Genomic DNA, 43617 nt, shown 5'->3' with positions numbered 1-43617 from the left:
GGAAGTGTGTTCACATGGGTCAATTCTCAGTGACAATTTATGGGGCTACCGGGTCAGTTCTCAGTGACAATCAACACGTACCCTGACATTGACGTAGAAGCGGGCATTTCGCCAACTGTTTGCCACCAGATCTGGTAGGTTGACTTTGAGGAGGAAAAGCAGCTCACCGCACGGCACAGAGGAATACCTGCACCATGAAGAACCTTCACCTACAATGTCAGCTCTTTATCCGGCAAAGCTCATGCATTTGATCAAACTACGAAAAGCTCCAATGCAAATCTGATCGCTCTCGTGCCGTCATTGTTTCGGGGAAATCGGCTGCATCCGGCCGCCATTCAGAGCAATACTCATGGAAAGGCGTGTTGTAAAATGCTCGAAGTATAAAATTCAAAAAGCGAAATGGTGTCAGCGCCCCTAAAACGGGAACCCTACAGTTCTTGTACTGCCCAATCGTGAAATGAGATGAGGGGTGAAGGTATTCCACAAATGAACTTGGATCATAATCAAATCGAACTGGCGTTGTGACGATATCCTTCATGACGACCTCGGCATACAGAACATCGGTTTCATAAATCTCCGGTTCATTCTGATACTCCAAGAGGTCTGGCGACGGGTAAAACGCAAGAACATGCTTGACGAGCTCATCTTTTTGAAATCGATAACGAAACTGGACTAATGCTCCATCAATAAGGCGCATATTGAAAGCGCGCTCCTCGCGCAGAACAGTGTAGGTTTCGACGTAAGGCCTGTTGCGCAGGGCCGCGGAAACCTCCTCGAGCCCATTTACAGAAATCTCATCAATCGCCCCATCGTCTGAAGGAGAGCTTAGAATCCGAGGATAGTTTGGTTCTACGCAAAGTCCGACCTCGATCATCTTTGAGGTGAGATCACGAATCTCCGCTGATATAGACTTCAAATCCGACATTATTTATCGCTCAAGATCTTCCGCAGCATTTGAATTTCGCCCTCCGGAAGATCCTCGAGTTGAACATCCCCAGCCGCGAGTTGCTGAACGAGGGAACTCATACTCTTTGATGCCGCCTTCACTTTTCGCTTTTCATCGGAGGACATGTCACGGTTAACTATTCGCAGGCGTTCTCTGAGCTTGGCATTCGGGTAGACAAACTCCAATCTATAGTCATTTTCTTTAATCGCTTTGTATTCTTCCACCAGTGCTTGCATGTTTTCACCATGACCGACGACACGCACCCAAGCCTTACTTCGTGTCATTGCCGTGAAAAGCCTATTCCTAACTTTTCCAACTTCGCCAAAAGAACTGTAGCAATCTTGAGCGTTGATTACGTACACCATCCCCGCCTCGTTGCCTTTGGCTCTAAAAATTCCTGTAAAAGCGACGGACCCTTCGTCGGGCTGAAAGAACACATCACTGGAGGTATCGACTCCTGCCAAATGTGATGGGATGCCTCTATCAAACAGCAGCTTCCGAATGGGACCGACTTGCTTGGGCGTGCTGAACGGGTCGGGATTTATGACAATGATATCTTCGGGACGAAGTTCGTCCTCGGTCAGGTTCTTCTCAATCTCAGCAGCAACCCATTGTGCTTGCTTTTCGACACTGTCGAAATGTCCGAAATGGATTAGGTCCTCAACTTCGCCAGGACTTTCCAAGAACTCAGGACTTGCACTTTTTGAACGTGCAAGCGTGACTTTGTGATCGTCGGCCAACTCGCCGTCCAGCACTTCGTACCCAACGTCGGTCCAGAGCTCAGCACGATCAAACATCTGTGTAAGCCCTGTCCCAAGCTTTGCATCGGGTTCTCGATAAATTCCAAACCCAAGAGCGTGTGCAGATGCCAATACGGGGCGAGAGTTTCGATAGCACTTCTCGAGAATGATATCTTGGCTGGGCACTGATCCGTCGAACGTAACGAGAGGCTTGCCATTTGGGCCGGATCCGAAAATTGCTTCGGGCCCAGGCAAGCTTGCGTCCGTCAGAGATTGAAGCTCATCATAGGCATAGACCAAACGACGTTCGGTAGTTAATGAGTGATAGCACAGCTGGAGGAAAGTCGGGTCAAAATCCTGCGCTTCATCAATCAAAATTGCGTCGTACATGGGTTTGATCGAGCTAACCTCGGACATTGCGGCTGCAGTAACGCCAGAAAAAGCGTTGTTGTAGCCAAATTTACGCTTCGCCTGCTGGAAGTCGAAATAGGTTGCGCCATTTTGCGTGCAAAACTGGTAATATATCCCGGTACGAGCTGCCCCGCCCGGAGCACCCCATGCGTTAATCACAGATATGTTTTCGTTTGGCTGCTCACCTGTTTGCTCAACCACAAAGGTCTCAATCAGCCTCACGAATTGTTCCTTGAGGGATCTCGTGTTGAATGTAACAGCGATTTTCCAGTCAGGGTTTTGGGAATGCAGGTACGCAGCTTTCAGGGCAAGGACGATGGTCTTCCCAGAACCAGCCAACCCTCTTATCCGCTGAACGCCCTCAACAGTTTCAATGACTGCTTTACTTTGCAGTGCGTCCAAATTTGCAATTGAGTCTTCGAGTTTTTGTAGAGCAGCCCCGTGAGAGTTATCCTTTGAATTAGCTCGCCGCTTCCTGTTTCTTCTAATCGTGGAAATGGACTGTATTACTGACAGGACCGCTTCATAGAGATGGGAACTCTCCCATTCCATCTCTTTAATTGCTTCGACGATATCGCTATCATTGACTAACCGGTGTTCATCATCGTCTTGACAAGGTTCAAGAAGAGGCGCGTATGTAAGCGTCGAAGGCTCTGCAAGCAACTTGCGGCCTTTCCGAAGGCTCTTGTGTTGTTTGAACTTTGAATCGAGCAAGCTTGCAACATCATCCTGCACCTCGCCAAATCCATCCGCATCCTTTCCCTCAACGAGGTTAATCGCAACCACTCCATGATCCCTGGAAATCAAGAGGGCATCGATTGACACTGCCTCATCTGGCGTTGATAGCACAGGATAACCAACATATAGAACGCCCTCTGAAGAAGCGAAGTCTCTTTCAAAAACCTCTACAAGCCTCTCGGTTGAAACAGGCTTTCGCGCGGACCCCTTGATAATTTCCATCTATTAGCTTCCCATCATTTATATTAGGGCAGAGGTAGTTTTTATCGGCTGCCGAATTTTGTCGATACGCACACTTCATTCGGCGCTCCGAGGTAGAGACAATACTCCCTAAAGCGCCGTGGTCACGTCTTTTCATGGCCTTCATAAAGGTCGAGGGGAGCGGTGTCGACTGGCGTGTATCGATAACGGTCCGTCGCGTCACTTCACGATGCTACGAAGCGTGGGTTAAGGAAGCTGCGCGGCAGTAGAGCCCATAGAAGAGAAGGTCATCGGCTTTGGGCCGTTTGCGTTCGCGGCTTCAGTCCTTGGCAGTCAGTCGCGCCGGATTCGATGATCTCAACGGGCCGGGGTTTACACCTACCGTTCGATGTCGCGCAGGAACATCTTAATCGTGCAAGCGCTTATTTCTTTAATCAGCGCCAGCTTAAGGCATGATGGTATGGTTCGAGAACTGCCGCAGCAAAGTTTCAGAAAGATCGAAGTTTTTTCTTCGTGCTGCGGATGATTAGCCAATGTTGACTTCGAGAAGCAGAAACGAAGTGGGCACAACGCAAACGCTAACCTTAGGACCGCGCACAGGCTTGAAGCTGCCACGAACGGCAGACGCGCAACAAACAGGAGGACCAACATGCTGCGCACGCTCACCACGAAGACCCTGTCCGCAGAACCGCAAATTGCCATCACCCGCACATTCGTCGCCGAGCACGGAACCGCCCTGTGTAACGCCGCGGGCAGGATCGCCGGCGAGGCCGGAACAGCCCATGTTCTGCGCCTCATGTCGATGCTGCGCGAGGCACCATGCCTTAACCGCACAATGCGCCTCAGGTTGGTCAATCTCCACCGTCTCCTTTCGTTGGACCCTGCCGTTGGGGCGCACTACCCCGATCTTTCCAATTGGGTCTCCCCCGACCCCGCCAGCGAGGAAGTCGAACACCTCTGCCTGCTCACCGACCGACTCTATGATCTCTTGGTCGACATCAGCTATCTGGATGCGAAGTGGGAGAAACAGGCGCTCGACCTTCCGGCGCAGAAGGCCGCCTGACATGCAGAACCGGCCGCGTAATGCGCGCGGCCGGTGACACTCTTTTGGAGCCACAGCGCAGAATGCCCAAGCGGGCAAGAGCATCTTCTGAGCGACGCCCTGAACAATAAAATGGCCCGCGCGGCAGATTTCTTCTTCGTCTCTCAAAAGAACGACCAATGTTCTCTCCACCAGCACCCGCACCAGCACCTGCAACCAACTGAAAGGAACATGCTCCCCGGAGCTCCCGAACGCAGCGCACATGACGCCGAAGAATAGGCACCGACAACACCGTTCACGCATGCAAGGGAGACAAACATGCTCAACACAAACACAGCGGATATCAGCCAGGCCCGCTTTGATGCGGTCGCCGCGACCGAAAGACATTTGCGCCGAAATGGCGCCAGTCTGTGCGATCTGCTCGACGCGCTCGACGATCCCGCGGGCTTCGAAGCGCTGTGCCGTCTGCATAGCGCCTTCGGGCATCCTTTTCCGGACTCGGATGCCGTCGAAGACGCGGTTCACGATATCACGCGCTTTCTTGCGGACCAGTCGCCATCCTCGCTCGACCGTATTGGATTTGAGCGGAGCTTTGCCGCGTCCGATATGGCACGATGGCATGGAGCCCGGATCAGCGAAATCCACGGGAGGTTTCGCCATGCCGGATGATCTGCGTTGTGTGTTGCAGATCATCAAAGAAAAGCGTCTGAGAGATTACCCTGACTCATTCGGGCCAGAGCAAGATATCTGCGATATCACGCTCTGGCTGAACCAAAAGTTCCCAAAATCGAAAGCGCGTCTGCTGGTTGATCGGTTTTACACTCAACGCAGCCGTGAAATCGTAGGCCTTTCGGTCGCCGGAATAGCCTCACGGTCCTTGTCGATGTCTCCAATCGCTTTGGAGGCCTTCTTGGCTTTGGGATATTCGATCCAAAAGGGGAGCGGAGATAGCTTTCGATGCCCCGCTTGTTTTGGGCGTCATTCAAAACATGATGCAATCAAAGCCTTCGCACGCATCGAAGGCGCGCTACGCGCCCAGCGTTCACGATAGTAACACTGAAAACCGATATCAAAGGGCGGCGCGAGCCGTCCTTTTTCTCGTTGCAACACCTGGACTGGGTTCTGATCTTAAACTCAGGGTATGATGATGTGCTGATACGCCTCTGGATACTTAAGTGACCTCTCATCAAAGGCAGCCGAAGGATTGATCGGTCTGGCGTTACGGCTGCACATTCGGATGGCTCTGGTGGACGGAAAAAACAAGAATTTGTTTTTGGTGGCCACAACCCCGTCCCATATCCTCCCTGACAGGCTCGACCCTCCATTTTGCCTATAAGGGGGCCTGAAACGCAAAAATCGGGCGTTTCCGCCCGATTGACTTATTTTGCTTGCGAAATGGACATTTCAGCCCGGCCGATGGCTATTTATTGGTGGTCAGAACATCTGCCTCCTATAAGACGCGTTTGATCACCCACACTTACTATGCCCGCAGCTCCCGCAGGTCATGCAGCCCTCGACCATCCGCATGTCGAACTGACCGCAAGACGGGCAGGATTTGCCGCGCGGAGCGTCGAGGCCGACGACCTTCGCCTGCGGGTCGGTCTTCAGCCCCATGCCCTCGCCCGCGATGAAGCCGGTGGCGATCATGTGGCGCTCGATCACGCCGCCGATGGCCGCGAGGATCGAGGGGATGTATTTGCCCTGCATCCAAGCCCCGCCGCGCGGGTCGAAGACGGCTTTCAGTTCTTCCACCACGAAGGAGACATCTCCGCCACGGCGGAACACGGCCGAGACCATGCGGGTCAGCGCCACGGTCCAAGCGAAATGCTCCATGTTCTTGGAGTTGATGAAGACCTCGAAGGGGCGACGATGACCGTTTAGCACGATGTCGTTGATGGTGATGTAGAGCGCGTGCTCGCTGTCGGGCCATTTGACCTTGTAGGTGTTTCCCTCCAACTCGGCGGGGCGGTCCAGCGGGTCGGACATATATACGATCTCGCCGCCTTCGCTGACCTGATCGGGGCTGTCGGCGGGGGCCTTGTCGCTCTTCTCGGAAGAGACGCTCAGAACCGAACCGGTCACATCGTTGGGGCGATAGGTGGTGCAGCCTTTGCAGCCCGTGTCCCACGCCTGCATGTAGACGTCCTTGAAGGCATCAAAGGAGATGTCCTCGGGGCAGTTGATGGTCTTAGAGATCGAACTGTCGATCCATTTCTGCGCCGCGGCCTGCATCTTGACGTGGTCGGCGGGCGGCAGGGTCTGGGCGTTGACGAAATAGTCGGGCAGCGGCGCGTCACCTTTAAGCTCGCGCCACATCTGCACGGCGTAGTCGACGACCTCTTCCTCGGTCCGGCTGCCGTCTTTTTGCAGCACCTTGCGGGTGTAGGCATAGGCAAAGACCGGCTCGATCCCCGAGGATACGTTGCCCGCGTAGAGGCTGATCGTGCCGGTGGGCGCGATGGAGGTCAAAAGCGCGTTGCGGATGCCGTGTTCGCGGATCGCTTCGCGCACGTCGTCGTCCATCTGCTGCATGGTGCCGGAGGCGAGGAATTTCTCAGCATCGAAGAGCGGGAAGGCCCCCTTCTCTTTCGCCAGGTCCACGCTTGCCAGATAGGAGGCGCGGGCGATGGCTTTGAGCCATGCCTCAGTCTGCGCCGCCGCCTCATCAGAGCCGTAGCGCAGGCCAACCATCAGAAGCGCATCGGCAAGGCCGGTGACGCCCAGACCGATGCGGCGCTTGTTCTGCGCCTCGGCAGCCTGTTCGGGCAGTGGGAAGTTCGACACATCGACCACATTGTCCATCATGCGAACGGCGGTGGCGACCAACTCGCTCATCGCGTCTTGGTCGAGATGGGCGTCGTCATCGAAAGGCTGGGCGACCAGACGGGCAAGGTTGATCGAGCCCAGAAGGCAGGCGCCATAGGGCGGCAGGGGCTGCTCGCCACAGGGGTTGGTGGCGGCGATGGTCTCGCAATAGTTCAGGTTGTTGGCGGCGTTGATGCGGTCGATAAAGATCACGCCCGGCTCGGCGTAATCATAGGTCGCCTGCATGATCTTGTTCCACAGATCGCGCGCCTGCACGGTTTTGTAGACCTTATCGCCAAAGACGAGGTCCCAGGACCCGTCGGCCTTCACGGCCTCCATGAAGGGGTCGGTGACCAGCACGGACATGTTGAACATGCGCAAACGCGCGGGGTCGGACTTGGCGGCGATGAAATCCTCCACATCCGGGTGATCGCAACGCATGGTCGCCATCATCGCACCGCGGCGGCTGCCTGCGGACATGATGGTGCGGCACATGGCGTCCCAGACATCCATGAAGGACAGCGGGCCGGAGGCATCCGCCGAGACGCCCAGCACATCCGCGCCGCGCGGGCGGATGGTGGAGAAGTCATAGCCGATTCCCCCGCCCTGCTGCATGGTCAGCGCGGCCTCTTTCAGCATGTCGAAGATGCCGGACATGCTGTCGGGCACGGTGCCCATGACAAAGCAGTTGAACAGCGTCACGCGGCGCGCGGTGCCGGCGCCTGCGGTGATGCGGCCCGCGGGGAGGTATTTGAAATCCTCCAGCGCGTTGAAAAACTTGTCTTCCCAGACGTCCGCCTTCGATTCGACCTGCGCGAGGTCGCGGGCGATGCGGCGCCATGTGTCTTCGACCGTGACGTCCTTCGGGGTGCCATCGGCCCCTTTAAAACGGTATTTCATATCCCAGATTTGTTCGGCGATCGGGGCGGTAAAGCGGGACATGGGGGTAACTCCTGAAGTCGATTGGCAGGGGGTCTTATTAGCTAGCCTATGGCGGGCTGCAAACAGTAAATTCACCTCCATCATACAAGAATTTGCATGTGATTGAAATCCAACTACCTTATATGGCGTGGACCAAAGGAATCGCTGGGGGGCGATGTGACCGGTAAAATGAACCTGATAAAGCTTTCGGTCGGCACCGAAGGCGTCGAAAGCCTCGCCAAATGGCAGGCGCGCAAGGACGTGCGCACGCATGACGGGCTGCCGCGCCATGTGACCCGCATGTGGCCCAAGCGCGAGGCCGAGATTCTCAACGGCGGCTCGATCTACTGGGTCATCAAAGGCGTGATCCAAGCCCGCCAGCGCATCGTCCGGCTGGAGGAGATCACCCGCGCAGACGGCATCCGGCGCTGCACCATCGTGCTGGACCCCGAGATCATCCGCACCCAGAACAGCCTACGCCGGGCTTTCCAAGGCTGGCGCTACCTCAAGCCCGAGGATGCGCCGCCCGACCTGCCCGAGGGCCGCGAGGCCGAGGCGGAACTGCCCGTGGAATTGAACCGCGCCCTGGCCGAGATCGGCGTGCTCTGAGCCTCAGTCGGCGTAGAGCGCCTCGATCTGATCCCCATAGAGTTCGTAGACCTTGGCTCGGCGCACCTTCATCGTCGCGGTCACCTCGCCGTCGTCGTGATCAAGCTCCTTGCGCATCAGCCAGACCTTCTTGACCTGTTCGACCCGCGCCAGATCGCGGTTCTGCATGGCCACCTCTGCGTCGATCAATTCCTGCACCTTGGGGTGCTCGGCCAGCGAGCGGAAAGTGGTATAGGCGATCCCCTGCCCCTCAGCCCAGAGCCGGACCGTATCCATGTCGATCTGCACCAGTGCTGTCACATAGGGCCGCTTGTCGGCCACGGCGACCACCTCCTTGATGAAGGGGCTGGCCTTGATGACATTCTCGATATGCGCAGGCGCGAGGTTCTTGCCCGCGGCGTTGATCATGATGTCCTTCTTGCGGTCGATCAGCGTGATCGAACCGTCGGCCTCCTCTCGCCCCACATCGCCGGTGTGCAGCCAGCCGTCGCGGAGCGTCTCGGCGGTGGCCTTGGGGTTCTTGTAATAGCCCTTGAAGATGGTCCCGCCCGAGAACAGCACCTCGCCATCCTCGGCGATCCGGGTGCGCACCCCGCTGACCGGAAAGCCGATGCGCCCGTCGCATTGGCCCCATGAGCGCTGGATCGTGCCCACGCCCGAGGTCTCGGACATGCCCCATGCCTCGCGGATATTGACCCCGATGCCGCGCATGAAGCCCAGAAGCTCGGCGCTGATCGGCGCGGCGGCTGAGATCGCAAAGGTCGTCCGCCCAAGGCCGAGATAGCTGCGGATATGACGGTAGATCAGCGCGTCCCAAAAGGCATGGGCTAACCGGTCCCCGGCGCTCCATTTGTCGCGTCGGATCATGCCGCGCCGCTGCGCGCCCTTCAGCGCCATCAGCGTCATCGGCCCCTTGATGCGCCCGGCGGTCTGCGCCTGCACCAGCACGCCCGCCTGCATCTTCTCCCAGATCCGCGGCACGCCGAAGAAGACCTGCGGTGCAACCTCCCGCAGGTCGAGCGTGATGGTCCGAAGGCTCTCGCCGAAGTTCATCACAAACTGCTGCGCCAGCCCGTTGATCACCGTCACCGCCTGTTCCGCGATGTGGCACAGAGGCAGGTAGCTCAGCACATCCGTCCCGGGCGGGTAGTCGCCAAAGACATCCCGCGCCACGCCCACGCCCGCGTGGATATTGCCATAGGAAATCTCCGCCGCCTTGGGCAGGCCGGTAGAGCCCGATGTAAAGACCATCATCGCCGTGTCATCAGGCTCGATCCCCGCCTGCCGCGCCCGCAGATCATCAGCAAGATCGGCCAGCCGCGCCCGGCCCCGGTCGAGCAGTTCGTCGAAGCTGATTAGTCCCAGCAAATCCTCGCCCCGCGTGCCCTTGGGGTTGAAGATCACCAACTGGCGCAGCTGCGGCACCCGGTCGCCCAACTCCTTGATCTTGTCGAGCTGCTCCTGATCCTCAATGAACAGCACCGTGCTGTCCGAGGCGTTGATCAGATGCTCCAGTTCTGCCGCCGGGCTGGTGGGATACATGCCCACCACAACCCCCGCCGCCGCGTTGATGCCAAACTGCGCCTGCACCCACTCGCTGCGGTTCTCGCTTAGGATGCCGACATGGCCGCCGGGACTGAGACCCAGATCGACCAACCCTGCGGCGGTCGCCTGCATGATCTCTTGCAAGCCTGCCCAAGTGATCTCATTCCAAATGCCAAATTCCTTTTGCCGCATCGCCACGCCCATGGGGCGGTTGTCTGCATGGCTGTGCACCATGCGCACCAGCGGCGCGAAATCGCCTTTGAACTCATCAAATGCCATGGTGGCCTCCTTAGCTGAGCCAGCGTTTGCGGCGTTTGTAGTGTTTCACATCGCGGAAAGACTGCCGCGCGCCGCCCTCCTCGCCCATGCCGAGGTAAAAAGACTGGATGTCCTTGTCGCCGCGCAGCTTCTCGACATCGCCTTCCATGACGATCTGGCCGCTTTCCATGATGTAGCCGTAGTCGGCGACGGAAAAGGCCACGCCCGCGTTCTGCTCGACCAACAGGATCGCCGTGCCGTCCTCTTGGTTCAGACGCTTGATCGTGTCGAAAATCTCCGCCACCACCTTGGGCGCCAGTCCCAAGGATGGCTCATCCATCAAGATCAACTCAGGCCGCGCAATCATCGCCCGGCCAAAGGCCAACATCTGCTGCTCCCCGCCCGAAAGATAGCCTGCAATCTGCTTACGCCGTTCCTTCAACCGCGGGAAGAAGGCATAGACCTTGTCGTAATCCGCCTTCGCCTGCCGCCGGTCCAACGCATAGGAGGCGGCGATCAGATTGTCCTCCACCGTCATCTCGCTGAAGATCCGCCGCCCCTCGCGCACGTGAAACAGCCCCTGCTGCACCAGACGGTCGGGCTGGATCGACATGATCGACTGGCCCTTGAAGGAGATCCGCCCCTCGCCGACCTCGCCGTTCTCCAGCGCCAGCAGGTTACTCGCCGCCTTCAGCGTCGTGGTCTTGCCCGCGCCGTTGGTGCCCAGAAGCGTGACGATTTTACCGTCCGGCACCTCGAGCGACAGCCCGCGCAGCGCCTGCACCGTGTGGTGGTAGGTCACTTCGATGTTCTCGATGGTCAGCACGGGCGCTCCTTTCTCTAGGGTGTGGGGCGCCCGCGGGACGCCCCGCATTTATCAAACGGTGAACCAGTCCGATTTCGGCGTGAACAACCCGTCCTCGGGGTTGTAGCCATAGACGCGGCCGGTCCCGATGGCGTTGTTCTCCATGCTCACCGGCCCGCCGAAGAAGCCGCCCGAATCCCAGTTTGAGATGCCCGAAAGCTTCTCGGCGATGTTGTCGGGGGTCAGTTCCAGCCCGGCCTCGGCGGTGTCGCGGAAGGCCTTCATGGCGATCTCAAGCCCGCACATGGTCTGGATCGCCCATGTTGACATGTAGTTCTCCAGCGGCGTGCCCGCGAACATCTGCTTGCTGAGTTCGGCATACTGCTGGTAGCGCGGCGCGTCTTCGCGGTCGTAGAAATAGCGGTAGGGCATGACGCCTTCGTAGCCCGCGAGGAAGGGCCCGGCCTCGGCGGTGATTCGGTCGGCAATGAGCTTTTCCATGCCCCAGAAGGTGCCCTTGAATTTGACCGGCAGACCGAACTGCCGCGCGCCGCCGATGAGCTGCGGCCAGACGCCGGTGACATAGCCCTGCAGAATGCAATGATCCGCTCCGGACTGCGCCAGCTTGGTGACATGGGTCGGGATGTCCGCGCCCTCGGCCTTGGTGCTTTCCTCGAGCACGACCTCGAGGCCAAGCTCCTCGGCGGTCTTGCGGCCATGCTCGATCGGATCGCGCCCGAACTCGGTGTTGGAGAAGATGAAGGCCACCTTCTGCCCGCCCTCGTTCTTGATGTTCTGCAGCAGGATGTCGAACTGGCTCTGGTAGGTCGGGCCCGAGAGATACTGATAGGGATGGGTCGCCGGGTCGGCGAGTTCCGAGGCAAAAGAGGTCGACCCCATGATCCGCGCATTCTCGCCCTTGAGCTCTGGCGCGATCAGCTTCATCGCCCCGGTGCTGTCGGCGAAATAGCCGATCATGTTCTTGCCTTCCGAGGCCAGCGCGCGCTGGTAGTTATTGAGTGCGTTCTGCGGCACATAGCCCGAATCCTCGGTGACGAAGCGGATGGGCACACCGGCCACGCCGCCCTCGTCGTTGAAAAGCTTGGTGGCCATGGCGAAGGCGGGGGCGACAAGTTGCCCCGCCGTGGCGAAGGGCCCGGTGAGCGGCAGCGAGGCGCCGAGCACGTATTCCTTGGGCTGGGCCCGCAGGATCATCGGCGTGCCGACTGCCGCCGTCGCGGCGGCGGTGGTGGCGAGGAAGGATCGGCGGTTCATGGTCATCTGTCTTCTCCCTGATGTGGCCTTTTGATTACCCGCGCGCAAACGGCCAACGGTTTGCGGCGCGCAGGATGCGGTCGACGATCTGGTTGATGCCCAAGGGCTCCTTGAGCAGGAACAACACCAGCAGCACGCCGAAGGCGATCTGCTGGAGAGGCGCGCGCAACTGTCCGGCCCCGGCGCTGTCCCCGGCGAGCGCGCCGAAGAGCACCTTGATCACCTCAGGCACCATAACGACGATGATAACGCCGAAAACCGGCCCCATCGTGCGCCCCATGCCGCCGATGATCAGCGCCGCCACGAGGTTGAGCGAGAGCGCCAGTTCGAACTGCTCGGGTAGGATGCGGGCGTAGAAATAGGCAAAAAGCGCCCCGGCAAGGCCGCAGTAGGCAGCCGAGAGGGCAAAGCTCATCAACTTGTAGCGCAGAAGCGAAATGCCGAGGATCTCGGCAGAATAGTCACGGTCGCGGATCGCGATGAAGGCGCGGCCCACCCGGGTGCGGATGAGGTTCTGCGCCGCCAGCAGCGAAACGAGGCCGACGACGACGATCAGCCCGAACATCTCGCGCTTGGTATCCAGCTCCCAGCCCAGCAGGTTGGGCACATTGGTGTTGAGCCCGACCATGCCGCCGGTCCAGGGGGCAAAGAGGTCTTCCTCGATCAGGAAGATCACGATGAAATTCGCCGCCAGCGTCGCCACGGCGAGGTAGAGCCCCTTCACCCGCAGGCTCGGCAGCCCCACGAGCACACCCACCGCCGCCGCCAGCGCTACCGCCAGCGGCACCGAGACGAAGGACATCAGCCCCGCCGGGATCACCCCGGCGCCAAGGTTGCCGAAGATCGTCACCGCATAGGCGCCGATGGCAACAAAGGCGCCGTGGCCCAGCGACACCAGACCGGTATAGCCCGTGAGGATGTTGATCCCCACCACGGCGATCAGCAGGATGCCCATCTGGCTCGCGATCAAAATGAGGTAGTCGTTGCCGAACAGCGTGAACAGGACAAGCGCAAGGATCGAGCTGTAGACGAAGGCCTGTTTGTAGCGGTTGTTCAGCACCCGCTCGTCGGCGGCATAGCTGGACTTCAGGTTGGCGTTGATCATATCCGCTCGACCTCCTTTTGCCCCATCAGCCCGTGCGGGCGCCAGATCAGCACCACCAGCACGGTAACGTAAGGCACGATTTCGGCCCAGCCGCCGCCCATCTGCCACTGGGTCATGGCTTCGAGCACGCCCACCACCATCGCCGCGATCAGCACGCCGACGTAGCTATCAAGCCCGCCCATCAGAACGATCGCCAGAACCGAGAAGCCAAAAAGCCCGAGGCTCGGCGAAATGCCGTTGCGGGTGGCGAGGATCGCCCCCGCGATGGCCCCCGTGGTGCTGGCCAGCACCCAGGCCCGGGAAAAGACCTTGGGGACCGAGATGCCCATGGAATAGGCGGTGGACTGGTCTTCGGCCGTGGCGCGGATGGCGATGCCGCCCTTGGTGAACTTCACGAAGGCGACGATGCCACCAAACAGCAGCAGCGCCACGGCCATGTTCACCAGATCGGTGCCGAAGAGGAAGATCATCGTGCCGAACAGTTCGAACCGGATCGGCATGTTAGGCGCGATATAGGGCACGGAGGCGGCATCCGCCGTCCAGATCAACTGCGCCGCGCCCGACAGGATTGAGATTAGACCTACCGTCACCATGATCATGGCAAAGATCGACTGCCCCATCAGCGGGCGCATCAGCACCCGCTCGATCACCCGGCCGAGGATGGCATTGCAGACCAGCGCCCCAGCCAGCCCCAAGAGGATGCGCGGCAGGTTCGCCACCCAGTCGAGCACCGCCGCCACGGGCGAAAACATCGGCAAATCACCCCGCATCTCGACCATCCAGCCGGGCTGCCATGAGGCCAGCCAGCCGGGCGCCCAAGGCTGGCCGGGGACGATCACGGCGAAGGTGAAATAGAAATAGGCCCCGAACATGATCAGGTAGCCATGGGCGAAATTCACCACCTTGGTGGCCTTGTAGACGCTCACGATGCCCACGGCGATCAGCGCGTAGATCGCCCCGGCCATCAGCCCGTTGATCGCGAATTGCACGAACTGCCCCATCATAGCGCCTCCCTTTCCTTAGCTTCGGAATTTTTCAAAAATTCCGGACCGATTTCTTGCGGAGAAATCGGCGTCATGCCGCGGCCCCCAGATAGGCTTCGATCACCGCCGGATTGTTGGAGACCTCCTCAGGCGTGCCGCTGGCGATCTTCTGGCCGAAGTTCAGCACGACGATGCGGCTACAGATATCCATCACCATGTGCATGTCGTGCTCCACCAGCAGGATCGTGGTGCCGAATTGCTCCTGCACGTCGAGGATGAACCGCGCCATGTCGGCGGTCTCCTCCCGGTTCATGCCCGCCACCGGCTCGTCCAGCAGCAGCACGCGCGGGCGCATCGCCAATGCGCGGCCCAGTTCGACCCGCTTTTGCAGACCGTAGGGCAGCATGGTAATGGGGTATTTGCGGATGTGGTCGATCTCGAGAAAATCGATCACCTGTTCCTCGATCTCGCGGCGCAGCTCCAGCTCGGCCTTCTGCGCCGCGCCGAAATAGCGCAGCGCCTGCCAGACATTGGTTTTGAGCCGCGTGTGCCCGCCGAGCTTGATGTTGTCGAGCACGGTCATGCCGCGAAACAGCGCGATGTTCTGAAAGGTCCGCGCGAGGCCAAGCCCCGCGCGCTTGTCGGGGCTGAGCGTGGTGATATCCTGACGATCAAAGGACACGCTGCCCCGGTCGGGCCTGTAAAACCCTGAAATCGCATTGAAAAGTGAGGTTTTGCCCGCGCCGTTGGGGCCGATCACCCCGGTGATCTCTCCGGCCTTGGCTTCGAAATTCACCCCCTGCAGCGCCTTGATGCCGCCAAAGGACAGATGCAAATCCTCAACCCTCAGCAATCGCCCACTCCCATGCGGCGACGGCTGCGGCCCCCCGCAAGGGGCGCGTGACATCCGATCATCGACGGATCCTCCCTATGTCCCGACCCCTGCCCCTTTTGGCGGTGCTTGTGGTATCGGCCTGTTGACCCTTTCACCCTATCCGAAGCGCGGCATCTCGCAAGTCTTTCGATAAGACGCGCGGCAAAGCGCCCCCGCGCCGGAGCGGCTCGGAAGGTGCAATGCCATGGAAGGGAAGGGAAAAACCCGGGGCTGTGACGCTACGTCAGGTCAGCTGTGCGATCAGGGTTTTCAGCGCTTTGCGGCTGTGATCCTCTAGGGGCGCCATGCGCGAGCGCCATAGCGTCGCCTGCGATTGCAGGATCAAACCGTCGCTGAGGATCTTCAGATGATTGGCGCGCAGGGTCTCCCCGCTGGAGGTGATATCGGCGATGGCCTCGGCGGTCTCATTGAGCACGGTGCCCTCGGTCGCGCCTTGGCTGTCGACCAGCGCATAATCGGCCACGCCGTGGGTGCGCAGGAACTCCCGCACCAGCCGGTGATACTTGGTGGCAATGCGCAGACGGAAGCCATGTTCGGCACGGAAGGCGGCGGCGGCGGCGTCGAGATCATCCAGCGTATCGACATCGACCCAAGCCTGCGGCACGGCGATGATCAGGTCGGCATGGCCGAAGTTCAACTCTTCCACCGGTTCGACCAGTTGATCCCAAAGCGCCAGCTTCTCTTGCACCAGATCGGTGCCAGTTACGCCAAGGTGGATCCGCCCCGCCGAGAGTTCGCGCGGGATTTCACCCGCCGAAAGCAGCACGAGCGAGACATCCTCAATCCCCTCGACCTTGCCCGCATATTCGCGGTCGGACCCGGTGCGCTGCAGGCGGACGCCGCGGGCGCCGAACCATTCGAAGGTCTTTTCCATCAGCCGCCCCTTGGACGGCACACCCAGTTTCAGCGTCATTGCCCGGCCTCCAGTTCCAGCATCAGGCCGGGGCGCATCACACCGCCCACCGCCGGGATTTCATCGCCCTGCCCCAGCCGCCGGGTCAGCGCATCATAGCGCCCGCCAGAGGCGATGCTCGGCAGATCGGGCCGCGAGGCGGCGCGGAAGGCAAAGACGAAACCGTCGTAATATTCCATCGAAGACCGGCCATGGCTGGCCTCGAAGAGCAGCGCGTCGGTGTCGATCCCGCGGGCGCGCATCGCATCGGCGCGGGCCGCGACACGGGCCACAGCATCGCCGATGGCGGGCATGTCCACGGCCAGATCGCGCAGGCGGCTCAGCGCGTTCGGCAGGGTTTCCTTGACCTCCAACAGCGCTTCGAAAAGGTCGACCTGCTGCGCGGAGATCGGCGGCGTCTGCGCATCCTCGCGCAGGGCCGCGACGCGGGCTTCAATCTCGGCGCGGGAGCGCAGCCCCACCATCGGCGCGTCGCATGTCACCTCGGCCTCGGCCAGCAGCGCCTTGCGCCCCGCGGGCACAGGGCTGCGCCCGGCATAACGGTCAAGCAGCGCACGAAAGCGGCGCGGGCGCCAGATGTGGCGCATCAACGCCTGTTTGCGCGCGGGGGATGTGCCCAGCCCCTGCACCGCCGCCATCAGCACGCCGATATCGCCCGTCACGGGACGCACCGGCAGGCCCTGCATCGCCTCGGCAATCAGGGCGAAAACCTCGGCATCCGCCGCCGCCGGATCGGCGCGGTCGAAGACTTCAAAGCCAACCTGAATGTACTCATTGGCCCGGTTCGGGTCATGCTCCTGACGGCGAAAAACCTCACCGGAGTAGGTATAGCGCGCGGGCTCGGCCCCATGAGCCATATGCATCTGCACCACGGGCACGGTAAAATCAGGGCGCAGCATCTGCTCCCCACGCAGCGCGTCCGAGGTGACATAGGCCCGCGCGCGGATATCCTCGCCGTAGAGGTCCAGCAGCGTGTCCGCCGGCTGCAAGATCGGCGGCTCAACGAGCACAGCACCCTGCGCCTCGAAAATTGCGCGTAGCGAAGCCGCCCGCGCCAGCGTTTCGGAACGTGTCGGCATCAGCTTGTCCGATCCAGAATATCGCGCACCGCTTTGATCAGATCGCCGCGTGGCACCTCATATTGGTTGGGGCGCTCTTTCCACTCGTCATGGCTGGCCTCTTGCGCCAGTTGCGCGCCCAGCACCATGTCCTTGATCTGCACCACGCCGCGGTCCTTCTCGTCACCGCCTTCGATGACGACCACGGGGCTTTGCCGCTTGTCGGCGTATTTCATCTGGTTGCCGAAGTTCTTCGGGTTGCCGAGGTAGACCTCCGCCCGGATGCCCGCCTGCCGCAGCTCGGCCACCATGGCCTGATAATCGGCCATGCGGTCGCGGTCCATCACGGTAACGACGACGGGGCCTGTCGCTTCGGCCTCAAGCCGCCCTTTGGCGGCCAGTGCAGCGAGAAGACGGTCGACACCGATGGAGACGCCGGTTGCTGGCACCTCCTGCCCGGTGAAACGCTTCACCAGATCGTCGTAACGCCCGCCGCCCGCGACCGAGCCGAAGTTGCGCGCGCGGCCCTTCTCGTCTTTGATCTCGAAGGTCAGTTCGGCCTCGAAGACCGGGCCGGTGTAATAGCCAAGGCCGCGCACGACCGAGGGGTCGATCTCCACCCGGTCGGGGCCATAGCCGCCCGCCGCCAGCAGGTCCGAGATAAGCTGCAACTCATCCACGCCCTGCACGCCGACCTCGGAGCCTGCCACCAAGTCGCGCAGCCGCGCCACGGTCTCGGCCCCGGTCTCGCGCTTGGCCTGCATGAAGCCCATCACGACTTCGGCCTGCGCCTCGCCCAGCCCTGCACCTTTGGTGAAATCGCCGCTGTCGTCCTTGCGGCCCTCACCCAAAAGCGCGCGCACGCCCTCCGGCCCCAGCCGGTCGAGCTTGTCGATGGCGCGCAGCACGATGCCGCGCTCGGCTTCCTTGTCGTCGCCCGAAAGCCCGGCCACTTCGAGCACGCCGTTCAGCACCTTGCGGTTGTTCACCCGCACCACATAGTCGCCGCGCGCGATGCCCACTTCCTCAAGGCAATCGGCCAGCATGGCGCAGATCTCCGCATCGGCAGCGACCGAGGGCGCGCCGACGGTATCGGCGTCGCATTGGTAGAACTGCCGGAACCGCCCGGGCCCGGGCTTCTCGTTGCGCCAGACCGGGCCCATGGCGTAGCGGCGGTAGGGCATCGGCAGGTCGTTGCGATGCTGGGAATAGACCCGCGCCAAGGGGGCGGTCAGGTCATAGCGCAGCGCGAGCCAGTCCCCGGGTTTGTCGCCCTCGGCATCCTCTTGCCAGGCAAAGACGCCCTCGTTCGGGCGGTCAACGTCGGGCAGGAACTTGCCAAGCGCCTCGACCGTCTCCACGCCCGAGCTTTCCAGCGCGTCGAACCCGTAGCGGTGATAGACGGCGGCGATCTTGTTCAGCATCTCGGCCCGATGGGTCACCTCGGTCCCGAAATAATCGCGGAACCCTTTCGGGGTTTGCGCCTTGGGACGGGGGGTTTTCTTGGGCTTTGCCATGGCAAGGATCCTCGGTGCATCAATTGGCCTCGCGTCTAGCCCAAGCCCCCCGCAAGAGCAAGCAACGCGGCATCCCGCCCCTGTCCTGCGCCGCCGGTCCGTGCTAGATCGCGCAAAAAGGATGCGCGCCATGACTGACCAAAGCCCTGATCACACCCCAGACCAAACAGCCGAGCATATCAGCCGCCTTGAAGAGCAGATCGCCCATCTGACCCGCGCGGTCGACGATATGTCAGAGATTGTCACCCGTCAGGAGGCCGAGATCGTCACTCTCAACCGCCGCGTCTATATGCTGATGCAGCGCGAAGGAGAGCGGGACGCTTCGGGCGGTGGCGCGGTGCTCTTGGACGATGAGCGCCCCCCGCATTACTGAGCGGCAGCGCCGCGCACCCGTCAATTGGCTGATTTCATTGCCACGGCGGCGACGGCCCCGTCATGCACCAGCACTTCGGACCAGCGCGCGGTCTGGCCCAAACGCTCATAGGCGCTGACGAAAAAGGTGGTCTTGTCGAGCTTGCCGATCTGCCGCCCGCAGGGTTTCCCGCGCCCCGCACCGCAAACGCGGGCCTTGATCGCCTCATAGGCCGCGTCGGTCTCGGCTGTGGGCAGGTTCTCCCCCCCCGGGCCGTAGTGCAGTTGCTCATAGACCGAGGGCGTGCCGAACAGCACATTGGCCGCCGTCAACTGACGCGCGCAATCATCCGCAAAGCCGGTGATGTAGAAACTGCGCGCCCCGGCGCTGCCGGGCTGCGAATCGAACAACCGATAGCCCCGCGCCGCGGGCTCCTCGACCAGTTGCCCCAATTCGCTCAGATCCAGATCGCAGACACGGGCCACCTCGCCAAACGGCAGGGCGGCACCGAATGAAACCTCGGAGATCTGCGGGTTCGGCGCGGTGGGGGCCATTGCGCAGGCGGAGAGCAACGTCCCCACAATCAAAAGGCCGATGCGTCGTTTCATGCTCTGCTCCCCATTGCTTGGCAGGCAGGTAGCGCAGCCACCCGCCGCCGTCCACTGGACGCGCAGATGACGCAGCGACCAAGACGGCGGGAGGGTCAGATCTCCTCGACCTCCATCACCCCGTCGAGCGAGCGGATCGCGCCTTTGATCTGCGGTGTCACCGGGAATTCGCGGCCCAGATCAACCTCGACCTCGCCGGGCAGGCTGGGATCCATCAGGCAGAATTGCACCGGCCCCTTGCCTGCCGCCTTCACCGCCTGCCGCGCCCCGTCGAGCACATCGGCCACCGATTGGATCGCCCCCGGCCCGTCGATGAAGACCCGCAGCCCCATGCTGCCCGCATCCGCCACCGCCGCGTCGATCGGCCCGATGCCGCGCGCCAGCAGCTTCAACTGGTCGCTCTCCATCGTGGCCTCGACGGTGACGACCACCTTGGAGCCGACCTCCAGATGATCGCGCGAAGCCTCCAGCACGTCCGAAAAAATCGTCACCTCGTAGCCCCCGGTGGGGTCCGACAATTGCGCAAAGGCAAAGCGGTTGCCCCGCGCTGATTTGCGCTCCTGCCGCCCCGCTACCACCCCCGCCAGCCGCGCGTTCATCGCGCCGCGGGTGCTGACCTTTTCATTCAGTTCGTCGAGCGTGAGGAAGGGCAGACCTGTCTCACGCGCCCATTTGCGCTTCAGGGGCGGCATGTAGTCGTCCAGCGGGTGGCCCGAGAGGTAGAAGCCCACGGCCTTGAACTCCTCGGCCAGTCGCTCGGCCGATTGCCAATCGTCGCAGGGCAGCATCCGCGGCTCGGGCAGATCGTCGCCCGCCTCTCCGAAGAGCGACACTTGGTTCGAGGCCTTCTGCTCGTGGATTGCGGCGGAGTAGTTCACCAGCCCGTCGAGCGACTGGAACACCCGCCGCCGGTTGCTGTCGAGCTGATCGAAGGCGCCCGAGCGCACCAGCATTTCCAGCGGGCGTTTGCCGACCCGCTTGAGGTCCACCCGCCGCGCGAAGTCGAAAAGCGTGGCGAAGGGCCGGTCAACACCATCGACCTTGCGCCCCTCGGTCACCAGTTTCATCGCCTCAAGCCCGACGTTTTTCAGTGCGCCCAGCGCATAGACGAGGGCGCCGTCGACCACCTTGAAGGTGGCATCCGAGCGGTTCACGCAAGGCGGCACCCAAGGCAGTTCGAGGTGCTTGCGCACCTCCTCAAAATAGATCGCCAGCTTGTCTGTCAGGTGGATATCGCAGTTCATCACCCCGGCCATGAACTCGACCGGGTGGTTCGCCTTTAGCCAAGCCGTCTGGTAGCTGACCACCGCATAGGCCGCGGCGTGGGACTTGTTGAAACCGTAGTTGGCGAATTTCTCCAGAAGGTCGAAGACCTCCGCCGCTTTCTTCTTGTCGACGCCATTGGCCATCGCGCCCTTTTCGAACTTGGGGCGTTCCTTGGCCATCTCCTCGGCGATCTTTTTACCCATCGCACGGCGCAGCAGGTCGGCGCCGCCAAGCGAGTAGCCCGCCATGACCTGCGCGATCTGCATCACCTGTTCCTGATAGACGATGATGCCTTGGGTCTCTTCGAGGATATAGTCGATCGACGGGTGTACCGATTCCAACTCGCGCTGGCCGTTCTTGACCTCGCAATAGACCGGAATGTTTTCCATCGGCCCCGGGCGGTAAAGCGCGACGAGGGCGACGATATCCTCGATACAGGTCGGCTTCATGCGCTTGAGCGCATCCATCATGCCGCTCGATTCCACCTGGAACACCGCGACCGTCTTGGCGCTGGAGTAAAGCTTGTAGGTGGCGGGATCGTCGAGCGGGATGGTCGCCACGTCATCGATATGGCCCTCGGGCGGCTCGTAGATTTGCCGCCCGTCCGCGGCGATATGCAGATGCCGCCCGCCCGCCTTGATCTGGTCGAGCGCGTTCTGGATGACGGTGAGGGTCTTCAGGCCGAGAAAGTCGAATTTCACCAGCCCGGCCTGTTCGACCCATTTCATGTTGAACTGCGTCGCCGGCATGTCCGAGCGCGGGTCTTGGTAGAGCGGCACCAGATGATCCAGCGGTCGGTCGCCGATCACCACGCCCGCCGCGTGGGTGGAGGCGTTGCGCAAAAGCCCCTCGACCTGCTGGCCGTAGGTCAGCAGCCGGTCGACGACCTCCTCGTTCTTGGCCTCCTCGCGCAGGCGCGGCTCGTCCGCCAGCGCCTTCTCAATGGAAACGGGTTTCACCCCCTCCACCGGGATCATCTTCGACAGCCGGTCGACCTGCCCGTAAGGCATTTGCAGCACCCGGCCGATGTCGCGCACCGCCGCCTTCGACAAAAGCGCACCGAAGGTGATGATCTGCCCCACCTTGTCGCGGCCGTATTTCTCTTGCACGTAGCGGATCACCTCCTCGCGGCGGTCCATGCAGAAGTCGATGTCGAAGTCGGGCATGGAGACCCGCTCGGGGTTGAGGAAACGCTCGAAGAGCAGCGAGTAGCGCAGCGGGTCGAGGTCGGTGATCGTGAGCGCATAGGCCACCAGCGAGCCCGCACCGGAGCCCCGCCCCGGCCCGACCGGGATGTCGTTGTCCTTGGCCCATTGGATGAAGTCGGCAACGATCAGGAAGTAGCCTGGGAACCCCATGCCCTCGATGATGCCCAGCTCGAAATCGAGCCGTTTTTGGTATTCTTCCACGCTCACCGCATGGGGGATCACTGCCAGACGGGCCTGCAGGCCTTCATTGGCCATGCGGCGCAGCTCGGCGACTTCGTCGTCGGCGAACTTGGGCAGGATCGGATCGCGGCGGTAGGCCATGAAGGCGCAGCGCTTGGCGATCTCGACGGTATTGCTCAGCGCCTCGGGCAGATCGGCAAAGAGCGTCGCCATCTCGGCCTGCGACTTGAAGTAATGCTGCGCGGTCAGACGGCGGCGCGGCTGGCTCTGGTCGACATAGGCGCCCTCGGCGATGCAGATCAGCGCGTCATGGGCCTCATACATGTCGGGCTTGGGGAAATACACATCGTTGGTCGCGACCAGCGGGATGTCCATGGCATAGGCCATCTCGACAAAGCCGCGCTCGGTCAGGCGCTCGGCCTCGGGCTGGCCGCCGTCTTCCGGATGGCGCTGCAACTCGACGTAGAGCCGGTCGCCGAAAGCCTTGTGCAGCCGCGCCATCAGCGCTTCCGCCGCCGGGCGCTGGCCGCCTTGCAAAAGCATCCCCACCGGCCCCGAAGGACCGCCGGTGAGACAGATGAGATCGGCGCTCAGCGCCTCGAGTTCCGCCAGCGTGACCTCCGCCGCCGCCCCGCCCTTGTCGAGATAGAGGCAGGAGTTCAGCTTCATCAGGTTCTCGTAGCCCAATTCGCTCTGGGCCAGCAGAACCACCGGCGCGGGCGGGCGCGGTTTCTCGCCCGGCTGCACCTCGACATAGGCGACATCGACCTGACAGCCGATGATCGGCTGCACGCCCGCCCCCGCCATGGCGACCGAGAACTCGAGCGCGGCGAACATGTTGTTGGTATCGGTCAGCGCCAGCGCGGGCATTTCCGCGTCACGGCACATGCCGGGCAGCTTTTTCAGCCGCAGCGCGCCTTCCAGCAGGGAATACTCGGAATGGCTGCGCAGGTGAATGAATCGGGGAGCATCTGACATGGGCGCAAACTATGCCAGCCGCCTGCCCGGCACCAGCGCCGGATGCGGCAGTGCTGCATTTTTCGCCCAAGGTATTTTTTCTTGCCAAAACGCCCCCCGCCCCGCTAGCCTGACCTCTACCTCGCCCGCGCCCGGTTCTACGCCGCATCGAACCCCGCGCATGTTTACGGGCCACTTTGTACCGCGGCGGATGAGAACCAATGGACATCACTTTTCTTCTCAATGGAGAAGTCGTGTCACTCTCCAACGTGTCCCCGACCACCACCTTGCTTGACTGGCTGCGCGAAGAGCGCGGCTTGACGGGGACGAAAGAGGGCTGTAACGAGGGCGATTGCGGGGCCTGTTCGGTCATGATCAGTGATGAGAGCGGACACCGCGCGCTGAATGGCTGCATTCTGTTCCTGCCGCAAATCAACGGCAAGGCCGTCACCACGGTCGAAGGCATGGCGGGCGCCGACGGCACCCTGCACCCGGTGCAGGAGACCATGGTCGAACATCACGGCAGCCAATGCGGTTTCTGCACCCCGGGCTTCGTGGTCTCGATGGCCACGGCGCATCTTAACGGCGCCCGCGACCATGATGTGCAGCTTGCCGGCAACCTCTGCCGCTGCACCGGCTACGCGCCGATCATCCGCGCGGCTGAAGCCGCGGCGGACAAGCCCGTGCCAGACCATCTCTTGGGCCTCAAATCGAAGCTCAAACAGGACATCCCCGCTCCCGCCAAGGCCGAGGGCGCGCCCCATGTGCAGCCCGAGAGCAGCGATGATCTGGCCGCGTGGTACCTCGACCACCCCGAAGCGACGCTGATCGCCGGGGCGACGGACGTGGGCCTCTGGGTCACCAAGGGTTTCCGCGATCTTGGCGCCGTCGCCTTCCTCAACCGCTGCGCCGATCTGCGCGGCATCACCGAGGACGAGACCGGCCTGCGCATCGGGGCGATGACGACCCTGACCGAGGTGGAGGCAAAGCTTTCCCCGCTGTTTCCCAGCTTGGGCGTGATGCTGCGGCGCTACGGCTCGACGCAGGTGCGCAACGCGGCGACGCTGGGCGGCAATATCGCCAACGGCTCGCCCATCGGTGACGGCCCGCCCGCGCTCATTGCGCTTGGTGCCACGCTGCACCTGCGCCGTGGCGATGCGCGGCGCGAACTGCCGCTGGAGGATTTCTTCCTCGACTACGGCAAGCAGGACCGTGCGCCGGGCGAATTTGTCGAGGCGATCACCGTGCCGCGCCAGCACGACACCCTGCGTTGCTATAAGCTGTCGAAGCGTTTCGATCAGGACATCTCGGCGGTTTGCGGCTGCATCTCGATCACCGGCAACGGGGAGGAGATCCTCACCGCCCGCGTGGTCTTCGGCGGCATGGCCGCCACCCCGAAACGCGCCGCTGCGGCTGAGGCGGCGCTCGTCGGCGAACCGTGGAGCGAAGAGACCATCCGCAAGGCGATGGAGGCGATGCGCGACGACTTCACCCCGCTGTCGGACATGCGCGCCTCCGCCGCCTACCGGATGCAGGCGGCGCAGAACATGCTGCTGCGCTATTTCTACGACGCCAATGGCACCCCCACCAATCTGCTGGAGGTCTCGGCATGAGCGTCGCAAAGCCCCTTCCCCATGACGCCGCGAAGCTGCATGTGACCGGCGCCGCGCGCTACGTCGACGACATCCCCACCCCGCGCGGCACGCTGCATCTGGCCTTTGGCCTCAGCCCCATCGCGGCGGGTGATCTGACGGGTCTTGATCTTCAAGCCGTGCGCAAGGCCCCCGGCGTTGTTGCGGTCCTGACCGCCGACGATCTGGAGCACGACTGCGACACCTCGCCGTCGAACCATGACGAGCCGCTTTTGGCGACCGATGAGGTGCATTACGCGGGCCAGCCGCTCTATCTGGTGGTGGCCACCAGCCACCTCGCCGCGCGCCGCGCCGCCCAGCTGGGCAAGCCGCAGATCACCCCGCGCGACCCGATCCTGACAGTGGAACAGGCGCTCGACGCCAACAGCCGTTTCGAGGATGGCCCCCGCATCTACCAGAAGGGCGACGCCGAAACCGCGCTGTCAAAAGCCAGCCGTCGCCTCGCCGGCCAGATCGAGATGGGCGGGCAGGAGCATTTCTACCTCGAGGGTCAGGCCGCCATGGCGTTGCCGCAGGACAACGGCGACATGCTGGTGCATTCCTCGACCCAGCACCCGACCGAGATCCAGCATAAAGTCGCCCATGCCATTGGCCGCCCCATGCACGCCGTGCGGGTCGAGACCCGGCGCATGGGCGGCGGTTTCGGCGGCAAGGAAAGCCAGGGCAACGCGCTGGCCATCGCCTGTTCGGTCGCTGCGGCAATGACCGGCAAGCCCTGCAAGATGCGCTATGACCGTGATGACGACATGATCATCACCGGCAAGCGGCATGATTTTCGCGTCGCGTATGACGTGGGCTTTAACGAGACGGGCCGGATCACCGCGCTGGATGTCACCCATTACACCCGCTGCGGCTGGTCGATGGATCTCAGCCTGCCGGTCGCCGACCGCGCCATGCTGCACGCAGACAATGCCTATCATCTGAACGACATCCGCATCACGTCGCACCGCTTGCGCACCAATACCGCCAGCGCCACGGCCTTCCGCGGCTTCGGCGGCCCGCAGGGGATCGTGGGCATCGAGCGGGTAATGGATCATATCGCGCAGGAGTTGGGCCTCGACCCGCTCGCGGTGCGCCGCGCGAACTACTACGCCGACAACGCCCACCGCCCGACCGAGGTGGAGAATACCGGCACCGCGATCGACAACCGCACCCCGCCTGAGGCCGAGGCCGATCTTTCGTCGCGCGGCGCGCCCCCTGTGCCCGGCGAGGAGCCCGCGATCCCCGCAACACCCTCCGATGTGCAGACCACGCCCTACCAGCAGCCGGTCACCGATTGCATTATCAACGCGCTGACCGACCGACTCGTCGAAAGCTGCGATTACGACGCGCGCCGCGCCGCCATCGCCGCGTGGAACGCGCAAAGCCCGCTGATGAAGCGCGGCATCGCGATCACGCCAGTAAAATTCGGCATCTCCTTCACGCTCACTCACCTCAATCAGGCGGGCGCGCTGGTGCATGTCTACCAAGACGGCTCGATCCACCTGAACCACGGCGGCACCGAGATGGGGCAAGGGCTGTTCCAGAAGGTGGCGCAGGTCGCGGCCTCGCGCTTCGGCGTCTCGCCCGAGGTGGTCAAGATCACCGCCACGGATACCGCGAAGGTGCCTAATACCTCGGCCACCGCGGCCTCTTCGGGCTCGGACCTCAACGGCATGGCCGCGCAGAACGCCTGCGACACGATCCGCGACCGCATGGCCGCGCATCTGGCCGAACGCTACCAGACCACCCCCGATCAGGTGGTATTCGCCGACGGCATGGTGCAGATCGGCGGAGAGGAGATCACCTTCGCCGCCGCCGCCGCCTCGGCCTATGAGAACCGCGTGAGCCTTTCCGCCACCGGCTATTACAAGACGCCAGATATCGAATGGGACCGCATCGCCGGGCGCGGGCGGCCGTTCTACTACTTCGCCTATGGCGCGGCCTGTACCGAGGTGGTGATCGACACGCTAACCGGCGAAAACCGCATCCTGCGCACCGATATCCTGCATGACGCCGGTGCCTCGCTGAACCCCGCGCTCGACATCGGTCAGATCGAAGGCGGATACGTTCAAGGCGCAGGCTGGCTCACGACCGAGGAACTGGTCTGGGACGAGACCGGCACCCTGCGCACCCATGCGCCCTCGACCTACAAGATCCCCGCCTGTTCGGACCGCCCGCCGGTCTTCAACGTGGCGCTCTGGGATCAGCCGAACCCGGCGCAGACCGTCTACCGCTCCAAAGCCGTGGGCGAGCCGCCCTTCATGCTGGGCATCTCGGCCTTCATGGCGCTGTCGGATGCGGTGGCGGCCTGCGGCCCGCATTACGGCGACCTGCAGGCCCCGGCCACCGCCGAGGCCGTGCTCGCCGCCGTTGGACGGGCGCGGAAATGACCGCGATCTTCGTCGAGGTCACCGCCACGCGCGGTTCGGCCCCGCGGGATGCGGGCACGGCGATGAAGGTCACGCCCAATGCAATCGCGGGCACCATCGGCGGCGGCGCGTTGGAGCATCAGGCCATTGCGCACGCCCGCCAGATGCTGGCCGAGGGCCGGTGCGAAGACAGCCAGACCCTGCCGCTCGGCCCCGGTCTGGGCCAATGCTGCGGCGGCGCGGTCAGCCTGCGCTACACCACGACGCCGCGCCCGCTGGACGCGGCCACCCCCCTGCCCCTGCCGGATGTACACAGCGACGTGCCGCTCTGGCTCTGGGGCGCGGGGCATGTGGGCCGGGCGGTGGTGGCCGCCTGCCCGCCCCGGGCCTTCGATCTGACATGGATCGACAGCGCCCGCGACCGTTTCCCCGACCAGATCCCGCCCCATGTCACCGTCACCCCCGCCGCCGACATGCCGCGTCTCGCCGCCCATGCGCCGCGCGAGGCGCACCACCTGATCTTCACCTATTCCCATGACATCGACCTCGCCCTCTGTGCCGCGCTGCTCAATCGCGGCGCCGCGAGCGTCGGCTTGATCGGCTCTGACACAAAAAAGTCACGGTTTTCCCGCCGCTTGCATGACATGGGGTTGGATCCCTCTGGCATCACCTGTCCAATTGGCGATAAATCGCTGGGCAAGCTGCCTGCGCAAATTGCCCATGGCGCGCTGATCGCCCTCATCGCCCGGACCCAGACAAAGGTTTCCGCATGACTGTTTCACTTCTCGACCTCACCGGGTTGACCAAGGCCTACCCCGGCGTCGTCGCGAACGATGACGTTTCCCTGCGGATCGCTCCGGGCGAGGTTCACGCCCTGCTGGGTGAGAACGGCGCGGGCAAATCCACTTTGGTCAAAATGATTTACGGACTGGTCAAACCCGACGCGGGCCAGATGCGGATGCGGGGCGAGAGCTTTGCCCCCACCGACCCCCATGCGGCGCGGCAGGCGGGCGTGGGCATGGTGTTTCAGCACTTCTCGCTTTTCGATGCGCTCAGCGTGGCAGAGAACATCGCCCTCGGCATGGAAAACCCGCCGCGAATGCGCGAGCTGAGCCAGCAGATCCGCGATGTGTCGGACACCTACGGCCTCCCGCTTGCACCTGATCGCACCGTCGGTGACCTCTCGGCGGGGGAGCGTCAGCGGGTTGAGATCATCCGCTGCCTGCTGCAAGAGCCGAAACTGCTGATCATGGACGAGCCGACCTCGGTCCTCACGCCGCAAGAGGTTGAAATCCTGTTCAAGACCCTGCGCAAACTCAGCGCCGAAGGCACTGCGATCCTCTATATCTCCCACAAGCTCGAAGAAATCCGCAGCCTGTGCGACAGCGCCACGATCCTGCGCTTGGGCAAGGTCGTTGGCCATTGCACCCCGCGTGAGACGTCGGCCCGCGACATGGCCGAGATGATGGTGGGCTCCGCGCTGAAAACGCCCACCCGCGACAGCAAGGAACCGGGCGAAGTGACGCTGCGGCTGAACGATCTTTCGGCCCGGTCGGCCCATGCTTTCGGCATGCCGCTGCGCGATATTTCCGTCGAGGTGCGGCGCGGGGAGGTGCTGGGCATCGGCGGCGTTGCGGGCAACGGGCAGGACGAATTGCTCAACGCGCTGTCGGGCGAAACACTGGTCGGCGCGGGCATGATCACCTTTGACGGGCGCGACATTGGGCTGCTCGGCCCCACCGCCCGCCGCGCGCTTGGCGTCTTGACCGCCCCCGAGGAGCGGCTCGGCCATGCCGCCGTGCCGGATATGTCGCTGACGGAAAACGCCATGCTGACCGGTGCGGCGCGTGAGGGGCTAGAGCGCGGCGGCATGCTCGACTGGGGCAAGGCGCGCAGCTTTGCCGAGAAGATCATCAAGACCTTCGACGTGCGCACCCCCGGCCCCGCCAATGCCGCGCGCTCGCTCTCAGGCGGCAACCTGCAAAAATTCGTCATCGGGCGCGAGGTGCTGCAACGGCCCGAGCTTTTGGTGGTGAACCAGCCCACATGGGGGGTCGATGCCTCCGCCGCCGCCGCGATCCGGCAGGCGCTACTCGATCTCGCCTCAGGCGGGACCGCCGTGATCGTCATCAGCCAAGACCTTGATGAGCTGATGGAGATTTCCGACAATTTCGCCGCCCTGAACGAAGGCCGCCTGTCGCCGTCCCGCCCCGCGCAGGGGCTGACGGTCGAAGAAATCGGCCTGATGATGGGCGGCGCACATGGTATGGAGGTCGCGCATGTCTAAGCCGAGCCTCACATCTTTCACTCTGACCATTGGGGGTGATCTGTGATCCGCCTTGAAAAGCGTCCGCAACCCAGCCGGGCCCTCTCGCTGTCGACACCGATCATGGCGGTGCTGGCCACTTTCATCTTCGGCGGGCTTTTGTTCGCGGCCTTGGGCAAAGACCCGATTGAGGCGCTGCAAACGATCTTTTGGCAGCCCCTGTTTGGCGACTACGCCTTTTACTACCGCCCACAACTGCTGATCAAAGGCGCACCCTTGGTGCTGATCGCCATCGGCCTCAGCCTTGGGTTCAAGGCGGGCATTTGGAACATCGGGGCCGAGGGGCAGTATATCATGGGCGCCCTCTTTGGCGCGGGCGTGGGGCTGGCTTTCTACCCGTTTGAGGCGTGGTATATCTTTCCGCTGATGATCCTCGCCGGGGCGCTCGGGGGTTGGCTTTGGGCGATGATCCCGGCCCTTCTCAAGGTGCGTTTCGGCACCAATGAAATCCTCGTCTCGCTGATGCTGGTCTATGTGGCGGAACAGTTCCTTGCCTCCATGTCACTCGGATTGCTGAAAAATCCCGAAGGCTACGGCTTTCCCGGCTCGCGCAACCTGCAACAATACGCTTCTGCCCATAACGCCGAACTCTTCGCAGGCTCTGGCATGCACTGGGGCGTGGTCGCAGCACTGATCGCGGTGATCTTTGCCTATGTCCTGCTCGCACGGCACCGTCTGGGCTTTGCCATCCGCGTCACCGGGGAGGCCCCGCGCGCGGCGCGATTCTCGGGCGTGAACCCGGCGCGGCTGGTGCTGTTTTGCCTCGGCACCTCTGGCCTGCTCGCCGGTCTTGCGGGCATGTTCGAGGTCGCTGGCCCCTCGGGTCAGGTCACCATCGACTTTAACGTGGGCTATGGCTTTACGGCGATCATCGTGGCCTTCCTTGGCCGGTTGCACCCGATCGGCATTCTGCTCGCCGGGGCGCTGATGGCGCTGACCTATATCGGCGGGGACATCGCGCAGTCCAACCTCGGCCTGCCTGCCGCCGCCATTCAGGTGTTCCAAGGCATGCTCCTGTTCTTCCTGCTCGCGCTGGACGTTTTCACTCATTACCGGCTGCGCTTTGGCGCGGCGGAGGCTGCCTGATGGATCTTTCCGCAATCAACCCGCTCTTGTTCGTCGCAGGCTTTCTTGTCGCCGCGACGCCGCTGATCTTCGCCGCCATCGGAGAACTCGTGGTCGAGAAATCCGGCGTGCTGAACCTCGGCGTCGAAGGCATGATGATCACCGGCGCGATCTGCGGCTTTGCCACGGCGGTCGAGACCGGTTCGCCGCTTTTGGGCTTCGCCGCCGCCGCCGCGGGCGGTGCCGTGCTCAGCCTGCTCTTCGCCTTCCTGACCCAAGTGGCGCTGGCCAATCAGGTCGCCTCGGGCCTGTCGCTCACGCTCTTCGGTCTCGGCCTCTCGGCCCTGATCGGGCAGAGCTACGTCGGGATCAAGCCGCCGCGGCTGGGTGACATCGACTTCGGCCCGCTGGCCGATATCCCCGTTATTGGGCCGATCCTCTTCACCCATGACATCATCCTCTACCTCGGCATCGCGCTGGTCGCCGGGGTCTGGGCGGTGCTGAAATTCACCCGCGCGGGCCTGATCCTGCGCGCTGTAGGAGAGAGCCACGACGCAGCCCATGCGCTCGGCTACAAGGTCAAGCGCATCCGCACCGCGGCGATCCTCTTTGGCGGCGCCTGCGCGGGCCTGGGCGGCGCCTACATCAGCCTCATTCGCGTGCCGCAATGGACCGAAGGGATGACCGCCGGGATCGGCTGGATCGCCCTCGCCCTCGTCGTCTTCGCCTCATGGAAGCCATGGCGCGCCCTCTTGGGTGCCTATCTTTTCGGCGGCATCACCCAGTTGCAGTTGAACTTGCAAGGCGCGGGCGTTGCCATTCCGGTAGAGTATCTGGCAATGTCGCCGTATATCATCACCATCATCGTTCTGGTGGTGCTGTCGGCGGACAAAAGCGCCGCGCCGGCCTCGCTGGGCCGTACCTTCCACGCCTCGAACTAGGGGCATCACGTCACGCGGCATCGCCCGCACATCAAGCCCCGGCAAAGGGGCACGCAAACAGGGGAAACCTCATGAAACTAACCACCCTTATGACCAGCGCGGCCCTTGCGCTCGGCCTTGCTTCGGGCGCTGTGGCCCAAGACAAGACCAAGGTCGGCTTTGTCTTTGTCGGCCCCGTGGGCGACGGCGGCTGGACCTATGAGCATAACGAAGGCCGTTTGGCCGTCGAAGAAGAGTTCGGCGACAAGGTCGAAACCGTCTTCGTCGAAAGCGTCGCCGAGGGCCCCGATTCCGAACGTGTGATGACGCAGATGGCGCTCGACGGTGCCGATCTGATCTTCACCACCTCCTTTGGCTACATGGACCCCACCATCAACGTGGCCAAGAAATTCCCCGATGTGAAATTCGAGCACGCCACCGGTTACAAACGCGCCGACAACGTCTCGACCTATTCCGCGCGTTTCTACGAAGGCCGCGCCATTCAGGGCCATATCGCGGGCTCCATGACCGAGAGCAACATCATCGGCTACATCGGCTCCTTCCCGATCCCGGAAGTGATCCGCGGCATCAACTCCGCCTATATCCACGCCAAGAAGGTAAACCCCGACGTTCAGTTCAAAATCGTCTGGGCCTACACGTGGTTTGACCCGGCCAAGGAAGCCGACGCCGCCAAGGTGCTGATCGAACAGGGCGCCGACGTGGTGCTGCAACACACCGATTCCACGGCACCCCAAGCGGCTGCACAGGAAGCGGGCAACGTGATCACCTTTGGCCAAGCCTCCGACATGGCGCAATATGCCCCCAAGCCGCGCGTGTCTTCGATCATCGACAACTGGGCGCCCTACTACATCGACCGCGTCAAAGCGGTCATGGACGGCACATGGGAAAGCCAAGACACATGGGACGGCATCGGGCCGGGCATGGTCGGCATTGGTGAGATCACCGACGCCGTGCCCGCAGATGTGAAAGCCGAAGCGCTGGAACTGAAAGAGAAAATTGCATCGGGCGAGTACCACCCCTTCACCGGTCCGATCAACAAACAGGACGGTTCCGCATGGCTGGCCGAAGGCGAGACCGCAGATGACGGCACGCTGGCGGGCATGAACTTCTATGTCGAAGGCATCGAAGGCACCATTCCTGAGTAAGCCGAACCGGCTCACCGACGACAGGGGCGCACGGGCAACCGCGCGCCCCTTTTTCGTAGCCGCTCCGGTCGGGACCCCATACCCGCAGTCCCCAAGCGCGCCGCCGCCTGCCCCTGCGTAAACCCATTGCGCGCGGGCAGCGCACATGCCACCAATCTGGCATGATACAGATGCTCACCAGCCTTGATGGCACCCCCGCCAGCCGCCTCGCCTTCGGCACCATGCAGTTCGGCGGGCGCGCCGATGCGGCAGCCTCCCGCGCGATGTTCGACGCCTGTATCGAGGCCGGGATCACCCATTTCGACACGGCCCATGTCTATACCGACGGGGCGTCAGAGCGGCTGTTGGGCCAGTTCGTCCAAGACCGTCGCGAAAGCCTGATCGTCGCCACCAAAGCCGCCTATACCGGGGGCGCGGGTCGGGCCAATATCCTCGCCTCTGCCGAGACATCCCGCCAGCGGATGCAGCTTGATACGCTCGATGTTCTCTACCTCCACCGCTTCGATCCCGAGACCCCGCTGACCGAAAGCTTCGCCGCGCTGGCCGACCTGCAACAACAGGGCCATATCCGCCAAGTGGGCCTGTCGAACTTCGCCGCATGGCAGGTCGTCAAAGCCGCCCATATCGCCGCCGACTTCGGGCTTGAGATCGCGGTGATCCAACCGATGTACAACCTCGTCAAACGTCAGGCCGAGGTCGAGATCCTGCCGATGGCCCATGACCTCGACATATTGGTCGCCCCCTACTCCCCGCTGGGCGGCGGGCTGTTGACCGGAAAATACGCTGAGGGCGGCACTGGCCGCCTGAGCGAAGATGACCGCTATGCCGCCCGCTACGGGCAAGAGGGGATGCACGGCGCCGCTGCCGGTCTTGCCGCCCTTGCGGGTGATCTGGGCACCCATCCCGCAACCCTCGCCGTGGCCTGGGCAGCGGCCCATCCCACGAAGCCGACGCCGATCATCTCGGCCCGCTCCTTGGCCCAACTAGAGCCGTCGCTCGCCGCGCTGACCTACCTGATGACGCCGCAGACCTACGCCGCCATCTCGGCCCTGTCGCCGACACCGCCCCCGGCCACCGACCGGCTGGAAGAGCAGGCATGAGCCGCCTGCCCTCCAACGCCAGCGTCGCCGAAGAGGCAGGTGGCGACCGCCTCTTCGCCCCCGCCGCCGCGCGCAATCTCGACGCGCTTTGCGACCTGCTGGCCACCCACGCCCCGCCCCGGGGCCGTGCGCTGGAAATCGCCAGCGGCACCGGCCAGCATGTCGTGGGCTTCGCCAAACGCCTGCCGGGCCTTAGATGGCAACCCAGCGACATCGACACCGCCCGCCGCGCCAGCATCAACGCCTATGCAGCCGAGGCCGCCTTGCCCAATATCGCCCCCGCCCTGCCGCTCGACGCGACCAAGCCCGGCTGGGCGGGCGACCACGGCCCCTTCGACCTGATCATGCTGGCCAATCTGCTGCATCTGATTTCGACCCCCGCCACCCGGTGCCTAATCGATGAGGCCGCCGCAGCCCTCGCCCCCGGCGGCACGCTGATCCTCTACGGCCCGTTCAAACGCGACGGCCAAACCACCTCCTCCGGCGATACCCGCTTTGACGCACAACTGCGCGCCGCCGACCCCGCGATTGGCTATAAAGACAATACCGAGATGGCCCGCTGGCTGAGCGATGCAGCCCTCAGCCCGATCGACGAAGTGGACATGCCCGCCAACAACCTCGCCTTCATCGCCAGAAAGCCCAGCCCATGATCCTCCGCCGCGCCCTGATCCTGTTGCTCCTCGCCCTCGCCGCATGCGGCTCCCCCGGCAGCCCGCCCCCGGCCCCGCCCGGCGTGCTCTTCCCCGCCGCCTTCGGGGACAGCGATCCGGTGAGTTTCAATGGCCGCACCCCCGCTGCCTACCCCGTGCACGGCATCGACGTGGCCCGTTTCCAAAATGATATCGACTGGAACACCGCCCGACGCGCGGGCGTGAACTTCGCCTTCATCAAGGCCACCGAAGGCGGCGACCTCAAAGACATCAACTTCGACAGCCACTGGCAAGGCGCGGGCCAAGCCGCCGTGAAACGCGGCGCCTATCATTTCTACTATTTCTGCACCCCGCCCGAAGATCAGGCCCGCTGGTTCATCCGCAACGTGCCCAAGACAGGCGGCATGCTGCCCCCGGTGCTTGATATGGAATGGAACCCCTTCTCCCCCACCTGCGCCCATGTCCGCCCGCCCGCCGCCGACGTCCGCGATCAAATGCGCCGCTGGCTGCGCGTGGTCGAAGCCCACTACGGCCAACGCCCGATCATCTACACCACACCCAAATTCTACCGTGAGAACGACCTTGGCCGCTTCCGGGGATACGACTTCTGGCTGCGCACCACCGCCAAAACCCCAGCCGAAGCCTACCCCGGCCAAACATGGCGCTTCTGGCAATACAGCGCCACGGGCATCGTCCCCGGCATCGGCGGCGACGTGGACCTCAACGCCTTCTCCGGCAGCCGCGCCGACTGGCAAAACTGGGTCGCCACCCGCGCCCTGCCCTAAAACCAACGGGAAGGCGCCCCTCCCCCTCCTTCATCCTTTCTCAAATACCTCTGCGCCACCCTGCCGCAAAAGCGACGTGATCGGTTACCCCCCCAAACCAAACGCCTCCAATAGAAACGCCACCCCGCCCGCTTCATCCTTTCTCAAATACCTCTGCACAACGTCCACCCCAGACGCCACGCCACCCTTCACCCCCGCGCATAATACCGCGCCACAACGAACAGCCCGCCCACCAACAAAAGCGGCAACAAGAATATCCGAAATACATGCACCCCGAGCACCGCCAAAAGCGCGCCGATCAACTCATCCGCGCGGCTCCAAAGGTTGCTGGCAAGCTGCCGATACTCCGTCAAACCCGGTTCTTCCTCACCCAAAGCCTCGCTGCCGCCGACATGGGCGGTGATCTCCTCGATCACCTCCATGTTCCGCAAATAGACCCCTTCGGTAAGCTGTCCCGCCAGCGGCTCAGACACCACTAAGGCAAGCGGAAGCGCCAACCCCAGAAACCCGCCATACCACGCCAACCGCCGGGGCAGCCCGGCATGACCGCGCTTGCTCAAAGCCCAAACCGCCAGCGCGACAGACAACAGCCCCAACCCGATCGCACTCAACGGACCAAGGGCCACGGCGATCACCCCCGTGGCCACCATGACACCGAAAACCAGCCCCGCGATCCGCTCCACCGTGTCGTCAATCGGCTCCAACACCTTCAGTGGCCGCGCCGAGCCGGAGGCGATGAAGGACAGCCCCACCTCGATCTCCTGCGCGGTCGAAAGAAAAGCATTCAACGTGCGCAGCGTGACATAGGAGGCCGCCGCCGTGGTCGCCACATCCGCCGCATAGCCCTGCGCCGCGCTGACCACGGGATTGTCGCGCAGCAGCGCCGCCGTCAGCGCCAATACGCAGAAAAGTGCAAGCAGCCCGCGCCGGATCAACCGTCCACCCGGATGCGCTGGTTCTTCGGATCATAGGGGCTGTCTTCGACCACCTCGGCCTCCCACAGTTGATCAAGCATCTTTACCTTCAGCCTCGTGCCTACCACCGCATCCTCGGGTTTGACATAGCCCATGCCGATGCTCTTGCCGAAGGCCACGGAATAGCCCCCCGAGGTCAGCCGCCCGGTTCGGGTCTCGCCATTGTAAAGCACCTCACGGCCCCAAGGATCGGCATCCTCCGGCCCGTCGATCAGCACGGTCACGCATTTCGCGCGGATGCCGTGATCGACCATCGCCTGCTTCCCGTGAAACTCTTTGTTCAGGTCCACGAAGCGCGGCAAATCCGCTTCCATAGGCGTCGCATCCCGGCCCAACTCATGCCCAAAGGCGCGATAGCTCTTCTCCTGCCTCAGCCAGTTCTGCGCCCGCGCGCCGACCAGCTTCATCCCATGCGGCTTGCCAGCCTTCTCCAACTGGTCGAACAGATGGTTCTGCATCTCGATCGGGTGATGCAACTCCCAGCCGAGCTCCCCGGTATAGGCCACCCGGATCGCGCGGACCGGCACCATGCCCAACTCGATGTCGCGCATGGTGAGCCACGGGAACCGCTTGTTGCCCAACACCGTCTCCGGCGCCGCATCCCGCACCAAGGCACCCAAAACATCCCGCGACTTCGGCCCGGCAATCGCGAAAACACCCCACTGCGTGGTCACGTCATGACATTCCACGTAGCCGACCTCAGGCATCTTATCGGCAATCGCCTTGCGCAGATAATCGCTGTCATAGGCCGTCCATGCCCCCGCCGAGACGAGGTAATATTCGTCCTGCGCCAAACGCACGATGGTATATTCCGTCCGCGTTGTCCCCGCCCCGGTCAAGGCATAGGTCAGGTTGATACGCCCCACCGAAGGCAGCTTGTTGCAGGTGAACCAATCCAGAAACGCCGTTGCCCCCGGCCCGCGGACCAGATGTTTGGTAAAGGCCGTGGCATCAATCAGACCCACACCCTCACGGATCGCCCGCGCTTCCTCTACGGCATATGGCCACCAGCCCCCGCGCCGGAACGAGCGGCTGTCGTGATCGCTAAATCCCTCCGGCGCGAAATAATTCGGCCGTTCCCAACCATTCACCTGCCCGAATTGCGCCCCCCGCGCCGCCTGCCGGTCATAGGCGGGCGAGGTGCGCAGCGGACGGCACGCGGGCCGCTCCTCATCAGGATGGTGCAGAATATACACGTGATCGTAGGCTTCCTCATTCTTGCGCGCGGCATATTCCGTGGTCATCCAATCGCCGTAGCGTTTGGGATCGAGGCTCGCCATATCGATCTCGGCCTCGCCCTCCACCATCATCTGCGCCAGATAATAGCCGGTGCCGCCCGCCGCCGTGATCCCGAAGGAAAACCCTTCCGCCAGCCACATATTGCGCAGCCCCGGCGCTGGCCCCACCAAGGGGTTGCCATCGGGCGTATAGCAAATCGGCCCGTTGAAATCATCTTTCAGCCCGCAATCCTCGGCCGAGGGGATGCGGTGGTTCATCGCCATATATTGCTCTTCGATCCGCTCAAGATCGAGCTGAAACAGATCGGCCCGGAAACTGTCAGGCACCCCATATTCAAACCGCGCCGGCGCGCCCTTCTCATAGACCCCAAGAATCCAGCCACCACGCTCTTCGCGCACATAGCTCTGCGCATCGGCATCGCGGATCACCGGATGCTCCCCGTTGCCCGCCGCCCGGTAATCGACCAAGGCCGGATCGCGGTCCATGACGATGAACTGATGCTCCACGGGAATCGCTGGCATCTTGATGCCCAGCATCCGCGCCGTGCGCTGCGCATGGTTGCCGCTCGCAGTCACCACATGCTCCGCCGTGATGACGATCTGCTCCTCCGACGGCACAAGGTTGCCGCCCTTCTCGACCATTTTGGTGCAGGCCACCTCCCAATGCGTTCCATTCCAATGGAACCCATCCGCCTGCCACTTGCGCTCGATCGCCACACCACGCTGCCGCGCCCCCTTGGCCATCGCCATGGTCACATCGGCGGGGTTAATATAGCCATCGGTCTGGTGATAAAGCGCCCCCTTCAAATCCGATGTCTCGATCAGCGGCCACTTTGCCTTAATCTCATCGGGGGTTAACCATTGATAGGGCACGCCGCAGGTCTCGGCGGTGGAAGCATAGAGCATATACTCATCCATCCGCGCATCCGTCTGGGCCATACGCAGATTGCCCACCACGGCAAAGCCCGCGTTCAGCCCCGTCTCCGCCTCCAGCGTCTTATAAAACTCGACCGAATACTGATGAATATGGGTCGTCGCATAAGACATGTTGAACAAGGGCAAAAGCCCCGCCGCATGCCAAGTCGAGCCAGAGGTCAACTCGTCCCGCTCCAAGAGCATCACATCATCCCAACCGGCCTTCGCCAGATGATAGGCGATCGACGTGCCAACCGCGCCGCCCCCGACAACCAATGCTTTGACTTGCGTTTTCATCTGCCAATCCCCCTGCGCTAGGCCCACTCCCGTTGTACGCAGCAGCACCACGCCCCGCAGGCAGCAGCCGACCCAACATCGTCAAAAACCGACCTCACCCGCTCACCCAAAGCGCCACCTCAGCCCCAGCGCGCCCTCTCACCTTCATCCTTTCTCAAATACCCTGCACCACCTCTCCTGCCGCACTACATCAAGGCAGACCACACCGCCCCTCCACCTTCATCCTTTCCCAAATACCCTGCACGACCCCTCCCGCCGCACAACATCAGGGCAAAGCACCCAATCTCACCCCGGCAAAATCTTCCCCGGGTTCAAAATATTCTGCGGATCCAGCGCCGCCTTTAGGGTCGCCATCACATCCACCGCGGCCCCCAATTCCTTGCGCAGATAGGGCCGCTTGCCCTGCCCGATCCCATGTTCGCCGGTGCAGGTCCCGTCCATCGAAATCGCCAGTTCCGCCAACCAGCTGACGAAGGCCTCGCCGCGCGCGACTTCTTCGGGGTCGTCCATGTCGATCAACAAGGACGCATGGAAATTCCCGTCCCCTGCATGGCCCACGATGGGGGCGATCAATTGCAACTCTTCTGCCCGCGCTTGGGCTGCCACCACGGCATCGGCGAGGCGCGAGATCGGCACGCAGACATCTGTGGCCACCGCCTTGCAGCCCGGTCTCAGCGCCAGCACCGCCCAATAGCCGTCATGGCGGGCCTGCCATAGCTTGCTGCGTTCTTCGGGGGTCGTCGTCGCGGCATAGCCGCTGCCGCCGAATTCTTCCGAGAGCATGCCAAAGGTCTCGGCCTGTTCCACCACGCCCGCCTCGGAGCCGTGGAATTCCAGCAGCAAAAGCGGCGTTTCGGGCAGGGTCAGCTTGGAATAGGCGTTCACGGCCTTGACCACATTGGCGTCCAAAAGCTCGATCCGCGCCACGGGTAGGCCGTATTGGATAACCGCCATCACGGTCTCGCAGGCGGCCTGTACCGTCGGAAAGGAACAGCGGGCCGAGGACATCGCCTCGGGGATGCCTTGCAGGCGCAGGGTGATCTCGGTGATGATCCCAAGCGTCCCTTCCGAGCCCAAGAAAAGCCGCGTCAGATCGTAGCCCGCCGAAGATTTCCGCGCCCGCCCGCCGGTGCGGATCACCCGGCCATCAGCCAGAACCACCTCAAGGCTCAGAACGTTGTCCTTCATCGTTCCATAGCGCACCGCATTGGTGCCGCTGGCCCGCGTCGCGGTCATCCCCCCGAGCGACGCATTGGCGCCGGGGTCGATCGGAAAGAACAGCCCCTGATCGCGCAGATGGGTGTTGAGCGCTTCGCGGGTCACGCCAGGCTGCACCCGGCAATCCAAATCGCCCGCATTGACCTCAAGCACGCGGTCCATCTGCATGACATCGATGCAAATCCCGCCCGCCGGGGCGTTCACATGCCCTTCGAGAGAGGTGCCCGTGCCGAAGGGGATCACAGGCACCCGATGGGCGGCGCAGATACGCACCGCCCGCGCCACCTCTTCGGTCGAGCGCGCCATGACGACCGCATCAGGCGCCTGCGTGTCGATCCATGTGGTGGTGTGGCCATGCTGTTCGCGAATGGCTTGGCCGGTCAGCAGATTGTCCCCGAAGGCTTGTTGCAACTCATCCAGCGCGGCGGCGATCCCCACCTCATTTCGCGGCAAATCTGCGATTTTCGTCACGTTCTATCTCCCAATAGCATCCTCACGCCGCAAAACCTTGCGGCGGCATCTTTGTAAATTAATCACACAAAAGGTCCGCGTTGCCGCAGCCGTCCGTGGGTCAGAGCATGGAGGGCACGACCTGATCCGGCGGGCGGTGGCCGTCGTCGAAGGTCTTGATGTTGATCAGGACTTTCTCGCCCATCTCGATCCGCCCTTCCAATGTGGCAGAGCCCATATGCGGCAGCAGCACGACGTTCTTTAGCTCGCGCAGGCGCGGATTGATCTCGCGACCATGTTCATAGACGTCCAGCCCCGCGCCCTTGATATCGCCAGATCGCAGCATCCGCGTCAGCGCGTTCTCGTCGATCACCTCCCCGCGGGAGGTGTTCACGATCACCGCGTCGGGCTTCATCAGACCCAAGCGGCGGGCGTTCATCAGATGGAAGGTGCTGGGGGTATGGGGGCAGTTGATGCTGATCACGTCCATCCGGCTGACCATCTGATCAAGGCTCTCCCAATAGGTGGCCTCTAGCTCGCCCTCGATCTCTTCGCGCAGGCGTTTGCGGTTGTGGTAATGCACCTGCATGCCAAAGGCCCGCGCCCGGCGCGCCACGGCCTGACCGATCCGGCCCATGCCCAGAATGCCCAGACGGCGCCCGCCAACGCGGCCCCCCAAGAGTGCCGTGGGCGCCCAACCGTCCCAATTGCCCGATTGCATCACCGCCATGCCCTCGGGCATGCGGCGGGTCACGGCAAGGATCAGCGCCATGGTCATATCGGCAGTATCGTCGGTCAGCACGCCGGGGGTGTTCGACACCAGCACGCCGCGCTGGCGCGCCGTGGCCACATCAATGTGATCGACCCCGGCCCCGTAATTGGCGATCAGCTTGAGCCGCTCGCCCGCTTGGGTGATTAGCGGCGCGTCGATCTCATCGGTGATGGTGGGCACCAGCACATCGGCCTGACGCATCGCCGCGCCCAATTCCTCGCGGGTCATCGGCCTATCATCTTCGCGCAGGGTCACGTCAAACAGCTCTGACAGCCGTGTTTCCACGGCCTCTGGCAACCGTCGCGTCACTACAACACTCAACCGCTTCTTTGACATGCCTGCTCTCCCGGTCTTGGCGTCGCCTCGTTTCGCGGGCATGGTGTCTCATGCAGCGACGAGGCACAAGAACTCGCGCCGGAAAAAGAGCAACAATAACCCGCAGATTTGCACAGCACCGACCCACAGCAGTGAACCGCATAGCAGGCAATTCCATGATAACCGCTTTCTTTCGCAGCGCCCTGATGGTGGGCGCGCTGCTTTTGGCACAGCCGACCTCCGGCCTTGCAGAAGAGGCGCGTGGTCAGGTCACGAACCTGCCCCTGCCCCGTTTCGTTTCGATGAAAGCCTCCGAAGGCAATGTGCGCCGCGGCCCGTCCCTGTCGCACCGGATCGACTGGGTCTACAAACGCCGCGATCTGCCGCTCAGGGTCACCGCCGAACACGGGCATTGGCGCCGGGTCGAAGACCGCGACGGCATGGGCGGCTGGGTGCACTACTCGCTTTTGTCGGGCACCCGCACGGTGCTGGTCGAACAAGACATGCTACAGCTGCGCATCAATCCCGATCCCAAAGCCGCCGTCGTGGCGCGGCTGGAACTGGGCGTAGTGGCCCGTCTGGGCGAATGCACGCTGGAATGGTGCGAATTGCGGTCGGGCGGCTTTACCGGCTGGGCGCCCAAGGTGCGGCTGTGGGGTGTTGGCCCCAAGGAACTGCGCGAATAACTCCGCCCCGCCGCGCCAATTGCATGATCCCGGCGCATGCGCCACTCTGCCCGCAAAATCTAAGCTGGAGAGAGCGCCATGCAAGCCATCACCTATGACCAATTCGGAGCCGCCGCCGACGTGCTGCGCCTGTCGCAGGTCGACAGCCCCGCCCCGCAAGCCGGAGAGGTTTGCGTGGCGCTCAGCCATTCGGGCGTGAATCCGTCGGACGTCAAGGCCCGCGCGGGCACGCGCCCCGGCGTGACCAAACCGCCCTTCCCACAGGTCATCCCCCATAGCGACGGCGCGGGAGAGATCGTCGCCGTGGGGGCGGGCGTCGATGCGAGCCGCGTGGGCCAGAAGGTCTGGATCTGGAACGGCCAGTGGCAACGCGGCTTTGGCACGGCGGCTGAGCAGATCACCCTGCCTGCCCATCAAGCCGTGCCCCTGCCCAAAGGCGTCTCGCCGGAGGTCGGTGCGCAGCTTGGCATTCCGGGGCTGACCGCCTGCCACGCCGTCTTTGGCGGCGGCGGGGTGGCCGGGGAAACGGTGCTGATCCAAGGCGGCGCAGGCACGGTGGGCTATCTTGCCGTGCAACTGGCGAAATGGGGCGGGGCCAAGGTGATCGCCACCTGTAGCCCCCGCGACAACGATCTGCTGCGCGATGCAGGTGCCGATGGCGTGTTCAACTACGCCGACCCCGATCTCGCCGCCGCCGTGCTCGATGCCAATGGCGGCAAGCCGGTCGACACCATCGTCGAGACGGAGTTCGGCCTGAACATCACCACCGACACTGAGGTCATCGCCCCCAATGGCCGCATCGCCGCCTATGGCTCGGCGGCGGAAATGTCGCCGGTGCTGCCCTTCTATCCGCTGCTGTTCAAAGCGGTCACGATCGACATCATCCTGATCTACCTGCTGCCCGCAGGCCCGCGCGAACAGGCAATCAACCGGTTGCACCACGCGTTGGAGGACGGCGCCCTGCGCTGCCCCGTCGACACGGTCCTGCCGCTTTCTGAGGCCGCCCGCGCCCATGAGTTGGTCGAGGCCGGGCAGCGCAGCGGGGCGGTGCTGCTCGATTGTCAGGGGTAACGCGCTAATTGGCCAAGCTGCCGCCCCCGTCGCCCGGGGCGGTGGCCCATCCCGCTGACGGAGTCCCCCCATGCGCTTCACCGCCGCCCTGCCCCGCCTGTTCCTCTGCCTGCTGCTGAGCTACGCGCTACCCCTCACCCCGGCCTTTGCGCAGACCAGCGACCAGCCCGAGGGCACCATCGCCGTCGAAGGCGATGCCACGGCGGACGCCGCCATCGCCAAACGCATCCGCGCCATCCTGCGCGAGCTTGAGGGGTTCGAGAAGGTCCGCGTCTCTGTCGCCTCCGGCATCGTCACGTTGACCGGTACCACGCTCGACACCGCCAGC

General features: G+C 63.0%; 36 protein-coding genes (1 of these 36 cut by a window edge). 18 read left to right on the top strand and 18 right to left on the bottom strand.

What is annotated here, in order from left to right; genetic code table 11:
- Positions 1–256 precede the first annotated feature (256 nt).
- The gene (locus ACGYLA_RS14060; RefSeq protein ID WP_394433307.1) at positions 257–925 is read right to left on the bottom strand and encodes a DUF2290 domain-containing protein; all 669 of its coding nucleotides are present in this window, start codon (positions 923–925) and stop codon (positions 257–259) included.
- The gene (locus ACGYLA_RS14055; RefSeq protein ID WP_394433305.1) at positions 925–3057 is read right to left on the bottom strand and encodes a DEAD/DEAH box helicase; all 2133 of its coding nucleotides are present in this window, start codon (positions 3055–3057) and stop codon (positions 925–927) included. Before ACGYLA_RS14055 ends, ACGYLA_RS14060 begins: the two co-directional genes overlap by 1 nt.
- A gap of 628 nt (positions 3058–3685) precedes the next feature.
- On the opposite strand from ACGYLA_RS14055, the gene ACGYLA_RS14050 reads away from it, so the two are divergent.
- The 3 genes from ACGYLA_RS14050 to ACGYLA_RS14040 all read left to right on the top strand — a co-directional run bounded on the left by ACGYLA_RS14050 (position 3686) and on the right by ACGYLA_RS14040 (position 5129).
- Positions 3686–4099, top strand: coding sequence for a hypothetical protein (locus ACGYLA_RS14050; protein WP_394433303.1), 414 nt, complete (start codon positions 3686–3688; stop codon positions 4097–4099).
- A gap of 297 nt (positions 4100–4396) precedes the next feature.
- Entirely contained in the window at positions 4397–4747 is a 351-nt protein-coding gene (locus tag ACGYLA_RS14045; RefSeq protein WP_394433301.1) for a hypothetical protein, read from the top strand.
- Positions 4737–5129: a hypothetical protein gene (locus ACGYLA_RS14040; RefSeq protein ID WP_394433299.1), complete on the top strand. Its 393-nt coding sequence runs from the start codon at positions 4737–4739 to the stop codon at positions 5127–5129. Before ACGYLA_RS14045 ends, ACGYLA_RS14040 begins: the two co-directional genes overlap by 11 nt.
- 416 nt (positions 5130–5545) lie before the next feature.
- Here ACGYLA_RS14040 and ACGYLA_RS14035 read toward each other — a convergent pair whose 3' ends face one another.
- A complete protein-coding gene (locus ACGYLA_RS14035; RefSeq protein WP_394433297.1) occupies positions 5546–7825 on the bottom strand; it encodes an adenosylcobalamin-dependent ribonucleoside-diphosphate reductase in 2280 nt (759 codons plus the stop codon).
- Positions 7826–7993: 168 nt separating this feature from the next.
- Here ACGYLA_RS14035 and ACGYLA_RS14030 point away from each other — a divergent pair, with 168 nt between their 5' ends.
- Positions 7994–8413 carry a DUF1489 family protein gene (locus ACGYLA_RS14030; protein ID WP_394433295.1) on the top strand — a complete coding sequence of 140 codons (420 nt, stop codon included), beginning with the start codon at positions 7994–7996 and terminating at the stop codon, positions 8411–8413.
- Between the two features lie 3 nt (positions 8414–8416).
- On the opposite strand, the gene ACGYLA_RS14025 is transcribed toward ACGYLA_RS14030, so the two are convergent.
- The 9 genes from ACGYLA_RS14025 to hisS all read right to left on the bottom strand — a co-directional run bounded on the left by ACGYLA_RS14025 (position 8417) and on the right by hisS (position 18767).
- Positions 8417–10237 carry an AMP-dependent synthetase/ligase gene (locus tag ACGYLA_RS14025; protein WP_394433293.1) on the bottom strand — a complete coding sequence of 607 codons (1821 nt, stop codon included), beginning with the start codon at positions 10235–10237 and terminating at the stop codon, positions 8417–8419.
- Positions 10238–10247: 10 nt separating this feature from the next.
- Positions 10248–11090 (bottom strand): ABC transporter ATP-binding protein, encoded by an 843-nt coding sequence (locus ACGYLA_RS14020; protein WP_394433291.1) that lies wholly within the window; start codon positions 11088–11090, stop codon positions 10248–10250.
- A gap of 3 nt (positions 11091–11093) precedes the next feature.
- Entirely contained in the window at positions 11094–12302 is a 1209-nt protein-coding gene (locus ACGYLA_RS14015; RefSeq protein ID WP_394433289.1) for an ABC transporter substrate-binding protein, read from the bottom strand.
- A 28-nt stretch (positions 12303–12330) separates the two neighbouring features.
- Positions 12331–13401: a branched-chain amino acid ABC transporter permease gene (locus ACGYLA_RS14010; RefSeq protein WP_394433287.1), complete on the bottom strand. Its 1071-nt coding sequence runs from the start codon at positions 13399–13401 to the stop codon at positions 12331–12333.
- A complete protein-coding gene (locus ACGYLA_RS14005) occupies positions 13398–14405 on the bottom strand; it encodes a branched-chain amino acid ABC transporter permease (protein ID WP_394433285.1) in 1008 nt (335 codons plus the stop codon). The genes ACGYLA_RS14010 and ACGYLA_RS14005 overlap by 4 nt, the downstream gene beginning before the upstream one ends.
- 70 nt (positions 14406–14475) lie before the next feature.
- A complete protein-coding gene (locus ACGYLA_RS14000; RefSeq protein ID WP_394433283.1) occupies positions 14476–15291 on the bottom strand; it encodes an ABC transporter ATP-binding protein in 816 nt (271 codons plus the stop codon).
- Between the two features lie 211 nt (positions 15292–15502).
- The gene (gene hisG, locus ACGYLA_RS13995; RefSeq protein ID WP_394433281.1) at positions 15503–16192 is read right to left on the bottom strand and encodes an ATP phosphoribosyltransferase; all 690 of its coding nucleotides are present in this window, start codon (positions 16190–16192) and stop codon (positions 15503–15505) included.
- Positions 16189–17271, bottom strand: coding sequence for an ATP phosphoribosyltransferase regulatory subunit (locus ACGYLA_RS13990; RefSeq protein ID WP_394433279.1), 1083 nt, complete (start codon positions 17269–17271; stop codon positions 16189–16191). Before ACGYLA_RS13990 ends, hisG begins: the two co-directional genes overlap by 4 nt.
- Positions 17271–18767, bottom strand: coding sequence for a histidine--tRNA ligase (gene hisS, locus ACGYLA_RS13985; protein ID WP_394433277.1), 1497 nt, complete (start codon positions 18765–18767; stop codon positions 17271–17273). Before hisS ends, ACGYLA_RS13990 begins: the two co-directional genes overlap by 1 nt.
- A gap of 178 nt (positions 18768–18945) precedes the next feature.
- Between hisS and ACGYLA_RS13980 the strand changes: the two genes are divergently transcribed.
- The gene (locus ACGYLA_RS13980; protein WP_394433313.1) at positions 18946–19140 is read left to right on the top strand and encodes a SlyX family protein; all 195 of its coding nucleotides are present in this window, start codon (positions 18946–18948) and stop codon (positions 19138–19140) included.
- A gap of 20 nt (positions 19141–19160) precedes the next feature.
- Here the strand turns inward: ACGYLA_RS13980 and ACGYLA_RS13975 are convergent, their stop codons facing one another.
- Both ACGYLA_RS13975 and dnaE read right to left on the bottom strand, forming a co-directional pair.
- On the bottom strand, positions 19161–19727 hold the full coding sequence (locus ACGYLA_RS13975; RefSeq protein WP_394433275.1) for a hypothetical protein: 567 nt from the start codon (positions 19725–19727) through the stop codon (positions 19161–19163).
- 95 nt (positions 19728–19822) lie between these two features.
- The gene (gene dnaE / locus ACGYLA_RS13970; RefSeq protein ID WP_394433273.1) at positions 19823–23359 is read right to left on the bottom strand and encodes a DNA polymerase III subunit alpha; all 3537 of its coding nucleotides are present in this window, start codon (positions 23357–23359) and stop codon (positions 19823–19825) included.
- Between the two features lie 200 nt (positions 23360–23559).
- On the opposite strand from dnaE, the gene xdhA reads away from it, so the two are divergent.
- From xdhA to ACGYLA_RS13920, 10 genes are all read left to right on the top strand, one after another.
- Positions 23560–24951 carry a xanthine dehydrogenase small subunit gene (xdhA, locus tag ACGYLA_RS13965; protein ID WP_394433271.1) on the top strand — a complete coding sequence of 464 codons (1392 nt, stop codon included), beginning with the start codon at positions 23560–23562 and terminating at the stop codon, positions 24949–24951.
- The gene (gene xdhB / locus ACGYLA_RS13960; RefSeq protein WP_394433270.1) at positions 24948–27362 is read left to right on the top strand and encodes a xanthine dehydrogenase molybdopterin binding subunit; all 2415 of its coding nucleotides are present in this window, start codon (positions 24948–24950) and stop codon (positions 27360–27362) included. The genes xdhA and xdhB overlap by 4 nt, the downstream gene beginning before the upstream one ends.
- Positions 27359–28114, top strand: coding sequence for a xanthine dehydrogenase accessory protein XdhC (gene xdhC, locus ACGYLA_RS13955; protein WP_394433268.1), 756 nt, complete (start codon positions 27359–27361; stop codon positions 28112–28114). The genes xdhB and xdhC overlap by 4 nt, the downstream gene beginning before the upstream one ends.
- The gene (locus ACGYLA_RS13950; protein WP_394433266.1) at positions 28111–29628 is read left to right on the top strand and encodes an ABC transporter ATP-binding protein; all 1518 of its coding nucleotides are present in this window, start codon (positions 28111–28113) and stop codon (positions 29626–29628) included. Before xdhC ends, ACGYLA_RS13950 begins: the two co-directional genes overlap by 4 nt.
- Before the next feature lie 42 nt (positions 29629–29670).
- Entirely contained in the window at positions 29671–30753 is a 1083-nt protein-coding gene (locus ACGYLA_RS13945) for an ABC transporter permease (RefSeq protein ID WP_394433264.1), read from the top strand.
- Positions 30753–31673, top strand: coding sequence for an ABC transporter permease (locus ACGYLA_RS13940; protein ID WP_067935773.1), 921 nt, complete (start codon positions 30753–30755; stop codon positions 31671–31673). The genes ACGYLA_RS13945 and ACGYLA_RS13940 overlap by 1 nt, the downstream gene beginning before the upstream one ends.
- A 71-nt stretch (positions 31674–31744) precedes the next feature.
- On the top strand, positions 31745–32818 hold the full coding sequence (locus ACGYLA_RS13935) for a BMP family ABC transporter substrate-binding protein (RefSeq protein WP_271689091.1): 1074 nt from the start codon (positions 31745–31747) through the stop codon (positions 32816–32818).
- A 161-nt stretch (positions 32819–32979) separates the two neighbouring features.
- Complete coding sequence (locus tag ACGYLA_RS13930; RefSeq protein WP_394433261.1) at positions 32980–33918, top strand: aldo/keto reductase; 939 nt, start codon at positions 32980–32982, stop codon at positions 33916–33918.
- Positions 33915–34568: a DUF938 domain-containing protein gene (locus ACGYLA_RS13925; RefSeq protein WP_394433259.1), complete on the top strand. Its 654-nt coding sequence runs from the start codon at positions 33915–33917 to the stop codon at positions 34566–34568. The genes ACGYLA_RS13930 and ACGYLA_RS13925 overlap by 4 nt, the downstream gene beginning before the upstream one ends.
- Entirely contained in the window at positions 34565–35353 is a 789-nt protein-coding gene (locus tag ACGYLA_RS13920) for a GH25 family lysozyme (protein ID WP_394433257.1), read from the top strand. Before ACGYLA_RS13925 ends, ACGYLA_RS13920 begins: the two co-directional genes overlap by 4 nt.
- A gap of 188 nt (positions 35354–35541) precedes the next feature.
- Here the strand turns inward: ACGYLA_RS13920 and ACGYLA_RS13915 are convergent, their stop codons facing one another.
- From ACGYLA_RS13915 to ACGYLA_RS13900, 4 genes are all read right to left on the bottom strand, one after another.
- The gene (locus ACGYLA_RS13915; RefSeq protein ID WP_394433255.1) at positions 35542–36288 is read right to left on the bottom strand and encodes a hypothetical protein; all 747 of its coding nucleotides are present in this window, start codon (positions 36286–36288) and stop codon (positions 35542–35544) included.
- Positions 36285–38777 carry an FAD-dependent oxidoreductase gene (locus ACGYLA_RS13910; protein WP_394433253.1) on the bottom strand — a complete coding sequence of 831 codons (2493 nt, stop codon included), beginning with the start codon at positions 38775–38777 and terminating at the stop codon, positions 36285–36287. The genes ACGYLA_RS13915 and ACGYLA_RS13910 overlap by 4 nt, the downstream gene beginning before the upstream one ends.
- A 285-nt stretch (positions 38778–39062) precedes the next feature.
- Positions 39063–40466: an FAD-binding oxidoreductase gene (locus tag ACGYLA_RS13905; protein ID WP_394433251.1), complete on the bottom strand. Its 1404-nt coding sequence runs from the start codon at positions 40464–40466 to the stop codon at positions 39063–39065.
- A 100-nt stretch (positions 40467–40566) separates the two neighbouring features.
- Positions 40567–41553: a D-glycerate dehydrogenase gene (locus ACGYLA_RS13900; protein ID WP_067262987.1), complete on the bottom strand. Its 987-nt coding sequence runs from the start codon at positions 41551–41553 to the stop codon at positions 40567–40569.
- Between the two features lie 185 nt (positions 41554–41738).
- Here ACGYLA_RS13900 and ACGYLA_RS13895 point away from each other — a divergent pair, with 185 nt between their 5' ends.
- The 3 genes from ACGYLA_RS13895 to ACGYLA_RS13885 all read left to right on the top strand — a co-directional run.
- Positions 41739–42218 (top strand): SH3 domain-containing protein, encoded by a 480-nt coding sequence (locus ACGYLA_RS13895; RefSeq protein ID WP_394433311.1) that lies wholly within the window; start codon positions 41739–41741, stop codon positions 42216–42218.
- A 78-nt stretch (positions 42219–42296) separates the two neighbouring features.
- Positions 42297–43289 (top strand): NADPH:quinone reductase, encoded by a 993-nt coding sequence (locus ACGYLA_RS13890; protein ID WP_394433249.1) that lies wholly within the window; start codon positions 42297–42299, stop codon positions 43287–43289.
- Positions 43290–43359: 70 nt separating this feature from the next.
- On the top strand, positions 43360–43617 hold the start of the coding sequence (locus ACGYLA_RS13885) for a mechanosensitive ion channel domain-containing protein (RefSeq protein ID WP_394433247.1). Its footprint extends 1086 nt past the window's final position; 258 of the gene's 1344 nt are visible here — the first part of the coding sequence; its start codon is at positions 43360–43362; the stop codon falls past the right edge of the window.

Source organism: Sulfitobacter sp. 1A13679 (assembly GCF_043557115.1).
GTDB classification, from domain to species: domain Bacteria; phylum Pseudomonadota; class Alphaproteobacteria; order Rhodobacterales; family Rhodobacteraceae; genus Sulfitobacter; species Sulfitobacter faviae.
This window is presented reverse-complemented; position numbering and strand designations above follow the sequence as displayed.

Bases quoted from the DNA above. Each gene is read 5' to 3' on its own strand.
- ACGYLA_RS13910 (WP_394433253.1), bottom strand. From the start codon at position 38,777: ATGAAAACGCAAGTCAAAGCATTGGTTGTCGGGGGCGGCGCGGTTGGC.
- xdhB (WP_394433270.1), top strand. From the start codon at position 24,948: ATGAGCGTCGCAAAGCCCCTTCCCCATGACGCCGCGAAGCTGCATGTG.
- ACGYLA_RS13925 (WP_394433259.1), top strand. From the start codon at position 33,915: ATGAGCCGCCTGCCCTCCAACGCCAGCGTCGCCGAAGAGGCAGGTGGC.
- ACGYLA_RS14055 (WP_394433305.1), bottom strand. From the start codon at position 3,057: ATGGAAATTATCAAGGGGTCCGCGCGAAAGCCTGTTTCAACCGAGAGG.
- ACGYLA_RS14005 (WP_394433285.1), bottom strand. From the start codon at position 14,405: ATGATGGGGCAGTTCGTGCAATTCGCGATCAACGGGCTGATGGCCGGG.
- ACGYLA_RS14060 (WP_394433307.1), bottom strand. From the start codon at position 925: ATGTCGGATTTGAAGTCTATATCAGCGGAGATTCGTGATCTCACCTCA.
- ACGYLA_RS14045 (WP_394433301.1), top strand. From the start codon at position 4,397: ATGCTCAACACAAACACAGCGGATATCAGCCAGGCCCGCTTTGATGCG.
- ACGYLA_RS13990 (WP_394433279.1), bottom strand. From the start codon at position 17,271: ATGCCGACACGTTCCGAAACGCTGGCGCGGGCGGCTTCGCTACGCGCA.
- xdhA (WP_394433271.1), top strand. From the start codon at position 23,560: ATGGACATCACTTTTCTTCTCAATGGAGAAGTCGTGTCACTCTCCAAC.
- hisG (WP_394433281.1), bottom strand. From the start codon at position 16,192: ATGACGCTGAAACTGGGTGTGCCGTCCAAGGGGCGGCTGATGGAAAAG.
- ACGYLA_RS13930 (WP_394433261.1), top strand. From the start codon at position 32,980: ATGATACAGATGCTCACCAGCCTTGATGGCACCCCCGCCAGCCGCCTC.
- ACGYLA_RS13940 (WP_067935773.1), top strand. From the start codon at position 30,753: ATGGATCTTTCCGCAATCAACCCGCTCTTGTTCGTCGCAGGCTTTCTT.
- ACGYLA_RS14030 (WP_394433295.1), top strand. From the start codon at position 7,994: ATGAACCTGATAAAGCTTTCGGTCGGCACCGAAGGCGTCGAAAGCCTC.
- dnaE (WP_394433273.1), bottom strand. From the start codon at position 23,359: ATGTCAGATGCTCCCCGATTCATTCACCTGCGCAGCCATTCCGAGTAT.
- hisS (WP_394433277.1), bottom strand. From the start codon at position 18,767: ATGGCAAAGCCCAAGAAAACCCCCCGTCCCAAGGCGCAAACCCCGAAA.
- ACGYLA_RS14040 (WP_394433299.1), top strand. From the start codon at position 4,737: ATGCCGGATGATCTGCGTTGTGTGTTGCAGATCATCAAAGAAAAGCGT.
- ACGYLA_RS14050 (WP_394433303.1), top strand. From the start codon at position 3,686: ATGCTGCGCACGCTCACCACGAAGACCCTGTCCGCAGAACCGCAAATT.
- ACGYLA_RS13895 (WP_394433311.1), top strand. From the start codon at position 41,739: ATGGTGGGCGCGCTGCTTTTGGCACAGCCGACCTCCGGCCTTGCAGAA.
- xdhC (WP_394433268.1), top strand. From the start codon at position 27,359: ATGACCGCGATCTTCGTCGAGGTCACCGCCACGCGCGGTTCGGCCCCG.
- ACGYLA_RS14010 (WP_394433287.1), bottom strand. From the start codon at position 13,401: ATGATCAACGCCAACCTGAAGTCCAGCTATGCCGCCGACGAGCGGGTG.
- ACGYLA_RS14025 (WP_394433293.1), bottom strand. From the start codon at position 10,237: ATGGCATTTGATGAGTTCAAAGGCGATTTCGCGCCGCTGGTGCGCATG.
- ACGYLA_RS13975 (WP_394433275.1), bottom strand. From the start codon at position 19,727: ATGAAACGACGCATCGGCCTTTTGATTGTGGGGACGTTGCTCTCCGCC.
- ACGYLA_RS13900 (WP_067262987.1), bottom strand. From the start codon at position 41,553: ATGTCAAAGAAGCGGTTGAGTGTTGTAGTGACGCGACGGTTGCCAGAG.
- ACGYLA_RS13950 (WP_394433266.1), top strand. From the start codon at position 28,111: ATGACTGTTTCACTTCTCGACCTCACCGGGTTGACCAAGGCCTACCCC.
- ACGYLA_RS14015 (WP_394433289.1), bottom strand. From the start codon at position 12,302: ATGACCATGAACCGCCGATCCTTCCTCGCCACCACCGCCGCCGCGACG.
- ACGYLA_RS14035 (WP_394433297.1), bottom strand. From the start codon at position 7,825: ATGTCCCGCTTTACCGCCCCGATCGCCGAACAAATCTGGGATATGAAA.
- ACGYLA_RS13920 (WP_394433257.1), top strand. From the start codon at position 34,565: ATGATCCTCCGCCGCGCCCTGATCCTGTTGCTCCTCGCCCTCGCCGCA.
- ACGYLA_RS14020 (WP_394433291.1), bottom strand. From the start codon at position 11,090: ATGCGGGGCGTCCCGCGGGCGCCCCACACCCTAGAGAAAGGAGCGCCC.
- ACGYLA_RS14000 (WP_394433283.1), bottom strand. From the start codon at position 15,291: ATGTCACGCGCCCCTTGCGGGGGGCCGCAGCCGTCGCCGCATGGGAGT.
- ACGYLA_RS13935 (WP_271689091.1), top strand. From the start codon at position 31,745: ATGAAACTAACCACCCTTATGACCAGCGCGGCCCTTGCGCTCGGCCTT.
- ACGYLA_RS13890 (WP_394433249.1), top strand. From the start codon at position 42,297: ATGCAAGCCATCACCTATGACCAATTCGGAGCCGCCGCCGACGTGCTG.